Here is a 57,347-nt window from a genome sequence, read left to right as displayed (position 1 = left end):
TCCGGTTCGAAAGTCCAGAGATCTCGATGTCAGAGAATCCGGGTTGCAGTTCTTGTGGTATATGGTATGCCAGACACAAGACTGAGGTGGGCCTCCGAGGTCACCGCCCGCGGGTTCAGGGAGCGACCATATGAATATCCATGAATATCAGGCCAAAGCGCTGCTCAACGAGTTCGGCGTGGCGATCTCCAAGGGCGTTCCGGTCCTGAAGGCGGCTGATGCGGAAGCCGCCGCCAAGGCGCTCCCGGGCCCGGTCTGGGTGGTGAAGAGCCAGATCCATGCCGGTGGCCGCGGCAAGGGCAAGTTCAAGGAAGCCTCCGCCGGCGACAAGGGCGGCGTCCGCATCGCCAAGTCGGCCGCCGAGGTCACCGAATTCGCCAAGCAGATGCTCGGCGCCACGCTGGTGACGATCCAGACCGGCCCCGCCGGCAAGCAGGTCAACCGCCTCTACATCGAGGACGGCTCCGACATCGACAAGGAATTCTATCTCTCGATCCTGGTCGACCGCGAGACCTCGCGCGTTTCGTTCGTGGTGTCGACCGAAGGCGGCGTCAACATCGAGGACGTCGCGCACAACAGCCCTGAGAAGATCGTCACCTTCTCGATCGATCCCGCGACCGGCATCATGGGCCATCACGGCCGCACCGTCGCCAACGCGCTGAAGCTCACGGGCGACCTCGCCAAGCAGGCCGAGAAGCTCACCGCGCAGCTCTACGCGGCCTTCGTCGCCAAGGACATGGCGATGCTGGAAATCAACCCGCTGGTCGTGACCAAGCAGGGCCAGCTCCGCGTGCTCGACGCCAAGGTGTCGTTCGACGACAATTCGTTGTTCCGTCATCCCGACGTGCTCGCGCTGCGCGACGAGACCGAGGAAGACGCCAAGGAAATCGAGGCGTCGAAACACGACCTCAACTACGTCACGCTCGACGGCAACATCGGCTGCATGGTCAATGGCGCCGGTCTCGCCATGGCGACGATGGACATCATCAAGCTCTACGGCATGGCGCCGGCGAACTTCCTCGACGTCGGCGGTAGCGCCAGCAAGGAAAAAGTCGCGGCCGCGTTCAAGATCATTACCGCCGATCCCAATGTGAAGGGCATCCTGGTCAACATCTTCGGCGGCATCATGAAGTGCGACGTGATCGCCGAGGGCGTCACCGCCGCCGTGCGCGAGGTCGGCCTCAGCGTGCCGCTGGTGGTCCGCCTCGAAGGCACCAATGTCGAGCTTGGCAAGAAGATCATCAATGAATCCGGCCTGAACGTGGTGCCGGCCGACAATCTCGATGACGCCGCGCAGAAGATCGTGAAGGCCGTCAAGGGAGGCTGAGGCCATGACCCAGGACCATCTCGCCGCATCGTCCCCGCTTGCAGAGCACGCGCGTCTCGCCGCGTTCGCTGGCGAATGGGACGGTGAAGAGGTGGTCTTCCCCTCGCGCTGGACGGAGGGCGGCCCCGCCACCTCTCACGTCCACGCGCGCATGGACCTCAACGGATTCTATCTGATCCAGGATGCAATCCAGATGCGCGGTGGCAAGCAGAGCTTCGCCACCCACGGCCTCTTCACCTACGACCGCGACGACCGGACCTACAAATTGTTCTGGTACGATTCGCTCGGCTACACGCCGCCATCGCCCGCCTCCGGCGGGTGGGTCGGCAAGACCCTGACGCTGGTGCGCGGCTCGCTGCGCGGCAATGCGCGCCACGTCTACGAAATCATCGACGACAATTCCTATTCGTTGAAGATCCAGTTCTCGCCGGACGCGGAAGGCTGGGCCGACGTGCTCACCGGCGTCTACCGCCGCATCCACTGACCTCTCACTCGTTAGTTTCGCGAAAGCAGACCTCATGTCCATCCTGATCGACAAGAACACCAAGGTCATCTGCCAGGGCTTCACCGGCAAGAACGGCACCTTCCACTCGGAGGCCGCGATTGCCTACGGCACCAAGATGGTCGGCGGCACCTCGCCGGGCAAAGGCGGCTCGACCCATCTGGGCCTGCCGGTGTTCGACACCGTTCGCGAGGCGCGCGAGAAGACCGGCGCTGACGCGTCGGTGATTTATGTGCCGCCGCCGGGTGCGGCCGATGCGATCTGCGAAGCGATCGACGCCGAGATCCCGCTGATCGTCTGCATCACCGAAGGCATTCCGGTGCTCGACATGGTGCGCGTCAAGCGTTCGCTGTCCGGCTCCAAATCCCGTCTGATCGGGCCGAACTGCCCGGGCGTCATGACCGCCGGCGAATGCAAGATCGGCATCATGCCCGCCAACATCTTCAAGACCGGCTCCGTCGGCATCGTCTCCCGCTCCGGCACGCTGACCTATGAAGCAGTGTTCCAGACCTCCCAGGAGGGCCTCGGCCAGACCACCGCGGTCGGCATCGGCGGCGACCCGGTCAAGGGAACCGAGTTCATCGACGTGCTGGAAATGCTGCTCGCGGACCCCAAGACCGAATCGATCATCATGATCGGTGAGATTGGCGGTTCCGCCGAGGAAGACGCCGCCCAGTTCCTCAAGGACGAGGCCAAGCGCGGCCGCAAGAAGCCGATGGTCGGTTTCATCGCCGGCGTGACCGCACCTCCCGGCCGCCGCATGGGTCATGCCGGCGCGATCATTTCGGGCGGCAAGGGCGATGCCGGTTCCAAGACCGACGCGATGAAATCGGCAGGGATTACAGTGTCCCCGTCTCCCGCCCGCCTCGGTCACACGCTTGCCGAAAAATTGAAGAGCTAATTCACTCCTTCGTGCTTTTCCGGGCGAAGTTTCGCAGCAAATAGGGTAAAGGGTGCCTGTCGCGTCGAGCCTCTGCCGGGGGAGCTCGGCGCCAGCGCCGTTTGTTATGCGCGAACCGAAATCGCCAGGAACTCAAGTATGTCTCGCCAGGACGCGAACGCAGCCTTTGCCTTGTCATCATTTTTGCAGGGCACCAACGCCACCTACATCGACGAAATCTACGCCCGCTACGAGAAGGACCCGTCCTCGGTCGACGCCGAGTGGCAGGAGTTCTTCAAGAGCCTGAAAGACCAGCCGGACGACGTCCGCAAGAATGCCCAGGGCCCGTCCTGGGAACGCGCCAACTGGCCGCTGACCCCGCAGGACGACCTGACCTCCGCCCTCGACGGCAACTGGGCCGAAGTCGAGAAGGCGGTTGGCGCCAAGATCGCCGCCAAGGCGCAGGCCAAGGGAGGCGACAAGGGGGCTGATTTCTCCTCCGCCGACCTGCTGCAGGCCACGCGCGACTCCGTCCGCGCCTTGATGCTGATCCGCTCCTATCGCATGCGCGGCCACTTCCACGCCAAGCTCGATCCGCTCGGCATCGAAGCTCCGCGCAATCGCGAGGAGCTTGACCCGCGCACCTACGGCTTCAGCGAAGCCGATTTCGACCGCAAGATCTTCCTCGATCACGTGCTCGGTCTCGAATACGCCAGCTTGCGCGAGATCACCGCACTTTGCGAGCGCACCTACTGCCAGACGCTCGGCGTCGAGTTCATGCACATCAGCAACGCCGCGCAGAAGGCCTGGATCCAGGAGCGCATCGAGGGGCTGGACAAGGAAATCTCGTTCACCCGCGAAGGCCGCCGCGCGATCCTGATGAAGCTGGTCGAAGCCGAAGGCTTCGAGAAGTTCTGCGACACCAAGTTCACCGGCACCAAACGCTTCGGCCTCGACGGCGGTGAAGCGCTGATCCCCGCGCTCGAGCAGATCATCAAGCGCGGCGGCAATCTCGGCGTGAAGGAAGTCGTGCTCGGCATGCCGCATCGCGGCCGCCTCAACGTGCTGACGCAGGTGATGGGCAAGGCCCATCGCGCGCTGTTCCACGAGTTCAAGGGCGGCTCGGCCAACCCTGACGCGGTCGAAGGCTCGGGCGACGTCAAGTACCATCTCGGCGCGTCCTCGGACCGCGAGTTCGACGGCAACCGCATCCATCTGTCGCTCACCGCCAACCCCTCGCATCTCGAGATCGTCGATCCCGTGGTGCTCGGAAAAGTCCGCGCCAAGCAGGACCAGCACGGCGATCCGCCGGACCAGCGCATCTCGGTGATGCCGCTGCTGATGCACGGCGACGCCGCGTTCGCGGGCCAGGGCGTGGTCGCGGAATGCTTCGGCCTGTCGGACCTGAAGGGCTACCGCACCGGCGGCTCCGTGCACTTCATCGTCAACAACCAGATCGGCTTCACCACCTATCCGCGCTACTCGCGCTCCTCGCCCTATCCGTCGGATGTGGCGAAGATGATCGATGCGCCGATCTTCCACGTGAACGGCGACGATCCGGAGGCCGTCGTGTTCGCGGCCAAGGTCGCGACCGAGTTCCGGCAGAAATTCCACAAGCCCGTCGTCATCGACATGTTCTGCTATCGCAGGCATGGCCATAACGAGGGCGACGAGCCGGCTTTCACCCAGCCGGTGATGTACAAGAAGATCGCGGCCCATCCGTCCACGCTCGAGCTCTATTCCCGGCGCCTCGTCAGCGAAGGCGTGATGACCCAGGGCGAAGTCGACAAGGCCAAGGCCGACTGGCGCGCCCGGCTCGATGCCGAGTTCGAGGCCGGCACCTCCTACAAGCCGAACAAGGCCGACTGGCTCGACGGCAAATGGGCCGGCTTCAAGATCGCAGACCAGGAAGAGGACGCGCGTCGCGGTGTCACCGGCGTCGACCTGCCGGTCCTGAAGGACATCGGCCGCAAGATCACCAAGGTGCCGGACGGTTTCCGCGTCCACCGCACCATCCAGCGCTTCCTCGAAAACCGCTCCAAGGCGATCGACGGCGGCACGGGAATCGACTGGGCGACCGGCGAGGCGCTGGCGTTCTGCACGCTTCTCAACGAGAACCACCACGTCCGCTTGTCGGGCCAGGATTCGGAGCGCGGCACCTTCTCGCAGCGCCACTCGGTCCTGATCGACCAGGAAGACGAGAGCCGCTACACGCCGTTCAACCATCTCGGCAACGAGCAGGGCCATTACGAGGTCATCAACTCGCTGCTGTCGGAAGAGGCCGTGCTCGGCTTCGAATACGGCTACTCGCTCGCCGAGCCGAACACGCTGACGCTGTGGGAAGCCCAGTTCGGCGACTTCGCCAACGGCGCGCAGGTCGTGTTCGACCAGTTCATCTCCTCGGGCGAGCGCAAATGGCTGCGCATGTCCGGTCTCGTCTGCCTCTTGCCGCACGGCTATGAGGGCCAGGGACCGGAGCACTCCTCGGCGCGTCTCGAGCGCTATCTGCAGATGTGCGCCGAAGACAACATGCAGGTGGTCTACCCGACCACGCCGGCGAATTACTTCCACGTGCTGCGCCGCCAGCTGCATCGCGAGATCCGCAAGCCGCTGATCGTGATGACGCCGAAGTCGCTGCTGCGTCACAAGCGGGCGGTCTCGCGTCTCGAGGAGCTCGCCAAGGGCACGACGTTCCACCGCATCCTGTATGATGACGCCCAGATGCTTCCGAGCGAGGCGGTCAAGCTCGTCCCCGACGAGAAGATCCGCCGCATCGTGCTGTGCTCCGGCAAGGTCTATTACGACCTCTACGAGGAGCGCGAGAAGCGCGGCATCGACGACATCTACCTGATGCGCGTCGAGCAGCTCTATCCGGTGCCGTTGAAGGCGCTGGTGGCTGAGCTGTCCCGCTTCAAGAAGGCGGAAGTGATCTGGTGCCAGGAAGAGCCGCGCAACATGGGTGCGTGGCACTTCATCGAGCCGTATCTGGAATGGGTGCTGAACCAGGTGAACGGCGTCAGCCGGCGTCCGCGTTATGTCGGTCGCGCCGCTTCCGCCGCGACCGCCACTGGTCTGATGTCCAAGCATCAGGCGCAGTTGAAGGCGTTCCTGGACGAAGCACTGAGCTGAACTTTTTTGAACTGCGTCATGCCCCGCCTTGTGCGTACTTGCGCACTGGAGCGGGGCATCCAGTACGCCGCGACGTCCGTGCCGAGTACGAACGTCCGGTTTGCGGGATGGCCGAGATTTTCGCTCGCCGATGACACCTGAAAATTCACGACCGCATTGGCGATCTCCTTAAGGAAAAGACCATGACTGAAATTCGTGTGCCGACGCTCGGCGAATCCGTCACCGAGGCCACCATCGGCCGCTGGTTCAAGAAGGCCGGCGATGCCGTCGCCGTCGACGAGCCCTTGGTGGAGCTCGAGACCGACAAGGTCACCATCGAAGTCCCGGCACCCTCCGCCGGCACGTTGAGCGAGATCATCGCCGCCGATGGCACGACCGTCGCGGTCGGCGCGCTGCTGGGCCAGATCACGGAAGGTGCCGCCGGCGCTGCAAAGCCCGCCGCTGCGCCCGCCAAGCCGGCCGCTGTTGCTCCTGCGGCTGCGGCTGCTCCCGCGCCTGCCCCCGTGGCGCCGAAGGCGCCGCCGGCCGACGCGCCGCTCGCCCCGTCCGTGCGCAAGCTGTCGGCCGAGACCGGCGTCGATGCCTCGACCGTGCCGGGCTCCGGCAAGGACGGCCGCGTCACCAAGGGCGACATGCTTGCCGCGATCGAGCGCGCGGCCTCAGCTCCGACCCCGGTCAATCAGCCCGCCGCCGCAGTGCAGGTTCGCACCGCCTCGCCGGCCGATGACGCCGCCCGCGAAGAGCGCGTCAAGATGACCCGGCTGCGCCAGACCATCGCGCGCCGGCTCAAGGACGTCCAGAACACCGCCGCGATGCTCACGACCTTCAACGAGGTCGACATGACCAACGTCATGGCGCTGCGCGCGCACTACAAGGATGCATTCGAGAAGAAGCACGGCAGCAAGCTCGGCTTCATGGGCTTCTTCACCAAGGCCGTCGTGCAGGGCCTGAAGGACATCCCGGCCGTCAACGCCGAGATCGACGGCACCGATTTGATCTACAAGAACTACTACCACATCGGCGTTGCCGTCGGCACCGACAAAGGCCTCGTCGTCCCGGTCGTGCGCGACTGCGACAACAAGTCGATCGCCGACATCGAGAAGGGCATCGCCGATTTCGGCCGCCGCGCCCGTGACGGCCAGCTCAAGATCGACGAGATGCAGGGCGGCACATTCACCATCACCAATGGCGGCATTTACGGCTCGCTGATGTCGACCCCGATCCTGAACGCACCGCAGTCCGGCATCCTCGGCATGCACAAGATCCAGGAGCGGCCGATGGTGATCGGCGGCAAGGTCGAGGTCCGCCCGATGATGTATCTGGCGCTGTCCTACGATCATCGCGTCATCGACGGCAAGGAAGCCGTGACCTTCCTGGTGCGCGTCAAGGAAAGCCTGGAAGATCCGGCGCGTCTGGTGCTCGATCTCTGATCCCTAGTGCTTTGCGAGCGCCGTCGCCCTTTGGCGCGACGGCGCGTGTCGAACCATGGAGGCGCGCGTGACGGATAAAGTCGTTGTCATCACCGGCGGCAGCCGCGGCATCGGTCGTGCGACCGCGATTGCGGCGGCCGCGCGCGGCTACCGGGTCGTGGTCGGCTATGCCAGCAACAAGAAGGCCGCCGACGAGGTCGTCGGCCTGATCGAGGCCAGCAACGGCAAGGCCATCGCGGTAAAATGCGATGTCGCCGAGGAACGCGACATCGTCGACCTGTTCAAGCAAGCCGACAAGTTCGGCACGCTCGGCGCGCTGGTCAACAATGGCGGCATTGTCGGTACAAGCGGCGTGCGCGTTGACGAGATGTCAGCCGAGCGCATCCAGCGCGTCATGGCGGTCAATGTCACCGGCTCCATCCTCTGCGCGCGCGAGGCCGTGAAGCGGATGTCGACCAAGCATGGCGGCAAGGGTGGCGTCATCGTCAACCTGTCGTCGGTCGCGGCCAAGCTCGGCGCGCCCAACACGTATGTCGACTATGCCGCGTCCAAGGGCGCGATCGATTCCTTCACCACCGGCCTCGGCTATGAGGTCGCAAACGAAGGCATTCGCGTTGCGGGCATTCGCCCCGGCCTGATCGATACCGAAATTCACGCCTCCGGCGGCGAGCCCGACCGGCACCATCGCCTGGCGCATATGGTGCCGATGAAACGCGTCGGCACCGCCGACGAGATTGCCAACGCCATCATTTGGCTGATGTCGGACGAGGCGTCCTACATCACCGCTGCCACGCTCGATGTGTCCGGCGGACGCTGACGCGCCGCGCGGACGCTGACACGTCCTCTCACGCAAAACTTACGGGACTTTCTCTCATGGCATCCTACGATCTCGTCGTCATCGGCACCGGACCTGGCGGTTATGTCTGCGCGGTGCGCGCGGCCCAGCTCGGCATGAAAGTCGCCGTGGTGGAAAAGAACGCCACGCTCGGCGGCACCTGCCTCAATGTCGGCTGCATGCCGTCGAAGGCGCTGCTGCACGCGTCCGAAATGTTCGAGGAAGCCGGGCATTCCTTCGCCAAGATGGGCGTGTCGGTTTCCGCGCCGAAGCTCGAATTGCCGGCGATGATGAACTTCAAGCAGCAGGGCATCGACGGCAACGTCAAGGGCGTCGAGTTCCTGATGAAGAAGAACAAGATCGACGTGCTCAAGGGCACCGGCAAGATCTTAGGGACCGGCAAGGTCGAAGTCTCCGCCGACGGCAAGTCGCAGGTCGTCGAGACCAAGAACATCGTGATCGCCACCGGCTCGGACATCGCGCGCCTCAAGGGCATCGAGATCGACGAGAAGCGCATCGTGTCGTCGACCGGCGCGCTGTCGCTCGACAAGGTCCCCGGCAAGCTCCTGATCGTCGGCGCCGGCGTGATCGGCCTCGAGCTCGGCTCGGTCTGGCATCGTCTCGGTGCCGAAGTCGTCGTCGTCGAATTCCTCGATCGCATCCTGCCCGGCATGGACGGCGAGATCGCCAAGCAATTCCAGCGCATCCTGGAGAAGCAGGGCTTTGCGTTCAAGCTCGGGGCGAAAGTCACCGCCGTCGACACCTCGGGCAAGACGCTGAAGGCGACGATCGAGCCTGCTGCCGGCGGCGCCGCCGAGACGTTAGAGGCCGACGTCGTGCTCGTCGCGATCGGCCGCGTGCCCTACACCGATGGTCTCGGCCTCAAGGAAGCCGGCGTCGCGCTCGATCCCCGCGGCCGCGTGCAGATCGATCCGCACTTCGCCACCAGCGTGAAGGGCGTCTATGCCATCGGCGACGTCGTCGCGGGCCCGATGCTCGCGCACAAGGCTGAGGATGAAGGCGTTGCGGTTGCGGAGATCATCGCAGGCCAGGCCGGCCACGTGAACTACGATGTTATCCCAGGCGTCGTGTATACCACGCCGGAAGTGTCCTCCGTCGGCAAGACCGAGGAGGAACTGAAGCAGGCCGGTGTGGCTTATACGGTCGGAAAGTTTCCCTTTACCGCCAACGGCCGTTCCAAGGTCAACCAGACCACCGACGGCTTTGTGAAGATTCTCGCAGATGCGAAGACCGATCGCGTGCTCGGCGTGCACATTATCGGCCGCGAAGCTGGTGAAATGATCCATGAAGCGTGCGTTCTCATGGAATTTGGCGGCAGTGCGGAGGATCTCGCGCGGACCTGCCACGCGCATCCGACCCGCTCCGAGGCCGTCAAGGAAGCCGCGCTTGCAGTCGGCAAGCGGGCCATCCATATGTAGACCACGCGCCGAGCCGAATCGGGCGGGACAACATATGCTGCGCCGCCTACTTCAACCGGTCTGGGTCCTGCTGGCGATCATCTTCCTGATCGAAGCTTGGCTGTGGGACCATCTCGAACCGATCGTCGCGCGGATTGTCGCAATCATTCCGCTCGCACGCTTCAAGCAATGGCTGACGGAGCGTGTCGATGCGCTCCCGCCGGCCATGACGCTGATCGTGTTCGCGGTGCCGATCCTTCCGCTGTTTCCGCTCAAGCTGGTCGGCCTGTATCTGCTCACGCATGAATACTGGCTCACCGGCATGTCCACGTTCTTGTTCGCCAAGATGGTCGGCGTCGGCGTCACCGCCTTCGTGTTCGACGTCACGCGCGACAAGCTGCTCGAGATGCGCTGGTTCGAGCGGATCTACGATCTCGTGCTGAAGCTGCGGGCCAAGGCGTCCGAGCTGGTCGACCCGATCAAGCGGCGCATCCGGGAGCTGATCTCCGGCAACGGCGAAGGCTGGTCCTCCCGCACGCTCCGCCTGATCCAGCGCTTTCGCAAGAGCGTGCACGAAGCGCGCTGAGTGCTTTCACTTCTATCCCCGTCACCCTGAGGCGGCCGCTTCTTCAGCGGCCCTCGAAGGGCGACGGCCTGGCTGCGTCTCGGCCGTGCATCCTTCGAGGCTCCCTCTGCGTCGCTTCGCGCCGCATAGCTCGCACCTCAGGATGACGGGATTAACGGCGCGGCCGTTGCGCCCCCCTCAATGCAAATGCAGCAGATGCGGCCACCACAGGCCGAGCGCAGTCATGAGGATGCCGCCCAGCGTCAGGATGCCGGCGACATAGGCGAGTGCGAACATGCCGGTGATGATGGTGGCCGAAGCCAGCACGATGCCGATCTGGAAGGCGGCCGACGCCAGCTCGAAGTGATGGTACTTTGCGGTGGCCTCGTCGCGCTCGTGCTCGGCATGCTTGGCCTTCTCGGCGAGCTGCTCGGTGCCTTCGCCGGTCTCGGGCTCGGAGCGGTAGCGCTGCGCGGTCTTGGTCCAGTCGTCGATCTGCTTCTGCACCACGGCCTTCATGGCGTCGTCGGTGGTGCCAGCCAGCGTCAGCTTGCCCTGCTCCGCCGCGGTCACCACCACCGTGCGGCGAATGCTCTTGGCCTGGAAGAACGCCCAGAGATTGGCGCCCTCGACATTCTTGCTGATCGATTCGGTCTGGGCGCCCTTGCCGAGCGTCTCGGAGATCGCCAGGAACAGCGCCAGCACGGCGATCAGGAGGGCGATCTTCTTGTTGGAGCCGGACGCGTGCTCGGCGTGCTCGGCATGCTCCATGCTTTCATGTGCGCTCATGATTTCCCTCCTGTTCGGTTCCCCACGATTGACCGAACCGCAGGCACCGCGCAAGAGGCATGCTTGCCATGACAGCTTCGTGTCAGGAAGCAGCGGCGATTCACCGCCGCGGATGCGCGCTGGCATAGACTTCCAGCAGGCGCTCGGAATCGATGCCGGTATAGATCTGCGTGGTCGAGAGCGAGGAATGGCCGAGCAATTCCTGGATCGCGCGAAGATCGCCGCCGCGCGAGAGCAGATGCGTCGCAAAGGAATGCCGCAGCGCGTGCGGCGTGGCGCTATCGGGCAATCCGAGCGCGCCGCGCAGCCGCTCCATCGCGAGCTGGATGATGCGGGGACTGAGCGGACCGCCGCGCGCGCCGAGGAAGATCGGCCCCTCCGCGGGCAGCGGATACGGGCACATCGAAACATAGTCCTGTACCAGTGCGAGCACGTTCTGCAGCACCGGCACCATGCGGGTCTTGTTGCCTTTACCCGTGACGATCAGCACGTCGCCTTCGCCGGGCCGCGGCACCTCGCGGCGCTTCAACCCGAGCGCTTCGGAGATGCGCAAGCCCGAGCCGTACAGCAGCGCCATCACCGCGGCGTCGCGCGCCAGGATCCAGCTCTCGCGATCCTCGCCGGCACGCTCGTCGGCATCCGCCAGGCGCTTTGCCGACGCCATCGGCAGCGGCTTTGGCAGGCTCTTTCCGATCTTGGGCGCGCGGATCGCCGACAATGCGCCGACCTTGCCTTTGCCCTCGCGCTCGAGGAAGCGGCCGAACGAGCGCAGCCCCGCGAGCGCGCGCATCAGCGAGCGGCCGGCGATGTCGTCGGCGCGGCGCATCGCCATGAAGGCGCGGATATCGGTGGCTTCCAGCGCGGCGAACCGCTTCAGCGTGACGCGCTCGCCCCAATGCGCGCAGAGGAAATCCAGGCATTGCCGCAAGTCGCGGGCATAGGCCTCCAGCGTCTTCGGCGACAGCCGCCGCTCGGCGCCGAGATGCGACAGCCAGCGTATCATTTCCTGCGCGATCGAGGGATCGGCGCTGGCGAGCTCGAGGGGTGGGGCGGCCGCTTTGCTCATGCGCTCTGGACGTGGTGATTCCACTCAGTATATCGCATCACACTCGTTTACTGTTCGCTAAGGCGCGCCCGTGGCGCTAGCCTCCAAACGTCAGGTTCCGATTCTCCCTCCAAAGACCGTTGATGGATCATACGTCGCGCAGCAACGCCGCCCCTACCCACGCGACCGGCATGGTCGACGTGCTGGTGCCGGTCGCGCTCGACCAGACCTATTCCTACAAGGTGCCGCGCGGCATGGAGCTGAAGGCGGGCGATCTCGTCGGCGTGCCGCTCGGGGCCCGCGAGGTGCTCGCCGTGGTCTGGGCGGAAAACGCCAACCCCGATCCGCGCCTGCACAATCGCCTGAAAGAAGTCAGCGAGAAGCTCGATATCCCGCCCCTCAAGCCCGAGCTGCGCTCGGTGGTCGATTGGGTCGCCAACTACACGCTGAGCCCGCGCGGCATGGTGCTGCGCATGTGCCTGCGGATGGGCGAGAACCTCGGCCCCGAGCGGACGCGCGCCGGCGTGCGCCTGGTCGGCGATCCCCCCAAGCGTCTGACGCCGGCGCGGCAGCGCCTGCTCGATGTGCTGTCGGACCGGCTGCTGCACGGCAAGTCCGAAGCTGCCAGGGAAGCCGGCGTCTCCGCCGGCGTGATCGACGGGCTCGTCGACGAGGGCACGCTCACGGTCGAGCCGATGCCGCCGCCGCCACCGCCGCCCGCGCCCGATCCGGATTTCGGCCGGCCGGATTTCTCGCCGCTGCAGCGCGCCGCCGCGGATACGATGCGCGCGCTCGCGGCCAACGGCTCGTTCCACGTCGCGCTGCTCGACGGTGTCACCGGCTCGGGCAAGACCGAGGTCTATTTCGAGGCCATTGCGGAGTGCATCCGCCGCGGCAAACAGACTCTGATCCTGATGCCGGAGATCGCGCTCACCGGCCAGTTCCTTGACCGCTTCGCGCAGCGCTTTGGCGTACGTCCTCTGGAGTGGCATTCGGAGCTGACGCCGCGCACCCGCGCGCGCAACTGGGCCGCGATCGCCGAGGGCACCGCGCCGGTCGTGGTCGGCGCGCGCTCGGCACTGTTCCTGCCTTACGGCAATCTCGGCCTCATCGTCGTCGATGAAGAGCACGACCAGGCCTACAAGCAGGATGAGGGCGTGCATTATCACGCCCGCGACATGGCGGTGGTGCGCGCGCATATCGCCAGGATCCCGATCGTGCTGGCGTCCGCCACGCCCTCCGTCGAGTCCGAAGTCAACGCGCGAAAAAACCGCTATCAGCGCATCGCGCTGCCCTCGCGCTTCGGCGGCCAGCACATGCCGCATATCGAAGCCATCGACATGCGCCGCGAGCCGCCCGCGCGCGGCCGTTTCATCTCGCCGCGCCTGGCCTCCGAAATCAGGACCGCGATCGAGAAGCGCGAGCAGGCGCTGCTGTTCCTCAATCGCCGCGGCTATGCGCCGCTGACGCTGTGCCGCGCCTGCGGCCATCGCTTTGCCTGCACCATCTGCGACGCCTGGCTGGTCGATCATCGCTTTCGCCAGCGGCTGGTCTGCCACCATTGCGGCTTCTCGATGCCGCGCCCACAGACCTGCCCGCATTGCGCAGCCGAGGAATCGCTCGTGGCGGTCGGGCCCGGTGTCGAGCGTTTGCAGGAGGAGGCCGCCGCGCTGTTTCCGGATGCGCGCACCATGGTGCTGTCGAGCGATCTCATCACCTCGATCGAGACGATGCGCTCCGAGCTCAACGAGATCGCCGAAGGCCGTGTCGACGTCATCATCGGCACGCAGCTGGTGGCGAAAGGCCACAATTTCCCGCGGCTCAATCTGGTCGGCGTGGTCGATGCCGATCTCGGCCTGTCCAATGGCGATCCCAGGGCGTCGGAACGCACCTGGCAATTGCTCAACCAGGTGATCGGCCGCGCCGGACGCGAGCAGGGCCGCGGCGTCGGCTATCTCCAGACCCACCAGCCCGATCATCCCGTGATGAAGGCGCTGATCGCCTGCGACCGCGAGGCCTTCTACGACAGCGAGATCGACTTGCGCGAGCGCACGCTCTATCCGCCGTTCGGCCGGCTCGCGAGCCTGATCATCTCGGCCGGCGACCGCCCGAGCGCGGAAGGCTTTGGCAGGAGACTCGTTGCGCTCGCGCCGCGCGACGAGCGCGTGGTGGTGCTGGGGCCGGCGGAAGCGCCGCTCGCGGTCATCAAGGGCCGCTATCGCTTCCGCATCCTGGTGAAATCGGCGCGCGGTTTCGACCTGTCGGATTATTTGCGCAACTGGCTCGCGGTGTGTCCGAAGCCAAAAGGCAATCAGAAGCTGGAAGTGGACGTCGATCCGCAGAGCTTTTTGTAGCTCTCTGTCATTCCGGGGCACGCGAAGCGTGAGCCCCATCGGGCGGTAGAGTCGGTGGATGAATGGATTCCGGGCTCGCGACTTCGTCGCGCCCCGGAATGACAGCACGTAAAAAAGCCCGCCGTCCCCCAAGACGGCGGGCTTGTTTCGCTCGCTCTGATCTCGCCGCTCACATATCCGCAGACAATGACGAGAACTGCGCTTTGACGCTTGAGCGCTTAGGAGATGACTTCCGCGGTGACGCGGCCGACGCCGGCGCCGGTGAGACCGATGGCGCGGGCTGCGCCCGTGGAGAGGTCGAGCACACGGCCGCGAATGAACGGGCCACGGTCATTGATGGTGACGATGACGCTCGACCCGCGATGGGTGACGCGGAGCTTGGTGCCGAACGGCAGCGAACGGTGTGCGGCGGTCATGGCGTTCTGGTTGAAGCGCTGGCCCGACGCGGTCCTGCTGCCGGACTCGTTGCCGTAGAAGGAGGCCATGCCGGAGAAGCTGTGCCCGGAGCCCGACGACGGCGTCATTGCCGCGTTGGCATTGCGCCAATCCGAGCCGGAATTGGAATCGGTCTGGGCGTGATGATGGTGATGGTGCCTGTGATGCCTGGATTTGGCGGAAGCCTCGGTGGCAGTTCCACCAACGAGGATAGTTGCGGCAATAAAAGCGATCGCCGTACGCGGCCGGGTCACGGAGCCCAGCGTCAACAAAGACAGCATTTAGTGGTCCCTAATCTAGTATTGCCACATATGTGGTCAGTGGAGCCCCCTTCACTCGTGAGCGGATTGCGTTTCCTTTCGCAATGAGGCGTGAATTGGGCAGTATTTTAGGTATGTGTCGCGATGAAACATCTTGTGACCCGTAGCGATATTCAATCGGCATTCCATTGTATTTTGATTTAACGATTTATTAACTGAATTATTACTTATGAATACTGTAAAACAAAGTCATCGCTCCCTCAGTTAAGAATTGGGTAAGTATTCAGCAGCCCGCGCGCGGGGCGTCGAATTCACGGCTCTGCGATCCGTGTTCATAGCCGCTATGCGCTGAGGGCAGGAACGAAGGGGCGCTATGCCGGCCTCAGGCTCGCGCCAATTCCGTGGCGTGGCAGGTCGTCGTGCGGATCATCGCGAAGGCGTCGCGAGCTGCGACGAACTGGCGACAGAACCTCGTGCCTTTAATTTGGCGTCATGTTGCACGTGCGCGCCTGCTATGTTAGCAAAGCCGCGATTTTAACGGACCCGGCACGTCCCGTGCCGGCCGAAAATCGAAGTCCCGCTTGAATTCCAAGGGCTTGGATCGCTAGGCGCCGCTTTGTGGCGACGGTTTTTCCCTTGCGAGTTTGACAGCAAAAAGAGCGCGTCTGTGGCTGCAGAAGATACGTCCGTTTCAGGTGTGTCGGGCCGTTATGCAACGGCCTTGTTTGAACTGGCCCGCGACCAGAAATTGGTCGACGAGGTCAAAGCCGATCTCGAAAGATTCGAGGCTCTGCTGAACGAGAGCGCCGATCTGAAGCGCCTCGTCCGCAGTCCGGTATTCGCCGCCGAGACCCAGTCCAGGGCCCTCTCGGCCGTGCTGGACAAGGCCGGCATCGCCGGCATCTCCGCCAATTTCCTGAAAGTGTTGACCGCAAACCGCCGCCTGTTCGTGGTGACTGACGTCATCCGCGCCTACCGCGCCCTCGTCGCCAGGTTCAAGGGTGAAGCGACCGCGGACGTGACAGTGGCGGAAGCGCTCTCGGACAAGAATCTCGATGCCCTCAAGGTTGCCCTGAAATCGGTGACTGGCAAGGACGTCGCGCTGAACGTGAATGTCGATCCCTCGATCATCGGTGGCCTCGTCGTGAAGCTTGGCAGCCGCATGATCGATAGTTCGCTTCGCACCAAACTCAATTCGATCAAGCACGCGATGAAAGAGGCAGGCTGATGGACATCCGCGCCGCGGAAATTTCCGCGATCCTCAAGGACCAGATCAAGAATTTCGGCCAGGAAGCTGAAGTCTCCGAAGTCGGACAGGTGCTGTCCGTCGGCGACGGCATCGCCCGTGTCTACGGTCTGGACAACGTCCAGGCCGGTGAAATGGTCGAGTTCGAGAACGGCACCCGCGGCATGGCGCTGAACCTCGAGACCGACAACGTCGGTATCGTTATTTTCGGTGCCGACCGCGAGATCAAGGAAGGCCAGACCGTCAAGCGCACCCGCGCCATCGTGGACGCGCCGGTCGGCAAGGGTCTGCTCGGCCGCGTCGTCGACGCGCTCGGCAACCCGATCGACGGCAAGGGCCCGATCCAGGCCGACAAGCGCATGCGCGTCGACGTCAAGGCGCCCGGCATCATCCCGCGCAAGTCGGTGAACGAGCCGATGGCGACCGGCCTCAAGGCGATCGATGCCCTGATCCCGATCGGCCGCGGCCAGCGCGAGTTGATCATCGGCGACCGTCAGACCGGCAAGACCGCGATCGCGCTCGACACCATCCTGAACCAGAAGCCGCTCAACGCGCAGCCCGACGAGAACATCAAGCTGTACTGCGTCTACGTCGCGGTCGGCCAGAAGCGTTCGACCGTCGCCCAGTTCGTGAAGGTGCTGGAAGAGCAGGGCGCGCTCGAGTACTCGATCATCGTCGCCGCCACCGCTTCGGATCCGGCGCCGATGCAGTACATCGCGCCCTTCACGGGCTGCACCATGGGCGAGTACTTCCGCGACAACGGCATGCACGCGGTCATCATCTATGACGATCTGTCCAAGCAGGCCGTCGCCTACCGCCAGATGTCGCTGCTGCTGCGCCGCCCGCCGGGCCGCGAAGCCTATCCGGGCGACGTGTTCTATCTGCATTCCCGCCTGCTCGAGCGCGCGGCCAAGCTGAACAAGGACCAGGGCTCGGGCTCGCTGACCGCGCTGCCGGTCATCGAAACCCAGGCCAACGACGTGTCGGCCTACATCCCGACCAACGTCATCTCGATCACCGACGGCCAGATCTTCCTGGAAACCGACCTGTTCTTCCAGGGCATCCGTCCCGCGGTGAACGTCGGTCTGTCGGTGTCGCGCGTCGGCTCCTCGGCGCAGACCAAGGCCACCAAGAAGGTCGCCGGCAAGATCAAGGGCGAGCTCGCGCAGTACCGCGAAATGGCGGCGTTCGCGCAGTTCGGCTCCGACCTCGACGCCTCGACCCAGCGCCTGCTGAACCGCGGTTCGCGCCTGACCGAACTCCTGAAGCAGCCGCAGTTCGCGCCGCTGAAGATGGAAGAGCAGGTCTGCGTGATCTGGGCCGGCACCAACGGCTATCTCGATCCGCTGCCGGTCAGCAAGGTGCGCGCGTTCGAGGACGGTTTGCTCTCGCTGCTGCGCGGCAAGAACGTCGAGATCCTCAATTCGATCCGCGACACCCGCGACCTCACCGACGACACCGCTGCCAAGCTGAAGTCGGTGGTCGAAGGTTTTGCCAAGAGCTTTGCGTAAATAAAGAGCCGTCATGGCCGGGCTGGAGCGCGAAGCGCGTCTTCGCATTGAAGTCCCGGCCATCCACGCCTTTTCGCGTGGAGACGAGTATGTGGATGCCCGGGACTAGCCCGGGCATGACGACAAGACAGGGTCGCGATCGAGCCGCAAGCTGATCGCTGGGGACGAAGAATGGCGTCACTTAAAGACATGCGCGTCCGCATCGCCTCCACCAAGGCGACGCAAAAGATCACCAAGGCGATGCAGATGGTTGCTGCGTCCCGGTTGCGCCGTGCCCAGCAAGCGGCAGAGGCGGCGCGGCCCTATGCCGACAAGATGAGCGCGGTGATCTCCAACATCGCCAGTGCTGCCGCCGGTTCGCCCGGCGCACCGGCGCTGCTCGCCGGCACCGGCAAGGACCAGGTCCACCTGCTGCTGGTCTGCACCGGCGAGCGCGGCCTGTCCGGCGCCTTCAACTCGTCGATCGTGCGCCTCGCGCGCGATCGCGCCAACGCGCTGATGGCGCAGGGCAAGGAAGTGAAATTCTTCTGCGTCGGGCGCAAGGGCTACGAGCAGCTCCGCCGCCTGTTCGACAAGCAGATCGTCGAGCACCTCGACCTGCGCAGCGTTCGCCAGCTCGGCTTCGTCAACGCCGAGGACATCGCCAGGAAGGTTCTCGCCCGTTTCGACAACGGCGAGTTCGACGTCTGCACGCTGTTCTATGCGCAGTTCAAGTCGGTGATCGCCCAGGTCCCGACCGCGCAGCAGATCATTCCGCTGACGGTGGAAGAAAAGGCGGCGAACGCGCCGTCGACCTCTTATGAATACGAGCCGGAGGAGGACGAGCTCCTCTCCCGCCTGTTGCCGCGCAACATCGCGGTGCAGATCTTCCGTGCGCTGCTGGAAAACAACGCCTCGTTCTACGGCGCGCAGATGAGCTCGATGGACAACGCCACCCGCAACGCCGGCGAAATGATCCGCAAGCAAACCCAGATCTACAACCGAACCCGTCAAGCCCAGATCACCAAGGAGCTGATCGAGATCATCTCCGGCGCCGAGGCGGTCTGAGGCATCAACCAAACGACGGTCGTTCAAGTACAGAATTTCGCAAGTACAGAACTTCGAAGGAGAGCTAATCATGGCCACAGCAGCTAACCAGGTCGGTCGCGTCACCCAGGTCATGGGCGCCGTCGTCGACGTCAAGTTCGAAGGCCACCTGCCGGCCATTCTGAATTCGCTGGAAACCAGGAACGGCAATATCCGCCTGGTGCTCGAGGTCGCGCAGCATCTCGGTGAGTCCACCGTGCGCACGATCGCGATGGACGTGACCGAAGGTCTGGTGCGCGGCCAGGAAGTGACCGACACCGGTTCGCCGATCCGCGTCCCGGTCGGCGAAGGCACGCTCGGCCGCATCATCAACGTCATCGGCGAGCCGATCGACGAGGCCGGTCCGGTCAAGTCGGAAGGCCTGCGCGCCATCCATCAGGAAGCGCCGAGCTACACCGACCAGTCGACCGAGGCGGAAATTCTGGTCACCGGCATCAAGGTCGTCGACCTTCTCGCTCCTTACGCGAAGGGTGGCAAGATCGGCCTGTTCGGCGGCGCCGGCGTCGGCAAGACCGTGCTGATTCAGGAGCTGATCAACAACGTCGCGAAGGCGCACGGCGGTTACTCCGTGTTCGCCGGTGTCGGCGAGCGTACCCGCGAGGGCAACGACCTCTATCACGAGTTCATCGAGTCCAAGGTCAACGCCGATCCGCACAATCCGGATCCGAGCGTGAAGTCGAAGTGCGCGCTGGTGTTCGGCCAGATGAACGAGCCGCCGGGCGCACGCGCCCGCGTCGCGCTCACCGGTCTGACCATCGCGGAAGACTTCCGCGACAAGGGCCAGGACGTGCTGTTCTTCGTCGACAACATCTTCCGCTTCACCCAGGCCGGTTCGGAAGTGTCGGCGCTGCTCGGCCGTATTCCTTCGGCGGTGGGTTATCAGCCGACGCTCGCGACCGACATGGGCGCGCTGCAGGAGCGCATCACCACCACGCAGAAGGGCTCGATCACCTCGGTGCAGGCCATCTACGTTCCGGCCGACGACTTGACCGACCCGGCGCCCGCGACCTCGTTCGCGCATTTGGACGCGACCACCACGCTGTCGCGCTCGATCGCGGAAAAGGGCATCTATCCGGCGGTTGACCCGCTCGACTCGACCTCGCGCATGCTCTCTCCGCTGGTCGTCGGCGAGGAGCACTACGCCGTCGCCCGTCAGGTCCAGCAGGTGCTGCAGCGCTACAAGGCGCTGCAGGACATCATCGCCATTCTCGGCATGGACGAGCTTTCGGAGGAGGACAAGCTGACCGTGGCCCGCGCCCGCAAGGTCGAGCGCTTCATGTCGCAGCCGTTCTTCGTCGCCGAAATCTTCACGGGATCGCCGGGCAAGTTCGTCGAACTCGCCGACACCATCAAGGGCTTCAAGGGCCTGGTGGAAGGCAAGTACGATCACCTGCCGGAAGCCGCCTTCTACATGGTCGGCACCATCGAAGAGGCGGTCGAGAAGGGCAAGAAGCTGGCGGCGGAAGCTGCTTAAGCTTTTTCACCTCGTCATCGTCGGGCAAAAGCGTGAAGCGCGTCTTTTCGTAGAGTCCGGCGATCCATTGAACAAAATTTCGATAGATGGACCCGCGGGGCAAGCCCGCGGGTGGCAAGCGGAAAACAACGGATAGCCCATGGCCACCTTCCACTTCGATCTCGTCTCGCCGGAAAAGCTCGCATTCTCGGGTGAGGTCGATCAGGTCGACATTCCCGGCGTCGAGGGTGATTTCGGCGTGCTGGCGGGACATGCGCCGGTCGTGGCTGCGATCCGCCCCGGCATTCTCACCGTCACCACCGGCGGCAAGCACGAGAAGATCATCGTGCTCGGCGGCCTCGCCGAGGTTTCCGAAAAGGGCCTGACCGTGCTCGCCGACGTGGCGACATCGCTGGCCGAGCTCGACCGCGCCCAGTTCGCCGCGACCGTCTCGGAGATGGAAGAGGGGCTGAAGGAGCACGAAGGCAACGAGCTCGATCAGGCCATCGCGCGGCTCGACCACTTCAAGAGCATCCAGCAGCAGCTCAACAGCACGGCTATGCATTAAGCCCCGGGGCACCGCTCCGGGGCTCAAGCCTCAAATTCCTGAACAGGTTCAGCGCTCGCCACGGCCGTGGCGGGCGCTGAAACTTTGTTGCATCGCGACGCCGATAGCGGCATTCTGCGCGCGCGGATAGGCGCCTGTGATCGCGGCGACAAGTCCGGCGCCGATGGCTTCGCCGCCGGCCGCATCCGGTGGCAAATTCCCGGCCGACATGGTGCCGTTCGTCGGCGAGCGCGTGCGCGGCTATCTCAACGGCGAATATTCCGCCGCCGGCGACTACAAGGCCCTCGCAAGCGGGAGAGGGCGCGAGAGAATGGTGCGCCCCTCACGCCCCAATTTCCGCCGAAAAATTCTCTAGAGCATGTTGTTTTTTACCGGAATCGGGATTCCCAGGGGAGCCGATTTCTGATTCAAAGTTCATGCTGGAGGACGGAGGCCAGCATGGATGACGCGACCCTATTCGGAAGACCTTCGTGAACGGGCTCTGGCGCGGGCTGACGCAGGGGAGACGGTTCGCTCGATTGCAGAGGCGCTTGAGATCAGCCCGTCCTGTGTAACGAAGTGGAAGAATCTGAGGCGGGAGACTGGAGGCGTTTCGCCTGGCAAGATTGGTGGTCACAAGAAGCCGGTTCTATCCGGTGCCCATGCCGACTGGCTACGCAAGCGCGTTCTCTCTGGGCCATTCACCTTACGGAAGCTGACACAGGAGTTGGCAGCACGCGGGATCAAGACAGATGTGCGGGCCGTGTGGACGTTTGTGCATGCCGAAGGGCTGAGCTTCAAAAAAACGATCCTGCCGGCCGAACAAGATCGCCCCGATATCGCTCGTAAACGGACGCGCTGGAAGGCCCATCAAGGCAAGATTGACGCTTCACGCCTGATCTTTATCGATGAGACCTGGATCAAGACCAACATGGCACCACTGCGCGGCTGGGGTCCGAGTGGACAGCGGCTCCAGGCATCCGCGCCTTTCGGTCATTGGAAGACCATGACTTTCATTGCAGCGCTGCGGCACGACCAGATCAGCGCACCTTGGGTCATCGACGGCCCCATCAATGGGGAACTCTTCACCCTCTATGTCGAGAAGGTTCTGGTGCCAACGCTGGCAAAAGGCGAGGTCGTCATCCTCGATAATCTCGGCAGTCACAAAGGCAAGTCCGCCCGCAATGCCATCCGCGCCGCCGGAGCGCATCTGCTCTTCCTGCCGCCCTACAGTCCCGACCTCAATCCGATCGAACAGGTCTTCGCCAAGCTCAAACATCTGATGCGAGCTGCAGAGCCGCGTGACGTCGAGGCAACCTGGCGCAAGGTCGGTGAACTGCTCGACCTCTTCTCCGCGCAGGAATGCGCCAACTATCTCAAAAATTCAGGCTATGTTTCCGTATAAAAACAGCACGCTCTAAGGATTTCAACCCCCATTCTACTGTGCATGGGGTTGTTTTCGCAGCTTCAGTTTCCGAACGGCGCAAACTGCTGCGCCACCGCGCGGTAGACGTCGCGGCGGAACGGCACCACGAGATCGGTGACGCGGTCGAGGCGCTCCCAGCGCCATGCGTCGAATTCCGCGGGCTGGTCGTTGCGCGGCGTCAGCGGATCGATCTCGTCGTCCTTGCCGGTGAAGCGCAGCGCGAACCACTTTTGGCGCTGGCCGCGGTACTTCGCTAGCCGATGCGTTTGCGGTCCGTCATAGGGAGGGAATTCGTAGGTGAGCCAGTCGGTCTCGCCGAGAAAATCAGCGCTGACGACGCTGGTCTCTTCCCAGAGCTCGCGCATCGCGGCGTCGCGCAGATTCTCGCCGTCATCGACCCCGCCCTGCGGCATCTGCCAGTCGAGGCCCGGCAGGATGATCTCGGGTCCGTCGCCCTTGAAGCGGTGCCCGATCAGAACGCGGCCATCGGCATTGAACAGGGCGATGCCCACATTGGGACGGTAGGGCTTTTCATTCGTCACGTGCGGATCTTCCGTGTCATTCCGGCGATGCCTTAGCACCGAACCCGGAATGACAATTTGATTTATTCATCCGCCAGCGCGGAAAATTCCTTCACCACGCGCTCGTAGACCGGGCGCTTGAAGGGAATGATCAGCCCGGTCAAATTCTTCATCGGTTCCCAGCGCCAGCTCACGAACTCGGCCTTGTGGCCGCCGCCGGGGTGCTCGACGTTGATCTCGCTGTCCTCGCCAGTGAAGCGCACTGCGAACCATTTCTGGCGCTGGCCCCGGTAACGGCCCTTCCAGGTACGCCCCGCGACCGTGCGCGGAATGTCGTAAGTGAGCCAGTCCGGGACCTCGCCGAGCCGCTCGACCGAGCGCACGCTGGTCTCCTCATAGAGTTCGCGCCTGGCCGCGTCCCAGGTGTCCTCGCCGGGATCGACGCCGCCCTGCGGCATCTGCCAGACATGGCTGTCGTCGACATGCTCGATGCCGCCGGCGCGGCGGCCGATGAACACCAGTCCCTTCCGGTTGATCAGCATCACGCCGACGCAGGTCCGGTAGGGCAAATCCTCGTAACGCGCCATTCCGCCAGGCCTCTCGCGTGCTTTTGGCGGGCATGCCGGCCCCCGCGGGACCCGTGCCGTACCAATCCGTTGATTTAGCTGGATTTTGATTTCAGCATCGCGGTTGTCAATGGCACCAAAAGGATACCCCGGTCGCTCAATGTCTTGGTCCATGCGCCGATGCGCTCGATCGAGACCGGCAGGGCCGAGGCGGTGCCCACGGCCGTGCCGCGCTCGCGCGCCATCGATTCGAGCTTGTTCAGGGCGCGGTCGATCTCGACCGGGGTCGGCACCACGTCGATTGCGATGTCGCCCTTGCCGAACGGCATCGCCGCACTGGCCGCGGCCTGCGGCGCGATGCTGCGGGGCGAGGAGCCGTCGTCGAAGAAGCCGAGGCCGCGCTTGGCCGCCTCGCGGATGATCGGCTGCATCGCCGGCTCCGTCGCCACGAAGCGGGCGCCCATGAAATTGGTGAGGCCGGCATAGCCCTGCATGCGGCTGAGGTGCCAGTACAGGCGGTCCATGTTCTGGTCGGTGGTGAGCGAGGTCAGCAGCGTCTGCGGCCCCGGGTCGTTGTCCGGGAAGTCGTAGGGCTCCATCGGGATCTGGAGGAAGATCTCGTGGCGCTGGGCGCGAGCCCGTTCGGCCAGCTTGCCGGGGTCGGCACCGTAGGGCGTGAAGGCCAGCGTCACCGCCGGCGGCAGCCGCATGATCGCGTCGGTGGTCTTGGCGGCGCCGACGCCGAGGCCGCCGATCAGGATCGCGACCACGGGCATCTTGGCGGCCTTGGCGCGGTCGGCATCCGCGGCATAGACGTTGAACGGCTTCAGGTCTCCCGCCACCACCGGGATCATGCCGTAGCGCGACTTCTCCAGCAGTTTCGGGTCGATCCCGGCCATGACGGGCGGCGGCGCATTCGCGGCCGCCGCTTCGCCCTTGTCCGCCGAGTCCCCGCCACCGATCACCACGTCGTGGCGCGTGCCGGTGGAACCGTCGATCATGGTGACGGTCTTCTGCTCGCCCGCTTGCTTCGGCGCTTCCTTGGCCTCGTGCCTGCTGTCCTGCTTGCTCTCCTGGCCATGGCCGGCAGCGGCGGGTTTCTCGTCGGTGGCTTTGGGCTCGCGGATCGCGATCCGCGTCATCGGCTCGCCGCCGAGCGGATCCTTGTTGAAGATGGCAAAGCCGGCAAAGGCGGCCAGGAACAGGCCGAGCATGACGGCCAGCGCCTGCATGGCCGTGAACGGCAGCCGCAGCCGGCGCTTTCGGCGCGGCTTGTCCTGTCCGAGCGGGGCGCTCAGATCATCGGCCGTTTCAGTCATGCGAGATCCCGAATCACTCCCGCCGACGATACCACGCCGAGGTCAAGCGGCGGCAGGCCGGGATGCGCCGGGGATTGCGCAAGACCAAGCAAAAAGGGCGGCTCCGGGAGCCGCCCTTTCGCTGGATCGCGTGATGCGCCCGACTTAGTTCGCCGCTTTGGGCTTGTCGGTGGTCGCGCCCTTGTTGTCGCCCGGCGTGGGCGCCGCGGAGGCGCTGTTCTTGATGCCGTGGAGCAGGTCGCCGGCGAGCTTGAGCGCCTTGTCGTCCTTGGCGTCCGGCGGAACATAGGACTGCGAGCCGGTCTTCTCGTCGCCGTCGTTCTTCAGATGGCCGCGCAGCGAAGCCTCGCCCTTGGTGTCGGTGCGTGACTTCAACTCGTCCGGCACGTCCTGCAGCACTTCGATGTCGGGCACGATGCCCTTGGCCTGGATCGATTTGCCCGACGGCGTGTAGTAGCGCGCCGTGGTCAGACGCAGCGCGCCATTGCCCGAGCCGAGCGGGATGATGGTCTGCACCGAACCCTTGCCGAACGAGCGCGTGCCGACGATGGTCGCGCGCTTGTGGTCCTGCAGCGCGCCGGCGACGATTTCCGACGCCGAGGCCGAGCCGCCATTGACCAGCACGATGACCGGCTTGCCCTTGGTCAAATCGCCCGCATGCGCGGTACGACGCTGCGTCTCCTCGGCATTGCGGCCGCGAGTCGAGACGATCTCGCCCTTCTCCAGGAACGAGTCGGAGACGGTGACCGCTTCCTCGAGCAGGCCGCCCGGGTTGTTGCGCAGGTCGATGATGTAGCCCTTGAGCTTGTCGCCGATCTGATTCGAGAGGTTGGCGACCTCGCGCTTCAGGCCTTCGGTGGTCTGCTCGTTGAAGGTGGTGATGCGGATATAGGCGATGTCGTCGGTCTCGACGCGCGCGCGCACCGAGCGGACGCGGATGTTGTCGCGCACCAGCGTGACGTCGATCGGATTGTCCTGGCCCTTGCGGATGATCTTCAGCTTGATCTTGGTGTTGACCGGACCGCGCATCTTCTCGACGGCCTGGTTCAGGGTCAGGCCCTGCACCGCCTCCTCGTCGAGATTGGTGATGATGTCGTTGGCCATGACGCCGGCGCGCGAGGCCGGCGTGTCGTCGATCGGCGAGACCACCTTGATCAGGCCGTCTTCCATCGTCACCTCGATGCCGAGCCCGCCGAACTCACCGCGGGTCTGCACCTGCATGTCGCGGAAGCTCTTGGCGTCCATGTAGCTCGAATGCGGATCGAGGCCTGTGAGCATGCCGCTGATGGCGGATTCGATCAGCTTGGTGTCGTCGGGCTTCTCGACATAGTCCGAGCGCACGCGCTCGAAGACGTCGCCGAAAAGGTTGAGCTGGCGATAGGTGTCCGCGGTGGCGGCCCGTGCGCTCGAGCCCATGAAGACCGCGCGCGGCTGGGTCACGAACAGCGTCAGCGCCGCACCCGTGGCCGCGCTGAGGAGGATAACTGAAGTCTTGCGCATCATCCGCGAACCTTCTCGCCTTCATTTGCGGCCCACCATGGGCCTGGATCGATTGGAGTGCCGTCCTTACGGAACTCGACATACAGCACAGGTTGACTCGCGTTCGTGGCGAGAATGGAGGCGACTTGAGAGGTCGACCCCATGGTCGCGACCGGCTCCCCCGTGAGCACAAACTGTCCGATGTTGACCGAAATGCGCTCCATCCCGGCGATCAGGACATGATACCCGCCCCCGGCATTGAGGATCAAGAGTTGTCCATAGCTGCGGAACGGGCCGGCATAGACCACCCAGCCATCACACGGCGTCGTGATCTGGGAGCCGGGCTTGGTGGCCAGCGAAATGCCCTTCTGGACCCCGCCGACCCCGTCGGAACCGCCAAAATCCCTGATCTTGTTACCGTTAACCGGGAGCGGCAGCAGGCCCTTGGCCGAGGCGAAGGCGATGGCCGGAGTGGTCCGGGACCGATCCTTGAAAGCGCCGGGGCCAGGCTTGGCGCTGGCGGACGCTTTTGCCTCCGCCAGCCTTGCGGCCTCGGCCGCCTTTTCAGCGGCCTTGGCGGCGCTCTGCAGATCCTGCTCCATCTTGGCGATCAGCCCCTGGAGATCGCCGACCTGCTTCGACAGCGTGATCGCGCGCGAGCTCTCGGCGCTGAGGTCCTTTTCCCGCGACGCCTGCTGGCGCTGCCGCTCATCGACGAGGGCCGTAAGCCGAGTCTGGTCGTTACGAATCCTGTCGCGGTCGGTGGCGAGCTGGTCGCGCTCGGCGGCGATGTTCCTGCGCAAGGCCACGAGTTCGCCGAGTTCGCCCGCGATCCTCTCTGCGCGGCCGCGCAGTTCCGGCACCACCGCGCCGAGCAGCATGGCGGTGCGCAGCGATTGCAGTGCGTCCTCCGGCCGCACCAGCAGCGCCGGCGGCGTCCGCCGGCCGGCGCGCTGCAGGGCGGCCAGCACCTCGACGATGTCGGCGCGGCGCGAATCCAGCGAGGTGCGCATCTGCTGCTCGCGGCCGTTCAGCGACCGCAGCCGCGCTTCGGCTTCGTCGATCTTGGTCTCGACGGCGCGCACATTGGCGGCGGTGTCGATCAATTGCTGGTTGAGCTGGGTGCGATCCTGGCCGAGCGAGATGATCTCGGCCTTGAGTTTGGCCTGCGCCTCTTCCGCGCTCTTCTGCCTGGCGCGCGCGGCTTCCAGCTCCTGCTCGCGCTGCTTGACCGCATCGGGTGAGACGGCCGCGGCCTGCTGTGCCGGCGTTGTCGTCTGAGCCTGCGCGAGGCTTGCGCCCAACACGCTTGCGCCCGAGACACTTGCGATCAGCAGCAGGTTGATGACGGGCGCTTGCATCGCTTTAAGCAAAGGTGCTCGTTGTGGCGCGCATCACGCGCGGTGATAGGGGTGGCCGGCCAGAATGGTGGCGGCCCGATAAAGCTGTTCCAGAAGCATGACGCGGACCATTTGATGCGGCCAGGTCGCCGAGCCGAACGCAATCGCGAGCTTGGCCTTACGGCGCAATTCGGGCGAAAGTCCGTCCGCCCCTCCGATCACGAAGATAGTATGACCGGCGCCCTCGTCGCGCCAGCGCCCGAGATTCCGTGCGAATACGGTGGAATCGAGGTTCTGGCCGCGCTCGTCCAGCGCCACCAGGATCGACTTGTCCGGAACATGCGCGGAGATCGCCGCGGCCTCTTCGGCCATCCGTGTCGCGGTGTCGCGCGCGCGGCTCTCGGGAATTTCGTGGATGGCGAGCTCGCGGAATCCGAGCTTGCGTCCGGCCTCGTCGAACCGCTCGAAATAGCGGTCGGCAAGCTCCCGTTCGGGGCCCTGCTTCAGCCGGCCCACCGCAATGACTGCAACACGCATGATGTTTTCAGGGTCGTGTTTTCAAGGCCGCGCGCAGGTTGCGCGCGCACGACGCTAGCATGCGCGTCAGCCGATTCGAAATCGGCCAGTCGCCTCTAGATCGCCTTCGCCGCGATCGCTTTCGCCGCCCCTGGGCCCTGCGTGTACAATCGCTCGAGATTGTAGAATTCGCGGACCTCGGGTCTGAACACGTGCACGATCACATCGCCGGAATCGATCAGCACCCAGTCGCAATTGGGCAAGCCCTCGACGTGGATGTTCTTGATACCGTTTTCCTTGAGGCCCTTGGCGACGTTTTCCGCGATCGCGCCAACGTGCCGGTTCACCCGGCCGGTGGTGACGATCATGTAGTCCGAGTACGCCGATTTGCCGCGAAGGTCGATGGTGACCGTCTCCTCCGCCTTCATGTCGTCGAGGCGGGAGAGGATCAGGCTCAGCGTCTTGTCGGCGTCCGGTTGCGCCTTCAAGGCCGCAGCTTTGGTCGATGTTTTACGCGCCGGCTTTGCGTTGGGTAAAACAGACTTCGTTGAAGCTGTCTTGGACAATACAGATGTGGTCAGGGACCATTCCTTTCACTGTATCGCGAACGCCGAATCCAGCGTCCACTGGTTACACTACATCATGTGGGGTTAAGGGTTTCAATATGCCAGAGAGCCCGAAATCCACACGCCGTCCGCACAGTCTGACTCACTTCGTACCTTTCCAGCTCCCGTCCGGGTTCCGCAAGCCCGTCGAGGAGAGATTCAGCTTCAATCCGGTCAGGAAAACCCAGGCCGGCGCCGGCTGATCCGCAAGCAGTGCTGCCTTATTCTCGGGCAGGCGGTAGCGCGCGAGCGCCTTGGCGGCGGGAGAGGCGAGGGCACGAAAACTCTGCGGGGGGCGATCGATGACCGCAATCGGCACCTGGCCGGCGATGCGGCGCCAATCCTGCCAACGATGGAATTGAGCGAGGTTGTCGGCGCCCATGATCCAGACAAAGCGCAGGCCGCGGAGGCGGCGGCGCAGGGTGTTGATCGTGTCGATAGTGTAGCGCGTACGGATGACGGATTCGAGACAGCTCACCTCGATCCTGGGGTCGTTGGCGACCTCGCGCGCAGCCTGCATCCGCTCACCGAGCTCATGCAGCGTGCCGTTCTCCTTCAGCGGATTGCCCGGCGTCACCAGCCACCACACGCGATCGAGTTGCAATCGCTTGAGCGCAAACTGGCTGATGGCGCGATGGGCCTGATGCGGCGGATTGAACGAGCCGCCGAGCAGGCCGATGCGCATGCCCTCCGTATAGGGCGGGATCGCTTGCGCCGGGAAACGCGGCACGACGAAATTGTTACTCAAGGCCCGCGCCCCACGACGTTGCTTACGGCCGCGTCTGCCCGGTGCCGTGAACGCGATACTTGAAGCTGGTCAATTGCTCGGCGCCGACAGGACCGCGGGCGTGGAAGCGGCCGGTGGCGATGCCGATCTCGGCGCCGAAGCCGAACTCGCCGCCGTCGGCGAATTGCGTCGATGCGTTGTGCAGCACGATCGCGGAATCGACTTCGCTGAGGAATTTCTTCGCGGCGGCCTCATCCCCGCTCACGATCGCATCGGTGTGATGCGAGCCGTGGGTCTGGATGTGCGCGATCGCGCCGTCGACGCCGTCGACCACCTTCGCTGCAATGATCGCGTCGAGATATTCGGTATTCCAATCGTCTTCGCTCGCGGGCTTGACGCGCGCATCGATCTTCTGCACGGCGTCGTCGCCGCGGACCTCGCAGCCGGCCTCGATCAGCATCTCGATCAGCGGCTTCAGGTTTTTGCCGGCGGCAGCGCGATCGACCAGCAGCGTCTCGGCGGCACCGCAGACGCCGGTGCGGCGCATCTTGGCGTTGAGCACGATCGACTTCGCCATGGCGAGGTCGGCGCTGGCGTCGATATAGACGTGGTTGACGCCTTCGAGATGCGCGAACACCGGCACGCGTGCCTCGGCCTCGACGCGCGCGACGAGGCTCTTGCCGCCGCGCGGCACGATGACGTCGACGGCGCCGTTCAATCCGGACAGCATCATGCCGACCGCCGCGCGGTCGCGCGTCGGCACCAGCGTGATCGCGGCTTCGGGCAGGCCGGCTTCGCGCAGGCCCTGCACCAGGCATTCATGGATGGCGCGGCAGGAGCGGAAACTGTCGGAGCCGCCGCGCAGGATCACGGCATTGCCGGATTTCAGGCAAAGCACGCCGGCATCGGCGGCAACGTTCGGCCGGCTCTCGAAAATCACGCCGACGACGCCGAGCGGCACGCGCACGCGTTCGATGGTCATCCCGTTCGGCCGCTGCCAGCTCTCGGTGACGATGCCGACGGGATCGGCGATGCCCCGCACGATGCCGATTCCCTCGGCCATCGCTTCGACCCGCGCCGGCGTCAGCGTCAGGCGATCGATGAAGGACGCTGTCATGTTGCTCGACGCGCGGGCCTCCGCGACGTCCTCGGCATTGGCGGCGAGAATCGCTGCAGAGCTCGCGCGGATCGTCCGCTCCATGGCTTCCAGCGCCCGGTTCTTCTGCTCCGGCGGCGCCAGCGCCAGCACGCGCGCGGCGGCGCGGGCACGGTTGGCGAGATCGGACATCAGCGCCAGGAGATCGCTGGTACGATCGGCATTGCCATCGACGGCTTTGAGGGGGGCGGCCATTGGAATTTCAACCTTCTGCTAAGGCAGTGTCCTAGCACGGAAATCCCGGGTTTGGCGAGGCTGGGAATCACCCCGGCAGGGGCCGCTGTGGCCTCGATCGGGACTTTGGGGTCGCCGGCGTCAGGCTCGGTCGGCCGCCAAAGCGAGGCGGGCGGAACCGAGCGGCTCTGTGCTCCGCGTGCACCAGCATGGAGGAAATCATCGCGTGAGACGCTGAGCGCATTGTCCGCATGGACAACCTGTTACCCCTCGGCGGCGTCTTGCGACGTCGCGTGCCCGACCTGCTGGCAGGCGCTGCAATGCTTCTGCTTGAGGTTCGCGACATTGAAGTCCACCGGACTGCCGCTGCGCTTCGCGCTGCTCGCCACCACGCTCGGTTTCGCCTGCGAGGCAAACGCAGCCACGCTGTTGGTGACGACCACGGCCGATAGCGGCGCCGGGAGCCTGCGGGCGGCGATCACCAGCGCCGGCAATGGCGACACCATCATGTTCCAGACCGGTGGCACCATCACGCTTGCGAGCGAGCTGCCTGTCATCACCAGGAATCTGACCATCGACGGCAACGGCAACAACCCCGTCATCAGCGGCGCCGGGACCTATCGTCCGTTCTTCATTGGCGATGCCGGGACGACCGGCTCGACCTATTCGGTCACGATCGCAAATCTTTCCATCGCCAACGCGGCGGCTCAGGGCGGCCGGGGCATCGACGGTGGTGGCGGCGGCGCCGGTCTCGGCGGCGCAGTGTTCGTGTCGAGCAACGGCGCGCTGACGCTCAGCAATGTCAGCCTGAGCAACAACCAGGCGAGCGGGGGTGCGGGCGGCGCCTTCACCAACAACCTCGCCGGCGGCGGCGGCGGCATGGGAGGAAACGGCGGAAGCAGCTCAAGCTCAGCGGGCAATGGCGGCGGCGGGCTGGCCGTCGGCAGCAATAGCGTGAGCGGGCTTGGGACCAACGGCGGCGGCACCAACGGTGGCGTAGGCACGATGACCGGTGGCGGCACCGGGGGTAACGGAGGGTTCGGTGGTGGCGGCGGCGGTAGTGAGACCAGTTTTATTGCAACTGCCGTGCAAGGCGGCAACGGAGGGTTTGGCGGCGGCGGTGGCGGCGGCGGTAACTTCTTCAGTGGCCAAGGTATCGGCGGCGCGGGTGGGTATGGCGGCGGTGGCGGCGGGGCAATTAGCGGAACCAGCGCCGCTGGTGGCAATGGCGGTTTCGGTGGCGGCGGCGCCGCCGTTTACGCAATGACGCGCACCGGCGGTGCCGGTGGCTTCGGCGCCGGAGCTGCGGATGTCAGCCTGTCCGTTCCGGGTGCCGCGGGCGGCGGCGGCGGGCTCGGCGCCGGCGGCGCGGTCTATGTCCAGACCGGCGGCACCGTCACGGTCACCGGCTCGTTGACCGTCAATGGCAACGGCGTTGCCGGCGGTGGTGGTGGCGGCGGCTACGGCGATCCGGGCAGCGCCTTCGGGTCCGGGATCTTCTTCCAGGGCACCGGCGGCATCCCGACCACACTCGCCTTTGGCGCCGGCAGCCAGTCGATTGCGAACGGAATTGCCGACTACATCGGCTCGGGCGGCACCAATCCCGGCGGCGGCGCCAACGCCGCGGACCAGGGCGGCAGCGTCGCGCTCACCAAGAGCGGCGGCGGCACTCTCACCCTTGCTGGCCCCAACACCTATAGCGGTGGCACCACCATCAACGAGGGCACGACGCTCGTCGTCGGCAATTCCGGCGCGCTCGGCAGCGGCGCGCTGACGCTCAACGGCGGCATCACCGGCGTCACCGTGAACTTCAACGGCAGCTTCACTATCGCCAACGACATCACGGCAACAGGCGATCCGACCTACAACGTTCTCACCGGCAATACCGTCAACCTGAGCGGCGTACTGTCGGGGTCGGGCGACGTCGTCGTCAACAACCAGAGCGGCTATGCCGGTACGCTCGTTCTGTCGGGTCTGAACACTTATACCGGCCCTACCGTGGTCGAAGCCGGCAGGCTGCAGGCCGGCTCGACCAGCGCCTTCGGCAACAATTCCGCCATGACGGTCTTGGGCGGCGCAGTGCTCGACCTCGGCGGATTCTCCAACGCCGTGGGATCGCTGGCCGGCGCCGGCACTGTAACAAATAGCGGCGGCGCTGCTGCCGTCCTGGCTGCCGGCGGGGACAACAGCTCGACGGTGTTCTCCGGTACGATCCAGGACGGCGCGGGAGCGATGGCACTGACCAAGACCGGAAGCGGTCTGCTGGTGCTGACGGGCGTCAACACCTACAGCGGGGCAACTCTTGTCGGCGGCGGCGAGCTGCGGGTGAATGGCTCGATTGCGTCGTCGAGCCTGACCACGATCGGCAGCGGTGCCATCCTCAGCGGCAGCGGCACGCTCGGCAATACGCTGATCCAGGGCGGCGCGATCTTCGCGCCCGGCTCGGGTACGCCGGGCAGCGCAACGACGATCGCCGGCAATCTCGCCTTCCAGTCGGGAGCGGTCTATCTGGTGCAACTCAATCCGGCCGCTACGACCGGCGCCATCGTCACCGGCGCTGCGACGCTCGCGGGCAGCGTGACCGCGGCGTTTGCGTCCGGAACGTATCTCACCCGCAGCTATTCGATCCTGCATGCTGGGGCGATCAGCGGCAATTTTACCGCCTTCTCCACTGTCGCCCTGCCGGCCGGATTCAGCGCCGGCTTGCGGACCACGGCAACCGACGTGCTGATCGACCTGACGGCGCAGCTCGGTGCGCTCTCCCCCGGTGGGTTGAACCGCAATCAGCGAAACGTCGCCGATGCGCTCAACGGTTTTTTCAACCGCGGCGGAACGCTGCCGCCCGGCTTCGTCGCACTGTTCGGGCTGACCGGCACGCCGCTGGCGGGCGGGCTGACCCAGCTCTCCGGCGAAACCGCGGCCGGCGCGCAGCAGGCGACCTTCGATGCCATGGACCAGTTTCTCGGCGTGCTCACCGATCCCTTTGTCGACGGGCGCGGTTCGCGCGGCGCGGACGCCGATGGTGCGATGGGCTATGCCGCCGCTTCTGGCAAGCGCCGTGGCGCCGAGCGCGAGGCCTACGGCATGATGACCAAGGCACCGTCGCGCGCGAGCTTCGATTCGCGCTGGAGCGTTTGGGCCGCAGGCTTTGGCGGGTCGCAGACGACCGACGGCAATGCGGCGACCGGCTCCAACACCGCCACCAGTCGCGTGGCCGGTACCGCCGTCGGTGCGGATGTGTGGTTGTCGCCGCGCACGGTTGCCGGCTTCGCGCTGGCCGGCGGCGGAACGAGCTTCAACGTCGCCGGCGGCGGCGGCGGTCGCTCCGACCTGTTCCAGGCCGGCGCTTTCGTGCGGCATACCGCCGGGCCGTCCTATGTCACCGCGGCGCTCGCCTATGGCTGGCAGGACGTCACCACCGACCGCACCGTCACAATGAGCGGCAGCGAGCGGCTGCGGGCACAATTCGATGCCAATGCCTTTTCCGCGCGAGCCGAGGCCGGCTACCGTTTCGCGACGCGATGGCTCGGCGTCACGCCCTATGCCGCGGCACAGGTGACCGCGTTCGATCTGCCCGCCTATGCCGAGCAGGCGCTGGCCGGCTCCGGAACCTTTGCATTGAGCTACGCGCCGAAGACGGCGACTGCGACGCGCAGCGAGATCGGCCTGCGTACCGACAAGTCGCTCCTGATCGATCAGGCGGTGCTGACCGTTCGCGGCCGTGCCGCGTGGGCGCACGAATACGGCGTCGATCGCAGCATCGTCACCACCTTCCAGACCTTGCCCGGGGCAAGCTTCGTCGTCGACGGCGCATCGCCCAGGCCCGACGCCGCGCTGACCAGCGCGTCCGCCGAGATCGCGTGGCGCAATGGCGTCTCGATCGCTGCGTCGTTGGAAGGGGCCTTCTCGGACGTCGTCAGGAGCTACGCCGGCAAAGGCAGCATCCGCTATGCGTGGTAGCCATGATCGTCAGATGGGATCGGTCGGGTGCTACCCGCCCATCACCAGATCGTCGCGGTGGATCATCTCCGAGCGGCCGCTGATGCCGAGGATCGCCATCACGTCCGGGGAGGAGCGGCCCTTGATCCGCTCGGCGTCGTCGGCGTCGTAGGCGATCAGGCCGCGGCCGACCTCGCTGGTGTCGGGGCCGCGCACGATCACGGCGTCGCCGCGGGCGAACTGGCCCTCGACCTTGATCACGCCGGCCGGCAGCAGGCTGGCACCGGCGCGCAATGCCGCGACCGCGCCGGCGTCGATGGTCAGCGTGCCCTTCGGCTCCAGCGAGCCCGCGATCCAGCGCTTTCGCGAGGTGATGGGATTGGCCGGCGTCAGGAACCAGGTGCAGCGGCCGCCATCGGCGATCGCCTGCAGGGGATGCGCGCGGTCTAGGACCTGTACGCCTCCGCCGAGGAGAATCGGCGGGGCTTCGGGTGTGGGACGCTCCGCTGCGCCGCATCCTTGAGGTCGAGCAAGGGCGTGAGTTTGTTCCCGTCTGCGTAGGGAACTGGCAGCGCGGAGCGTGGCAGAATCGAAGTACGTCGAGAGGTGACTATATCAGGAGCTCTTTTCCTCTGACGGCGACGGCTCCTCCTCAGGCGGCGGCTTCTCAACAGGAGCCGGCACATCAGAAAGAATGTTATCCGGAACAGTGCTTTCGTGCGCCACCGTAGCGAAGATCGCGTCCACCAGGCGACCTGCAGCAGAGGTCGAGCGTGCGAGCGCGCGAATTTGCTGCAGGCACGCTACACTTTCCGTTTTATGAGGGTAGTTGAGCGTGTGATCAACTTCACCCCACGTCTCCTCGGTTAGAGTGCGCACCTGCAACTCACAGGTCATCTTCACCCCGGGCATCTGATCGGAGATAACGTAGTGGACACTGGTGTAAAGGTTTTCGCTTCGCTTTGTTTTGAAGCCCATGTCCTTAAAGGTTTTCTCGTACTCGATGTCCCAGGTGCGAGCGATCGGACCCTCGTGAAATTTGTAGCCGCAACTCTTTAGAAGATTCGTTAGATGTTCGTCGATCTTCTTCGCCTGCGCAGTATGGAGATGCAAAATTCGAATGCCCGCGAGATCGTTGATCTTTGCATGCAGATTATCGGTCGTGATATCGAACGCTTTGCCCGCCCTTTTTGGGTCGCGCATCTTGCGAAGAAGCTTATCTTGAAGGTGATCTCTATCCTTAATGCGTGCGCGAATGGAATGGATTAGCGGCTTCAGCTCTTTTGAATTTGCGATTGCGTTTCGAAGCGCATCGTAGAAATGATTTAACAGATGAAGTTTCTCATCGAAGCACTTCAGCAGCGGTTCAATGACGGGAGACTCTTCGTCGGTAGGGGTGAGCATCTCCGCTAGCTCGTCCGTTGTATGATGCTTTTTGCGATAAGCTTGAACGAATTGGCGGCCTCGCTGCGTTGTGTGGGAGTTCCCGCCGCAGTTTCCGACAGCGGGCTGCCTTCTCGTTGCGATGCGGGGACCAACTGCCCAAAATCTTTGACATCGCCCAGCTTGTGGATCTTGCGCGGCGGTATGGCGTCCACCTCGCGCAACACATTCACTACGTCGGTAGTTATACCCTTGTCCAAAAGGCCAACGTAGCGCGCCTGATGCGAAGCGACGCCGCCCCGATACACTGAGTAATTTTGCGGGATGTAACCAAGGAAGCGTGGCGTGCCCGGCAACGACGGGGCATCTTTTGGCTTGCGAGAGAGAATGGTCTTCCAGTCCGTTATCCAATCGAACAATGACCTGCCAAGAGTTCGAAGCGCACGAACCGAAAAGAGGTCGTAAGCCACCGGCACGGCAAAGAAATCGCAATCCAGCAGAATTGCTCGATTAAGAGCGCCAATGTTCGGGCCCGTGTCGAAGAAGACGAAGTCGATGTCCTCGTTGTGGCATATTGTGTCAACTAATTTGCTTATAGCTGTCGTGCCTTTAAAGCCGTGCGTTTCCCGCTGCAGACACTCAAGCCAATATGCCGCAAGTTTATTTTCGAAGTCAGAGAGTCGGATATCGCCTGGAATAAGAAAGAGCCTGTTTCGAATTTCCAGCGGGTCGATTGTCTTCACGCCACCGTCACCATCGACAACCGGTTTGACGGCTGACCACAGCGTGGCGCCTTCATCAGCATCATCTGACTTATCAAGCAAATCGTCGAGGACGGATGCTTCGATCAGGTAGGCAGATAAATTGCATTGAGGGTCGGCGTCGACCAGCAAAACTTTATGACCAAGATCTGCCAGTGCTGCAGCAATATTGAACGTGAGTGTAGTTTTACCCACGCCGCCCTTGTGGTTGAAAATTGAGATGCGTTTAGCATCTGCCCTTAGTCTTACTTGCCGGATCATTTGCGCCGCGCGTTCTTTCGGTGACGCAATTGCGCCATGATTTTTGCGGCCGCATCGCGGTCAGGCAAAGCGGACACGAATTGCTCGCCCCATGCGGTTATCTGCTTCTGCCCTTTTGCGACTGCGGCCAGAAGACCAGCCTTAGTTGCGTTCTCAGTCGCATAAGCCGTGTTTGAGAATTTGATCTGGGCTGCCTCGGTATTGAGCTTTGCAAGATCTAAGGTTTTCACGTGAGGTGTGTTGCGAAAGTGCAGCAAGTAGAACGCGAGGCACGCAATTCTCTCGATGTCCGTTTTCGGCTGTTTCTCAAATAGAAACTCCTTCGGAGACGGGGCCCTATCGTCCGAGAATGCCGGACGCGCCGGTTGCTGCGCTGCGGGCTGCTCCGCTATTGACTGCTCGCCGCCCCGATGATTTGCGGCCTCGTGTCCATAGAAGGTGATGACCGAATTCAGGACGCGGGCTCTAGATTTGCTATCAAGCTGATCAAGAAGCCGCACAACAGTGCTCAGCGCCTCCGAAACAGCGCGCGAGCTATCTTTCGCCATCAACAAGTCTCCGAATCATCTCGTCGTCTAGGACGGGTCATTGTAGACGGTGCAACTTGATTGCGCCGCAGGGCCTACCCAACCAGAGGTAAAAGAAGGTTATTGTAGACCGAAGCTCGTCTTGCTCAAAGCGCTCGGGCCGACTTACCACTGGCTAATTTGTCAATGGCTGTCGAGTTAGGGGCGCCTCTCGCCGACGAAATGGGCTCTGCGCGCGTAGCTCGCCTCGATAATCCGCGCACTAGGTGGCATGGCATCCTTTGTGCGCGGCCCCCGGACCACTCTTGCGGCAGCCAGCCCAGGGACGGTCCTTGGGTGCAGATGACGTAAAAGCGCGGGCTCGGACGGACTAGCAACCGGGCTTGATTGGGCCACCCATGTCCTTGCGTGCCCGAAGACCTTGGACACTCGGGGCCCGTTTACGCCAAGGTTTCGCCGGGCACTCGATCTAGGGTCAGCGAAGCCTCAGCCAAGACGGCAAGCCCGGACATGACCGCAAAGTCCTACCCGCCCATCACCAGATCGTCGCGGTGGATCATCTCCGAGCGGCCGCTGATGCCGAGGATCGCCATCACGTCCGGGGAGGAGCGGCCCTTGATCCGCTCGGCATCGTCGGCGTCGTAGGCGATCAGGCCGCGGCCGACCTCGCTGGTGTCGGGGCCGCGCACGATCACGGCGTCGCCGCGGGCGAACTGGCCCTCGACCTTGATCACGCCGGCCGGCAGCAGGCTGGCGCCGGCGCGCAGCGCCGCGACCGCGCCGGCGTCGATGGTCAGCGTGCCCTTCGGCTCCAGCGAGCCCGCGATCCAGCGCTTTCGCGAGGTGACGGGATTGGCCGGCGTCAGGAACCAGGTGCAGCGGCCGCCATCGGCGATCGCCTGCAGGGGATGCTCGATCTTGCCGGAGGCGATCAGCATGTGCGTGCCGCCCGTGGTGGCGATCTTGGCCGCCTCGACCTTGGTGCGCATGCCGCCGCGCGACAACTCGGACTCGGCGTCGCCTGCGACGGCCTCGATTTCCGATGAGATGCTCTCGACCACCGGAATGAGTCTGGCGTTCGGATTGTTCTTCGGCGGCGCATCGTAGAGCCCGTCGATGTCGGACAGCAGCACCAGCAGGTCCGCGCTCGCCATGGTGGCGACGCGCGCGGCGAGGCGGTCGTTGTCGCCGTAGCGGATTTCGTTGGTGGCGACCGTGTCGTTCTCGTTGATCACGGGGATCGCGCGCCATTCCAGCAGCTTGCCGATGGTGGAGCGGGCATTGAGATAGCGGCGGCGCTCCTCGGTGTCCTGGAGCGTGACCAGGATCTGGCCGGCGCCGATGCCGTGCGCGCCCAGCACCTCCGACCAGATCCGCGCCAGCGCGATCTGGCCGACGGCGGCGGCGGCCTGGCTCTCTTCCAGCTTCAGCGGGCCGCGCGGCAGCTTGAGCCGGCTGCGACCGAGCGCGATCGAGCCGGAGGAGACGACGAGGACGTCGCGGCCCTCGCGATGCAGCCTGGCCATGTCGTCGGCGAGCGCGGCGAGCCAGGACGCCCGCACCTCGCCCTTGTCGGAATCGACCAGCAGTGCGGAGCCGACCTTGACGACGATGCGGCGGAATTGGCTGAGTTCGGGGCTGGTCATGGCTGTATGTGTTGGCGCGTGTGACGAATTGCTCTGCACTGGAAGCGGCGGAGCGACAGGCGGCGCCGGTTGAGGCCTGCTTTTGCAGCAGGACGATGGCCGGCGCAAGGCGGCCGGAATGGTAAACGGCACCAATGTCGGCCTTGTGTCGGGCGCCGGGCCGGCTCTAATTGCCGCCAACGAAAAGGGCGGAAAGAGGAAACGAATGGATCGTCGCAATTTCATCGCCGGATGTCTTGGTGGAGGTCTTGGGCTGCCGCTACTGGCGCAAACGGCCGGAGCGCACGCACAGGCCGGGCTGACGAAGATCATCTTCCCGTTCGCGGCGGGGGCGGGCGGCGACACGCTGTGCCGGCTGATCGCGCAGGAGATGGCCCCGTTGCTGCAGCGGACCATCGTGGTCGAAAACCGCACCGGCGGCGACGGCCTGATCGGCATCAAGGCGGTGAAGGGCGCAAGCCCCGACGGCAGCATGGTGCTGGTGACGACGGGGCCCACCATGTACCTGCTGCCGATGGTGGAGAAGACGCCGAGCTTCGACACGGCCAAGGACTTCATGCCGGTGTCGCTGCTGGCGCGGTTCGAGTTCGCCGTCGTGGTCGGTCCGGCGGTCGATGTCGCCGATTTCAAGGGATTTGCCGCCTGGCTGAAGGCGCATCCCGACAAGACGTCGTTCGGCGTGCCGAGCAACGGCACCATTCCGCATTTCATGGGCTCCCGGCTGGAGAAGGATCTCGGCATTCTCCTGACCCGCGTGCCTTATCGCGGCAGCGCGCCAATCCTCAACGATCTCGTCGGCGGCCATGTCTCGTTCGGCATCACGACATTGGCCGACGCGCTGCCGCAGCATCGCGCCAAGGGTGTGAAGATCATTGCGGTGTCGAGCGCGGAACGCTCGCCGTTTGCGCCCGATGTCCCGACGCTGAAGGAGAGCGGCATCGATCTCGTTGCGGACGCCTGGTACGGCATGTGGCTTCCCACCGGCAGCCCGCCCGACTTCGCCAGCAAGCTCGGCGCTGCCGCGAGCGCCGCGCTCGTCAGGCCCGAGGTGAAGGAGAAGCTCACCGCGATCGGCCTGATCCCGGTCGGCAGCAATGCGGAGGGGCTTGCCAAGGAGCTCGCCGCGAATACGGCGTTCTGGCAACCGATCGTGAAGGCGACGGGATACAAGATCGAGAATTAGATCCTCGCGCGCCACTCTATCCCCTCATCCTGAGGAGCGCGCTCTTGCGCGCGTCTCGAAGGATGAAAGGCCCCGCTGTTGCATCGGGGACTGCATGGTTCGAGACGGCGCTGTCGCGCCTCCTCACCATAAGGGTTTTAGAGTTTCGCGCGCTGTTCGATCCCGTCCTTGATCGACGCCAACTCCTTCTCATCCCAGATGCCGATCAAAATCCCGCCCTTCACCTGCAACTGATTGTCCGCATAATTCGCGATCTTCTCGCGCGACGTCGTGATGTGGTCGTTCGGGTGCAGCGCCCAGTCGAACAGCTCGGCCTGCAAGCGTGCGATGATGGCGGCACACTCTGGATCATCCCCGCGATCCAAAAACTCGTCCGGATCGGTTTCGAGATCGTACAGCATCGGGCGGAAGCCGGAAGCATGGATGTATTTCCAGCGGCCGTCGAACACCATGAACAAGCGGCAGCGCTCGATGGGCTGGTTCAGCTTCAGCCGCACATCCTGCATGGAATAGTCGTATTCGGAGAACGCCACCTTGCGCCAGTCGCCCGGCGTTGGCCCACGCAGCAACGGCAGCAGCGAGCGTCCTTCGAGGATGTGGCCCGGCACCTTGCCGCCGAAATAATCGACGAAGGTCGGCGCGAGGTCGATGGCCTCCACCAGCGCATCGCTCCGCATGCCGCGCGTCGCATCGGCTTCGTTGGACGGATCGATGACGATCAGCGGAATCTTCGCCGATTGCTCGTGGAACAGATCCTTCTCGCCCATCCAGTGATCGCCGAGATAGTCGCCATGATCGGAGGTGAACACGATCATGGTGGTGTCCAGCAGGCCGCGCGCTTCCAGAAACTTCATCAGCACGCCCATCTGGTCGTCGATCTGGGTGATCAGGCCCATATAGGTCGGGATCACCTTCTCGCGGGCGTCGTCGCGCGCCATGTTGCGGGAGTAGCGCATGTCCATATAGGCGCCGAACACGGGATGCGGATTTTGCCGCTCGCGCTCGGAGCGGATCACCGGGATCATGTCCCCGGTCGAATACATGCTGGCGTAGGGTTCTGGCGCGATATAGGGCCAGTGCGGCTTGATGTAGGACAGATGCAGGCACCACGGCCGGCCGTCGGTCTCGGCTTCGCTGATGAAGTCCATCGCGCGCCGCGTCATGTAGGGCGTTTCGGAATGCTCGTCCGGCACGCGCGCGGCCTTGTCGGCGTGCACCAGCAGCCAGCCGTTCTGCAGCGAACCGTCGTCGGCCGCGCCGGAATTGGCCCAGTGCTCCCAGGGGTTGGGAGCTTCAAAGCCCTGCTGGCGCAGATACTCATCGTATTTCGGTCGCGGCCGGCCGGTCGGATGCAGTCCGTCGTCACGCTCATAGGGCTCGAACCCGCATTCGGCGACATGCACACCGATGACAGATTCCGGCGGGATGCCGAGCGCCTTCATGCCTTCGAGATCGGGCGCCATGTGGGTCTTGCCGACCAGCACGTTGCGCACGCCGATCTTCTTGAGGTGGTCGCCGAGCGTGGGCTCGCCGACGCGCAGCGGCCAGCCGTTCCAGTGCGAGCCGTGCGAGCGCATGTAACGGCCGGTGTAGAACGACATCCGCGACGGCCCGCAGATCGGCGACTGCACATAGGCCTTGCTGAACAGCACGCCGCGCCTCGCCATGGCGTCGATGTTCGGCGTCTTCAGCGTGGGATGGCCGGTGCAGCCGAGATAGTCATAGCGAAGCTGGTCGCACATGATCCAGAGAACGTTCTTCGCGCGCGCCATGCTTCCTCACTCCGGCATTTCTTGATTTGCCGGATGCTGCGCTATCAATGGCGCGAAGACAACCTCTCCCGGAGGGAGACGTGTGGAGAGAGGCGGTGCTTACTTCAGGCTGACCAGGGCTCCGCCTCGGCTGTGCTCTTGGCCTTGGCGGACACCGGGGCCTCGCCGATCACCTCGACAAGCGCGCGCAGTGCTTCCTTGACGCCCTCTCCGGTCGCGCCTGACATCAGCAACGGCGTCTTCTTGGCGGCGCGCTTGAGCCGGTCCTTCTGCTTCTTCAACTCGTCCGGCTCGACCGCGTCGATCTTGTTCAGCGCGACGATCTCGATCTTGTCGGTCAGCAGCCCACCATAGGCGTCGAGCTCCTTGCGAACCGTCTTGTAGGCCTTGCCGGCATGCTCGCAGGTGGCGTCGACGAGATGCAGCAGCACGCGGCAGCGTTCGACATGGCCGAGGAAACGGTCGCCGAGGCCAGTACCTTCATGCGCGCCTTCGATCAGGCCGGGAATGTCCGCCAGCACGAATTCGCGGCCGTCGGCATTCACGACGCCGAGCTGCGGATGCAGCGTGGTGAAGGGATAGTCGGCGATCTTCGGCTTGGCGGCGCTGACCTTGCTGAGGAAGGTCGACTTGCCGGCATTGGGCAGGCCGACCAGGCCGGCATCCGCGATCAGCTTCAGCCGCAGCCAGATCCAGCGCTCTTCGCCGGGCTGGCCGGGATTGGCGTTGCGCGGCGCGCGGTTGGTCGAGGACTTGAAATGCGCGTTGCCGAAGCCGCCATTACCGCCCTCGGCGAGCACGAATTTCTCACCGACATCGGTGAAGTCGTGGATCAGCGTCTCGCGGTCTTCGTCGAAGATCTGCGTGCCCAGGGGCACTTTCAGCACGATCGACTTGCCGTTTGCGCCGTGGCGGTCCGAGCCTGAACCGTTCTCGCCCTTCTGGGCCTTGAAATGCTGCTGGTAGCGGTAATCGATCAGCGTGTTGAGGCCGTCGGCGACCTCGATGATGACATTGCCGCCGCGGCCGCCATTGCCGCCGGAAGGACCGCCGAATTCGATGAACTTCTCGCGGCGGAACGCCACGCAGCCGTTCCCGCCGTCACCGGAGCGGATGTAGACCTTTGCTTCGTCGAGGAATTTCATGGGCCATAGGTAGGCCAGCCGGTCCCGCGCGGCAACCCGGGCTTACCCCTGAATCGGCCGAATTTCCGCGAATGTCGGCCCTTGCTTAACCCCGAGACGACATCAGGCGGGCCGGCGCCGGATCAGGAATTTCTGCATCCCCTCCAGCACCAGCTCCTTGCGCTGATTGAACACGGTGCTTTTGAGCGTCACTACGCCGGTCGTGCGTCCCGGCACCAGTTCGGTGACCTCCAGCGCCGGGTAGATGGTGTCGTCGGCGAACACCGGCTTGAGGAACCGGCTCGATTGCTCGAGGAAGCCGAGCAGGGAGTCCTCGACCATGAATGGAAACAGGCCGGCGCCGGGCGCGGTGTGGATCAGGGTCTGGAAGCCGTGGGCCAGCAGATGCGGCATGCCGCGGCTGCGGCAATACTCGACATCGTAATGCACCGGATGGGTGTCGCCGCTCGCGGTCTGGAACGCGGCGAACACCGCCGGGGTCTGGGTGCGGCTCGGGATCACGAAGCGTTCGCCGACGACGAAATCCTCAAACCAGCGTTGCGCGGGGATCATGCGATGCTGGGCAGGGTCGAAGTCGGTCATGTCCATCTCTTTCGTTCGCAGGCGCCTATCGCTACCGCGACGCGAAGAGTGCGACAATCCGTTCAATTCGTCTTGCGTGGGCTTGTCGCGGGCGCCAGCGCGATTAAAACGGCGCCAATGCCCCTCTTCAAGAATCTCTCCGCCTATGACGAGCGCTCCGCGCGCCTTGCCGGCATTGCGCTGATGGTGCTGTCGATCTTCATGTTCTCGTTCGGCGATGCCATGGGCAAGTTCCTGGTCGGGACTTATTCGGTGGGGCAGCTGCTGTTCCTGCGCGCCTGCGCGGCGCTGCTGCTGTTGCTGCCGCTGATCTGGAAGCAGCGCCATCAGTTCCTGCATCTGGAGCGGCCGCGCCTGCAGCTGTTTCGCGTCGTGCTCTCGACGCTGGAAGTGGCGGCGTTCTTCCTCGCGACGGTCTATCTGCCGCTCGCGGACGTCATCACCTATTATCTCGCCGGCCCCATCTTCGTCACCGCGATGTCGGCGATCTTCCTGCGCGAGAAGGTCGGCTGGCGGCGCTGGACCGCGATTCTGATCGGCTTCTGCGGTGTGCTGATCGCGCTGCGGCCGTCGGCGCAGACCGTCAGCCTGCCGGCCCTGATCGCGCTCGGCGGCAGCCTGTCCTTCGCGACCTTGATGCTGATCACGCGCAGCCTGCGCAAGACGCCGGACATCGTGATGGCATCCTCGCAATTCGTCGGCACGTTCCTGCTCGGCGCCGTGCTGTCGGCCTTCCACTGGGTGCCGCCGACGCCAGGCAGTCTCGTGATCTTCGCGACGGCCGGGCTCATTTCGGTGACCGCGCTGTTCTGCGTCAACCGTTCGCTCAAGCTCGCGCCGGCCAGTGTGGTGGTGCCCTATCAATATTCGATGATCGTCTGGGCCGTGATCTTCGGCTTCGTCGTGTTCGGCGACGTCCCGCAGGTCGCCACCATCGTCGGCGCCGCCATCATCATCGCCGCAGGGTTCTATATCTATCTGCGCGAGCGCGATCTGGGACGCCCGAGTGCGGAGGTGAATCCGCCGGTGTAGCTCTTACCCTCCCCTGGAGGGGGAGGGTCGATCGCGCGCAGCGCGAGCGGGGTGGGGTGATCTCTCCGCACGGGCACTGTTGGACGGGGGGGAGACCGTCACCCCACCCCGTCTCACATCTTCGCTGCGCTCGATGTGAGCCGACCCACGGGCGAGCTACGCTCGTCCCGGACCCCTCCAGGGGAGGGTAAGCGCGCCCTACCTCACCCTTCGCGCGCTGCTCCAGCTCTTCAGCGACGACCACACCCCGCGTGACAGCCGGAAGCAATCGACCGGCGTGGAGGAGCCCAGCGCCAGGAAGCGGTGCAGCTGCACGCCGCTCCACTGGAAGCCGCACTTCTCCAGCACGTTGCGCGAGGCCGGGTTGGTGACGCGCGCGCCGGCATAAAGATGATCGTCCTCGAACTCCTCGAAGAAGAAGTCGATCGCGCCGCGCGCGGCCTCGGTGGCAAAGCCCTGGCCCCAATGCTCGACGCCGAGCCAGTAGCCGAGCTCGGCATTGCCGGGTGTGGAGCAATCGATCCCGACCATGCCGACCGGCCCGCTGTCGTGCTCGATCAGGAACGCGGTCTCGCTGCCGAGCGCGGCGGTGGCGCGGATGAATGCGACGGCGTCGTCCTGCGAATAGGGATGCGGCAGCCGGCGGGTGTTTTCGGCGACGCGGCGGTCGTTGGCGAGGCGGGCGATGGTCCTGACGTCTGCGAGGGTCGGCCGCCGCAAGGTCAGCCGTTCGGTGGCGACGACGCTTGGTCTCGCCGCCTGCAAGGTCGCGCTCGAGAAATCCTGCAACATGTCCGGCTCCGTCAAAGTCACTAAGTCAAAAGTGAACTCGTCAAACGAAAGGGGAGGCCGGTTTCCCTGCCTCCCCTGGAGCCTTCGATCGCGATGATCTCTGGACTCCGCCGGTTCGGTCTGGGACCCCGGCGGACTCCAAATTTGATCCGCCGTCTATTCAGCCGCCTCTGCGAGCGGGAGTACCGATACGAAAGTGCGACCATTGGCTTTGGCCTGGAACGTGACGCGACCCTCGATCTTGGCGAACAGAGTGTGGTCGGTGCCCATGCCGACATTAAGGCCGGGATGCCAGGTGGTGCCGCGCTGACGCGCGATGATGTTGCCGGGAATGACGACTTCCCCGCCGAACGCCTTGATCCCGAGGCGCTTGCCCTTGGAATCGCGACCGTTGCGCGATGAACCGCCTGCTTTTTTGTGAGCCATGGCTCGTCTCCAAATCCTGCGTAGTTCTAGATCAATTCCTTGACGGAATCATTTCACAATTTCTCACGCATCAATTCGTGAATTGGCGTGATCAATTTATGCGGCGTCGGCTTCTTCCTTGGCCGTCTCCTTGACGACCTTCTCCCGCTTCGGACGCGGCCCCTTGGTGGGCTTGGCGCCGTCGGTCAGGATCTCGCTGATGCGCAGCACCGTGATCTCGTCGCGGTAGCCGCGCTTGCGGCGCGAATTCTTGCGGCGGCGCTTCTTGAACGCGATGACCTTCGGTCCGCGCTTGTGGTCGAGCACCTCGACGGCCACGGTGGCGCCTGCCACCGTCGGCAGACCCAGGACCGGCGTGTCGCCGCCGACCATCAGAACCTCAGTCAGCTGAATGATCGTGCCGACTTCGCCTTCGATCTTGCCTACTTCCAGGACATCATCCGGAACGACGCGGTACTGCCGGCCGCCGGTTTTGATGACTGCGAACATCGTTGTTTTCCTTCGTGTTCATTCCCGGCCTCGCGACAGTTTGTCGGGGCCGGCTTTTTGTCAGTCGCTATGGGTTTATTGCGAGTTTTGTGCGGGCGGGAGTTATCCCTTTGAAAAACCACGCAAAAACAAGCGGCGCGAGAAACGCCCCGCGCCGGTTGTGGGACTTATAGCCGCCGATCGCCGGGAGTCAAGGAAAACTGCCGAAAACGGCCCGGATTTGAAGGATTTGGGCGGTTTGCGGGGCCGGCCGAATCCACCCCGGAGCTTTGCAACCAACGGGTTCCCTCGCCGTTGTCTCCGCGAATTTGGACACGGGCAAGAAACGGGCAAGGGGCTTTTCATGGCAACCGACGAGCTGGTCAAGACGACGACGGGAATCGCCGATCACGGTGCCGAGCGGCTGCCGTCGGTGGACGTCGACAGTTTCAACATCGAGATGAAGGACGAGGATGGTTTCCTCGGCGACCGCGCCAGCAAGGGCGCGTTCCGGGACATGCTCGACCGCTGGCGCAAACCGCTGCGCAAATCCGGCGAGGACCCTTTCGGCGACGAGCCCTCGGAGGAGATCAGCAAGAAGACCCTGGATGCCATCCTGGCCGGTGACGACGTCAAGGCAGCCGCTCTGGTCCACAGCGCGATCGAGGAGTTCGCCCAGGAGCTCGCTTATGTCACGCGGCGTTTCCTCAAGACCAAGGCCTGGGCCAAGACCGAGCGCATCGTCGTCGGCGGCGGCTTTCGCGACTCCAAGCTTGGCGAGCTCGCGATCGCGCGCACCGAGATCATCCTGAGGCACGAGGACCTCAAGATCGAGATGGTGCCGATCCGCCATCATCCGGATGAAGCCGGCCTGATCGGCGCGCTGCATCTGGCGCCGTCGTGGATATTCGAGGCCCATGACAGCATCCTCGCGGTCGATATCGGCGGCACCAACATCCGCTGCGGCCTGGTGGAAACCAGCTGGAAGAAGGCAAAAGACCTGTCGAAGGCCAAGGTCGTGAAATCCGAGCTGTGGCGCCATGCCGACGACGAGCCGACCCGCGAAGGCGCAGTGAAGCGCCTCACCAAGATGCTGAAGGGGCTGATCACCGAAGCCGAGAAGGAAGGTTACAAGCTCGCGCCCTTCATCGGCATCGCCTGTCCCGGCGTGATCAACGCAGACGGCTCGATCGAGAAGGGCGCGCAGAACCTGCCGGGCAATTGGGAGAGCAGCAAGTTCAACCTGCCGGCGAGCCTGATCGAGGGCATCCCCGAGATCGGCGAGCACGACACCGCGATCCTGATGCACAATGACGGGGTGGTTCAGGGCCTCTCCGAGGTGCCGTTCATGCAGGATATCGACCGCTGGAGCGTGCTCACCATCGGCACCGGCCTCGGCAATGCCCGCTTCACCAACCGCCGCAAGGACAGCGGCAATGGCAAAGACCGTGACACGACGGAAACCGGGAAGAAAAAGGGCAAGTCCGACAAGGAGTAACCTTGACTGGTTAGGTTAAGGGACGGATTGCGTTGCGGCGCACAGGGCGCACGCTACGGTCGAATCGTCGCCTCACCTGGCCGGCGAAGCCGCCCTTCCCAGCCAGTATTTCAATGAGCGGCACCGGGACCGCCAGTGTTTACCGCGTCTGGCGGTCCCACCCCGTCTTGGCACGACTATCGCGTGAAGAAAAACGTGCAGGCAGCTCGCTTGCCGCCATCCTTCGAGACGCCCGCCTGCGGCGGGCCCTCAGGATGAGGTCTCGTTGTGCGGCGAGATTCTGGATCCTCCGAGATTTCAGACCCTCATGGTGAGGAGCCCGCGCAAGCGGGCGTCTCGAACCATGCAGGCCGAGTTCGCCCTGCAGCCTCCAACCGCTTGGCTCAGCTCCAGCCGATCTGCTGAAAGAACGCCGCGATCTCCGCGGCCGCGCGATCCGGATCTTCCCGATGCGGGAAGTGGCCGACATCGGGAAACATCGCGACATCGACATCGCTGAACGTCTCGCCAAGCCGGTCGGTCCAGGCATAGGGAAACAGCGGATCGTGCTCGGCCCAGCGCACGCAGGTCGGCACGCCGATCGGCGGCAATCGCGGCGCCTCGCCCTTCATCATCGCGACCCGCCCGGCATGCGACGCGCGATAATGCGCAAAGCCGCCGGCGAGGTTGCCATCCTCAAAGAAATTGTCGGCGAAGGCGTCGAGCACATCGTCGAAGGCGTCCTTGCGATGCGCCCAGCCCTTCAGGAAGTGGCTGATATAGAGCCGGCAGCTCTCGCGGCTCGCGCCGACAAGCTGCGGCGCCATCTCCATCTGGTGGAAGGACTGATACCAGATGTGGTTGAGCCGATCGGGCGCCGCCATGCGCGGCCCGATGCCGGGATAGACGAAATCGAAGAAGAACAGTCCCGCCAGCCGCCCGGGTGCCGCTCGAGCCAGCGGCTGCATCACCGCGCCGCCGACGTCATGGCCGACCACGGCGAATCGCGCGATGCCGAGCCCGTCCATCAGCGCCAGCATGTCCGCCGCATGGCCGTCCGGACCAAACGGCCCGTCCGGCTTGTCGCTGTCGCCGAAGCCGCGCAGATCGGGCGCGATGAGCATGAAGCGGTCGGCTAGCCGGGCCATGACCGGCTCCCAGGTCAGCCAGAATTCCGGCCAACCATGCAGCAAAAGCAGCGGTTTGCCGCGTCCGGCCCGGACCAGGTGGAAATCGGCGCCATTGGCCTGTAGCGTCAGGTGCTCCATGGCAGTTCCCTCCCGGCGAAGCATTTTCGAGCGAAGTGGACCCCAATGCGCCCAAGAAAACGCGTCAAACAAGAATCTGGCTGGTGCGGGGCTGAAACAGGCAGCGGATTTTCCCCTTTCGCGCCTTGTCTGGCCAGCCATCCTCGCCTATTAACGCCCCCAACCACAGGGGCCGCAGCTCCTACCATGGCGCCTTCAGGAGAGGTGGCAGAGTGGTTGAATGCACCGCACTCGAAATGCGGCATAGGTGCAAGCCTATCGGGGGTTCGAATCCCTCCCTCTCCGCCATAATAGCTGCGACGTACGAAAAACCCAATAAAACCGGGCATTTCTAGAGCCATCGGGTACTGACGGTGGAGACCCGCGATTCGGCCAACCTGCCATCTCCGACGCCGGCGGAAGCTCCTTCCTCAATTCCGCGCGGCCTTGGTGCGATTCTCCGGGACAGCACGAGTGAGCCTCATCCGCTCCCTAGATTGCCATGTAAGGTAGCGTCGGCGATCTGATTCCACTGGTCGCGTCGACCGCAAGTGCCGTTTCGGCATGCGCGCCTTCGGGTGGCGCAACGATTGATCGCGGTCGATCTGTAGTTCGCTTTGCAGGGGCACGATTTGAGGATCAGGCATATCGAAATCCGCAACTTCCGCGGCATCAAATCTTTCGCTTGGACAGTCTCCGGGGACTTGAACTGCATCATCGGATCCGGCGATGCGTGCAAGACGACGATCTTAACGGCATTGGATTTTGCCTTGTCGCCGCGCACGGCGCTCGTGTTCGATGACGCTGATTTCTTCAATCAAGTCGTTGATCACGACATCATCATTCAGGTCACGCTCGCCGGATGGGATCCGGCGCTGCCGCACATAAAGGGTTTCTTTCAAGAAAGCACATTCGCACGCTACCAGTGCGGCCTGGATCAGAATGGGCCGAAGCCCGAGCCTGATGCGGCCCCGGCATTTTCAATCAGCCTGCGGGTCGACAAGAGCCTTGAACCCAAGTGGTTCGCCGTAAAGGGGCGCGACGAGGGAGATGAGGTGGAACGGAAGCCCATCTATGCCGCGGAACGCGCATTCATAGGGCTCAGCCGTTTGGATTTCTTCTCTGACGCCAACTTTACATGGGGTCGAAATTCGATTCTGACCCGCCTCAGCGAGGGTTCGAAGAGCGGACTTCCAAGCGTCGTATCCGAACTGGCTCGTGAAATGCGCCAGAGTGATATCTCTCGCCACCCAAGCATCGCGCAATGCACAGTCGTAGCCGAGGGAGTGCGCGTTGAAGCGCGCAAAACTGGCGTCAATCTTGCGGAACTTACGCCGAGGATTGATGTGCAGCGCCAATCCATCGGTGCCGGGGTCATTTCCTTGCACGAAGGCCAAGTTCCCCTCCGCAACAAAGGCAGTGGGTCCAAGCGGCTCGTGGGAGCCGCTATGCAAATGAAGCTTCACAATGGCAAGAACATCGCCGTCATCGATGAGATCGAGCTCGGCCTGGAGCCACACCGGATTCGTGGCTTGCTCTTCAAGCTCAAGAGCTCGCAGCAACAGGTGTTTGCCACGACGCACTCCGCCGCTGTGATCCGCGAGCTCGATGCCACGAAGGATGAGCTTTGGGTGTGCAAGCGCGACAGCGCGGGGGTCGTCACCCTGAGGAGCCTCGGAACGGTGCCCGGCATTCAAGGCCCCGCACGCGCCAATGCAGAGTCACTCCTTGGCAATCGGATAGTCGCTTGCGAAGGAGTGACGGAAGTCGGATTGCTGCGCGCTTATGACATGTTCCGCTTCGATGCCAACAACGCCCCGGTGTGGAGCCTCGCCACCGCCTATTTCAATTGCGACGGTGCTTCCAAAATCCAGGCCAATGCGGAACGGCTCGCGGCGCTCGGCTATAGGACGGCCGTACTTTGTGACAGCGATGCTCCGGATCATCTCAGCCGCGAAGATATCGAGAAACTGAAACGCGATGGCATCCACGTTACCGAATGGGAATCCGGCAATGCGACCGAGCATCAATTGTTTGCTGAATTGCCGTGGCAGCACATCCCCACGCTGTTGACGAACATCGCTAGAGATCACGACAGCATTGAACTCGCGTCGATGGTCAATTCGATCATCAGGGAGCCCCGGGTCGCGACTCTCAATCTCGCGAACGATCCTCGACGTTGGTCTGATACACCGGCATTGAGAAAAGCGCTTGGCGACTTGGCGCATAAACAAAAATGGATCAAGCGCCTGGATTATGCGCGAAAGGCTTTTGAATTTGCGCTTCCGCAGCTTCCCGACGATGGCGCGCTCAAGACGCGACTGGCGTTGCTATGGGATTGGGTTCAGTCGGATGAGTGAGGCTGTCTATCAGGCGATAGGGCGCGCCCGGGCGGGATTTGTGGAAGCGCCAGCTGGCTGCGGAAAGACCGAGGCTATCGTCAGGACCGTCGGCGCGTTCTGCGACGGCTGTCAGCTCGTCTTGACGCACACGCATGCCGGTGTGGATGCGTTGCGGCAGCGCTTCCGCATGCACGGCGTTGCACGCGCCAAGTACCACGTCGATACGATCGCCGGTTGGGCTTGGGGCTGGGTCCGAATGTATCCGAGTAACGCCGCCTATCGCGGCCCGGTGGACATCGCCGCGTGGGGCGATGTTTATTCGGGAATGTGTAACCTGTTGCACAAGGATTTTGTCCAGCAAGGCATCCTGAATTCGTACAGCGGTGTTATCGTCGACGAGTATCAGGACTGTACCGCCCAGATGCATTCGGTCATCGTCGAACTCAAGCGGCTCCTGCCATGCCGCGTGCTCGGTGATGACCTTCAGGGCATCTTCGGCTTTCGCGACGAAGAGCCGATTGGCTGGTCCGACGTTCGGGCTGAATTCTGCTCCGATCTCGGCGCGCTTGAAACGCCCCATCGCTGGATCAAGGCAGGCAACGAAAGGCTCGGCCGTTGGCTTCTGGATTCACGCGATGACTTCCGGGCAGGGCGCGAACCGTCCTATCGCAATGCGCCCGTCGAGCGTCGGTCTATGACCTATAGTGACCTCAGCAAGAAGCTCATCGGCATCGTTCGCGCCAAGCAAGGCCGTATGTGCGTCATAGGGCACAAGGCGCGTCCGCTTCCGGCCGGCATCGAAACCTCGTTGGTAAGCCACCAGTTCCGCGTACTGGAACCAAATGACCTCAGTGTGCTTCAGGAGCTTTTGCGTGCGATCTGCGACGGCGAGTCGGTCAAGGCACCCAAGGCGGTCATGACCTTTTTCAAGCGCGTATTCGGCGCGCTCGGTCCCGACGACAAGCTATTCTTCCAGCGCATCCTCAGCAACAAGCCTCAGCGCGTCCTGCGCGCGGATCGGCGAGACCTTTGTAAAAAGCACAAAGAGGGCATAACGCCACGCCTGCTGTTCGATCTGCTGGAGTATGTCGGAAGCAATCCGGGCATTCCCTGCAAGCTTAAAGAGTCCGTGAGTGCTTTGCAGTGCATTCTTGAAGCGCATCTCGAGACCGGTGCCAGCCTCAAGACCCTCTACGCCGACGAGATCTCACGCCGGAAGTACCATAGCCGAAGCAGCGCCTATCGCTGCATTGGTAGCACTCTTCTGGTCAAAGGCCTTGAGTTCGACCACGCGATCGTCTTGAGGGCGCCGGACTGGCAAGACGGCTGGGGCACGCACAAGGACGTCTACGTCGCACTTACGCGGGGCGCGAAGAGCGCTACGCTCATCGACTTGATCAATCTCTCATAACGACGCGCCCCGGCCGGGGCTCGCCAAAGTGGGGTAACCGTTGCGCTCGCCAGTTACACACCCTACCATGATAACATGGTGCGCCTGTTTTGCCCGACGAATCAAACGACGCACGGCGTCATCCGAAATCCGCCGACGCTACGATCGTCGCTATCTGTACTGACCTTCGGAGCGTGACCGGAAACAGGCGGCGCTATCGGCAATAACGCGCTCAAGCATCGATTCAGACCCGTCACCACTCACCCTGCGCCGCTCTCCGACTTTTATCAGCCGCTTCAGATGCTTCGTCTGATCCAGCGGCCGCCGCGCCGGCGACCGCCGTCTACTGTGCATGGGGTTGTTTTAGACATTTTGTTGTCCGGTCACCGAAAGTACCCGCAGAGCAGTCGCAGCTTGAACCTGCTACCGCTACGCTCCGACCAACAGCATCCCGCCGTCCGGCAGGGAGACAGGTAACCCACGACGATGTTCGACAAGACCTACCGGCAGCGCCTCGAGGCTGATCTGGCGCAATGGGAGGCCGATGGCGTGATCGCGCCGGCGGCCGCGCTCTCCATCCGCAATGCGCTGCCGCCGCTGGCGCCCGGCATCAACATCGCGGTGGTCGTCGGCATCGTCGGCGGGCTGCTGATCGCCGCCGCCTTCCTGGCCTTCGTCGCGGCGCACTGGACCGAGATCGCGCGGCTGCTGCGGTTCGCGATCCTGCTTGCCGGCATGGTCGTTGCCGGCGGCCTCGGGGCGTGGTTCGCCGCGACGGGCCGCAGCGTGCTGGCCGATCTCTGCGCCAGCATCGGCGCCATCATCTTCGGTGCGGGCATCGCGCTGGTCGGCCAGATGTATCATCTCGGCGACGATTTTGCCGGCGGCATGCTGCTGTGGTCGATCGGCGCGTTTGCCACCGCACTGCTGACCGGCTCGCGCGGCGCGCTCGCGGTCGGCCTCGTCGCCGCCTGCATCTGGAGCTGCATGCGCATCCATGATGCGCCGGATGTGCTGCATCTTCCGTTCGTGATGGTCTGGCTGATCGCCGCCGCGCTTGCGCTGGCGTGGAATTCCCGCGTCGCCGCCCACCTCGTCGCGATCGCCGTGCTGCCGTGGTGGATCGCGACGTCGGTTCGATTCGACTTCGACGGCGCCCAGCCGTCCTTCCTGCTCGCGAACGGCGCGGCGCTGCTGTTCGGCGCCGGGCTCGCAATCGCGGCTGCGCCGTCGCCGCGGACGCTTCGGCTCGGGAGCGTTCTGTCGATCTACGGCGCGTTTGCGCTGGCCGTCGTCGTCTTCCTGGAGGTGGTCACGGTCGACGACCTCATCCGTTTGCGGACCGGCACTGATGCGGCCCAGCCGTTGTGGGCGATCCTGTGCGGAGCCGCGGGCGTGATCCTTGCGCTCGCGTCCGCCGCGCTCACCAGGCGCGCCGGTGAAGTTCTGGCGGGATGTTCGATCGGGCTCGTCCTGCTCGCGGCGCCGATCTGGCCGGCCTCCGCGGCCGGCGAACCCTGGTTCGCCTATGCCGCGCTGCTCTGCGCCATGCTGTGCCTCGTCGTCTCCGGCATGCTCGATGATGTCCGCCCGCGCATCGTCGCCGGCTGGCTCGGTATTGCCGGCGTCATCGCGGGCATCACCTGGGCGGTGAAGGGCTCGCTGCTGCGCCGCTCGGCCTTCCTTGCCGCGGCCGGCATCGTCGCCGTCGTGTTTGCCACCGCGCTCAATCGCGCGCTGCCGAGGGCTGGGCGATGAATGAGATGATCGCATCCGTCACGAGGCTCTGGCAGCGCATCCCGAAAGCCGTGCTGTTCGGCGCCGCCATCCTGCTGCAATGCCTGCTGCTGGTCCTGATGGTCGCCGATCGCATGCAGATCCTGCGCGAAGGCCGCGAGGTGACCCTGCAGACCCAGCCGGTCGATCCCCGCGACCTCCTGCGCGGCGACTATGTCGTGCTGCGCTACGACATCTCGCAACTGCCGGCAGGCGCGCTCGCCGGCACGCCCGCCTCCGAGCGCAAGCCAATCGTGTTCGTCAAGCTCGCGCCCAATGCCAATGGGCTTTACGAGGCCGTCTCGGTGCATGCCGCGCCTGTCCCGGTCACGGCGCCGGAAGTGCTGATCCGCGGCCGCGTCAATTATTCCTGCGGGTCCGGTCGCACCTTCTGCGACAAGCTGACGATCAAATACGGGCTCGAAAGCTATTTCGTGCCCGAAGGCGAGGGCAAGACGCTCGAGCAGGCCCGCAACCAGCAGAAGCTGCTTGTGGTCGCCTCCGTGCTGCCCTCGGGCCGCGCCGCCATCAAGCGCCTGCTGCTCGACGGCAAGCCGGTGTACGAGGAGCCGCTGTACTAGCCGCCGTTCATTTCGGCTGCGTCTTCAACGCCCGCCGCAGCACGTCCCACATCCGCGGGTCGTTCATGTGCGCCACATTGAACCGCATGAAGCCTGATGCCGTCTGCGCCACGCTGAACACGTTGCCCGGCGCGAGCACCACGTCCTCCTCGAGTGCGGCGCGCGCGACTGCAGTGGCGTCCCGCCCGCCCGCGAGACGGCACCAGAGGAAGAAGCCACCGTGCGGCATCAGCCATGGCTCGATGCCGAGCGCCTGAAGTTTTCGCGCGACGTCACGGCGCGTGCGGGTCAGCTTTTGCCTGAGCTCGTCCATGTGCTTGCGATAGCTGCCGCCGGCCAGCACGTTGGCGATGATCTCGGTCGCAACCGGGCTCGGGCCTCCGAAATGAGTTGCGACCTGGAGGTCGACGAGGTGTTCGATCCAGTCGGCGCGCGCGGCGATGTAGCCGCAGCGCACCGAGGCCGACAGCGTCTTGGAGAAGCTGCCGATGCGGATCACGCGGTTCAATCCATCGAGCGCGGCAAGGCGCGGCGAGCGCTCCGGCTCGAAGTCGCCGAAGATGTCGTCCTCGACGATGGTGAGGTCGTGAGTGGCCGCGGCAGTCAGGAGCCGGTGCGCGGTCTGAAGCGAGATCGTCGCGCCGGTGGGATTGTGCAGCGCTGAATTGGTGATGTAGAGCCTGGGACGTTCGCTGCTGAGGATCTGCTCGAAGCGCGCGACGTCCGGCCCCGACGGCGTGTAGGGCACGCTGACGATCCTGGCCTGATGCGCCCGCAGCAGTGCGCGAAAATTGAAGTAGCAGGGATCGTCGACCAGCACCGTGTCGCCGGGGCGGAGCAGGAAGCGGCAGATCAGGTCAGTTGCCTGCGTGCCCGAGCCCGTCAGCATCATCTGGTTGATCGAGGCCTCGATCTCGTCCTCGGCGAGGCGCGCAAGCAGCAGCCGGCGCAACGCGAGGGAGCCCGATGTCGAGCCGTAATTGGTCAGCACGCTCGCGTCGCTGCGGGCCAGCGCGCGGGTGGCGCGGCGCAGCGCCTCCTCCGGCATCCACTCAGGCGGCAGCCAGCCGCAGCCGGGCTTTGGCACGGCCGCGTCGGTGTCGAGCGATTGCCTGGAGACCCAGAACGGATCGACCGCCCGGTCGCGGCGCGGCTCGACTTCAGTCAACGCAAGCGGCGCAATGGCCGTCGGCGAAACATAGAAGCCCGAGCCGCGGCGGGCGCGGATCAGGCCCTCCGCGGCGAGGCGATCATAGGCTTCGACCACCGTGGACGGCGAAACACTCAGCGTCGCGGCCAGGCTCCGGATCGACGGCAGGCGGTCGCCGGCGCCGAGCGCGCGGCCGGCGACCTTCGCGCGGACCGCGCTCATCACGTCGATGGTCCGCGTTCCGCCGCGACCTTGCGTTTGAACCTCGTCCTCCAAAGTGTATGACCTTCCATACCCATACAGTTTTGCCGGATTGTACTGAAGTGTCGCTGGCGTGACCACCCACGAAGGCCGACTATCGCGACCTAAACGAGCGGGACGGACATGCAATCTGCGGGCGGCGGCTGGGGCAACGGGCTTCCAAATGGTCTCTTGGGCGTCATCATCTTCAGCGGCTCGCTGCCGGCGACGCGCGTCGCGGTCGGCGGCTTCTCCGCGTTGTTCCTGACCTCGGCGCGCGCGGTCATCGCGGCACTGATCGGTTTGGCCGTGCTCGGCCTGCTTCGTCAGGTGCGGCCGCAGCGAGGCGATCTCGTCTCGCTCGCCATCGTCTCCATCGGTGTCGTGGTCGGCTTCCCGCTGCTGACCGCGCTCGCGCTTCAGCACATCACCTCGGCGCATTCGATCGTCTTCATCGGCCTCTTGCCACTGTCGACTGCGATCTTCGCCGTGTTGCGTGGCGGCGAGCGGCCGCAGCCGATGTTCTGGCTGTTCGCGGTTCTCGGCAGTGCCACAGTGGCGGGCTTTGCGCTGTCGAATGACGGCA

The 57,347-nt window shown here is 64.3% G+C and carries 49 protein-coding genes, 1 tRNA gene and 1 pseudogene (1 of these 51 only partly in view); 26 read left to right on the top strand and 25 right to left on the bottom strand.

Annotated features, from left to right (window positions below):
* The first annotated feature begins 130 nt into the window (after positions 1–130).
* The 8 genes from sucC to WHZ77_RS32560 all read left to right on the top strand — a co-directional run bounded on the left by sucC (position 131) and on the right by WHZ77_RS32560 (position 10,107).
* Positions 131–1,327, top strand: a complete 1,197-nt coding sequence (gene sucC / locus WHZ77_RS32595) for an ADP-forming succinate--CoA ligase subunit beta (RefSeq protein WP_375311671.1) — start codon at positions 131–133, stop codon at positions 1,325–1,327.
* Positions 1,328–1,331: 4 nt separating this feature from the next.
* Positions 1,332–1,811 carry a DUF1579 family protein gene (locus tag WHZ77_RS32590; RefSeq protein ID WP_014439022.1) on the top strand — a complete coding sequence of 160 codons (480 nt, stop codon included), beginning with the start codon at positions 1,332–1,334 and terminating at the stop codon, positions 1,809–1,811.
* A 34-nt stretch (positions 1,812–1,845) separates the two neighbouring features.
* Positions 1,846–2,730 (top strand): succinate--CoA ligase subunit alpha, encoded by an 885-nt coding sequence (gene sucD / locus WHZ77_RS32585; RefSeq protein ID WP_375311670.1) that lies wholly within the window; start codon positions 1,846–1,848, stop codon positions 2,728–2,730.
* Between the two features lie 138 nt (positions 2,731–2,868).
* Complete coding sequence (locus WHZ77_RS32580; protein WP_375311669.1) at positions 2,869–5,838, top strand: 2-oxoglutarate dehydrogenase E1 component; 2,970 nt, start codon at positions 2,869–2,871, stop codon at positions 5,836–5,838.
* A gap of 182 nt (positions 5,839–6,020) precedes the next feature.
* Complete coding sequence (gene odhB, locus WHZ77_RS32575; protein WP_375311668.1) at positions 6,021–7,268, top strand: 2-oxoglutarate dehydrogenase complex dihydrolipoyllysine-residue succinyltransferase; 1,248 nt, start codon at positions 6,021–6,023, stop codon at positions 7,266–7,268.
* 55 nt (positions 7,269–7,323) lie between these two features.
* Positions 7,324–8,085 carry an SDR family oxidoreductase gene (locus WHZ77_RS32570; protein ID WP_375311667.1) on the top strand — a complete coding sequence of 254 codons (762 nt, stop codon included), beginning with the start codon at positions 7,324–7,326 and terminating at the stop codon, positions 8,083–8,085.
* Between the two features lie 56 nt (positions 8,086–8,141).
* On the top strand, positions 8,142–9,542 hold the full coding sequence (lpdA, locus tag WHZ77_RS32565) for a dihydrolipoyl dehydrogenase (RefSeq protein ID WP_375311666.1): 1,401 nt from the start codon (positions 8,142–8,144) through the stop codon (positions 9,540–9,542).
* 34 nt (positions 9,543–9,576) lie between these two features.
* On the top strand, positions 9,577–10,107 hold the full coding sequence (locus tag WHZ77_RS32560) for a hypothetical protein (protein ID WP_375311665.1): 531 nt from the start codon (positions 9,577–9,579) through the stop codon (positions 10,105–10,107).
* 177 nt (positions 10,108–10,284) lie between these two features.
* On the opposite strand, the gene WHZ77_RS32555 is transcribed toward WHZ77_RS32560, so the two are convergent.
* Complete coding sequence (locus WHZ77_RS32555; protein WP_094890732.1) at positions 10,285–10,875, bottom strand: DUF4337 domain-containing protein; 591 nt, start codon at positions 10,873–10,875, stop codon at positions 10,285–10,287.
* A 100-nt stretch (positions 10,876–10,975) separates the two neighbouring features.
* Positions 10,976–11,941 carry a tyrosine recombinase XerC gene (locus WHZ77_RS32550; RefSeq protein ID WP_375311664.1) on the bottom strand — a complete coding sequence of 322 codons (966 nt, stop codon included), beginning with the start codon at positions 11,939–11,941 and terminating at the stop codon, positions 10,976–10,978.
* Positions 11,942–12,063: 122 nt separating this feature from the next.
* Here WHZ77_RS32550 and WHZ77_RS32545 point away from each other — a divergent pair, with 122 nt between their 5' ends.
* Entirely contained in the window at positions 12,064–14,274 is a 2,211-nt protein-coding gene (locus WHZ77_RS32545) for a primosomal protein N' (RefSeq protein WP_375311663.1), read from the top strand.
* A 218-nt stretch (positions 14,275–14,492) separates the two neighbouring features.
* Here the strand turns inward: WHZ77_RS32545 and WHZ77_RS32540 are convergent, their stop codons facing one another.
* A complete protein-coding gene (locus WHZ77_RS32540; RefSeq protein WP_375311662.1) occupies positions 14,493–14,990 on the bottom strand; it encodes a septal ring lytic transglycosylase RlpA family protein in 498 nt (165 codons plus the stop codon).
* A gap of 646 nt (positions 14,991–15,636) precedes the next feature.
* Here WHZ77_RS32540 and WHZ77_RS32535 point away from each other — a divergent pair.
* From WHZ77_RS32535 to WHZ77_RS32505, 7 genes are all read left to right on the top strand, one after another.
* Complete coding sequence (locus WHZ77_RS32535; protein WP_151650569.1) at positions 15,637–16,197, top strand: F0F1 ATP synthase subunit delta; 561 nt, start codon at positions 15,637–15,639, stop codon at positions 16,195–16,197.
* On the top strand, positions 16,197–17,726 hold the full coding sequence (gene atpA, locus WHZ77_RS32530; protein ID WP_143842456.1) for a F0F1 ATP synthase subunit alpha: 1,530 nt from the start codon (positions 16,197–16,199) through the stop codon (positions 17,724–17,726). Before WHZ77_RS32535 ends, atpA begins: the two co-directional genes overlap by 1 nt.
* Before the next feature lie 171 nt (positions 17,727–17,897).
* Positions 17,898–18,773, top strand: coding sequence for a F0F1 ATP synthase subunit gamma (locus WHZ77_RS32525; RefSeq protein WP_375311661.1), 876 nt, complete (start codon positions 17,898–17,900; stop codon positions 18,771–18,773).
* A 70-nt stretch (positions 18,774–18,843) separates the two neighbouring features.
* Complete coding sequence (atpD, locus tag WHZ77_RS32520; protein ID WP_375311660.1) at positions 18,844–20,286, top strand: F0F1 ATP synthase subunit beta; 1,443 nt, start codon at positions 18,844–18,846, stop codon at positions 20,284–20,286.
* Positions 20,287–20,425: 139 nt separating this feature from the next.
* Positions 20,426–20,833, top strand: a complete 408-nt coding sequence (locus WHZ77_RS32515; protein ID WP_375311659.1) for a F0F1 ATP synthase subunit epsilon — start codon at positions 20,426–20,428, stop codon at positions 20,831–20,833.
* A 136-nt stretch (positions 20,834–20,969) separates the two neighbouring features.
* The gene (locus WHZ77_RS32510) at positions 20,970–21,188 is read left to right on the top strand and encodes a hypothetical protein (protein ID WP_375311658.1); all 219 of its coding nucleotides are present in this window, start codon (positions 20,970–20,972) and stop codon (positions 21,186–21,188) included.
* A gap of 87 nt (positions 21,189–21,275) precedes the next feature.
* A complete protein-coding gene (locus WHZ77_RS32505; RefSeq protein ID WP_375309090.1) occupies positions 21,276–22,217 on the top strand; it encodes an IS630 family transposase in 942 nt (313 codons plus the stop codon).
* 62 nt (positions 22,218–22,279) lie between these two features.
* On the opposite strand, the gene WHZ77_RS32500 is transcribed toward WHZ77_RS32505, so the two are convergent.
* The 9 genes from WHZ77_RS32500 to WHZ77_RS32460 all read right to left on the bottom strand — a co-directional run bounded on the left by WHZ77_RS32500 (position 22,280) and on the right by WHZ77_RS32460 (position 30,662).
* The gene (locus WHZ77_RS32500; protein ID WP_375311657.1) at positions 22,280–22,780 is read right to left on the bottom strand and encodes an RNA pyrophosphohydrolase; all 501 of its coding nucleotides are present in this window, start codon (positions 22,778–22,780) and stop codon (positions 22,280–22,282) included.
* A 62-nt stretch (positions 22,781–22,842) separates the two neighbouring features.
* Positions 22,843–23,346, bottom strand: a complete 504-nt coding sequence (locus WHZ77_RS32495) for an RNA pyrophosphohydrolase (protein WP_151646218.1) — start codon at positions 23,344–23,346, stop codon at positions 22,843–22,845.
* Positions 23,347–23,420: 74 nt separating this feature from the next.
* Entirely contained in the window at positions 23,421–24,644 is a 1,224-nt protein-coding gene (locus WHZ77_RS32490; RefSeq protein ID WP_375311656.1) for a divergent polysaccharide deacetylase family protein, read from the bottom strand.
* A gap of 144 nt (positions 24,645–24,788) precedes the next feature.
* Positions 24,789–26,147 (bottom strand): S41 family peptidase, encoded by a 1,359-nt coding sequence (locus WHZ77_RS32485; protein WP_143842450.1) that lies wholly within the window; start codon positions 26,145–26,147, stop codon positions 24,789–24,791.
* Positions 26,144–27,484: a murein hydrolase activator EnvC family protein gene (locus WHZ77_RS32480; RefSeq protein WP_375311655.1), complete on the bottom strand. Its 1,341-nt coding sequence runs from the start codon at positions 27,482–27,484 to the stop codon at positions 26,144–26,146. Before WHZ77_RS32480 ends, WHZ77_RS32485 begins: the two co-directional genes overlap by 4 nt.
* A gap of 33 nt (positions 27,485–27,517) precedes the next feature.
* Positions 27,518–28,000: a 23S rRNA (pseudouridine(1915)-N(3))-methyltransferase RlmH gene (gene rlmH / locus WHZ77_RS32475; RefSeq protein ID WP_143842448.1), complete on the bottom strand. Its 483-nt coding sequence runs from the start codon at positions 27,998–28,000 to the stop codon at positions 27,518–27,520.
* 95 nt (positions 28,001–28,095) lie between these two features.
* Positions 28,096–28,467, bottom strand: a complete 372-nt coding sequence (gene rsfS, locus WHZ77_RS32470; protein WP_028139198.1) for a ribosome silencing factor — start codon at positions 28,465–28,467, stop codon at positions 28,096–28,098.
* Between the two features lie 220 nt (positions 28,468–28,687).
* Positions 28,688–29,332 carry a nicotinate-nucleotide adenylyltransferase gene (locus tag WHZ77_RS32465; protein WP_375311654.1) on the bottom strand — a complete coding sequence of 215 codons (645 nt, stop codon included), beginning with the start codon at positions 29,330–29,332 and terminating at the stop codon, positions 28,688–28,690.
* 22 nt (positions 29,333–29,354) lie between these two features.
* Positions 29,355–30,662 carry a glutamate-5-semialdehyde dehydrogenase gene (locus tag WHZ77_RS32460; RefSeq protein WP_375311653.1) on the bottom strand — a complete coding sequence of 436 codons (1,308 nt, stop codon included), beginning with the start codon at positions 30,660–30,662 and terminating at the stop codon, positions 29,355–29,357.
* 324 nt (positions 30,663–30,986) lie between these two features.
* Here WHZ77_RS32460 and WHZ77_RS32455 point away from each other — a divergent pair, with 324 nt between their 5' ends.
* A complete protein-coding gene (locus WHZ77_RS32455; RefSeq protein ID WP_375311652.1) occupies positions 30,987–34,601 on the top strand; it encodes an autotransporter domain-containing protein in 3,615 nt (1,204 codons plus the stop codon).
* Between the two features lie 30 nt (positions 34,602–34,631).
* Here WHZ77_RS32455 and WHZ77_RS32450 read toward each other — a convergent pair.
* The 5 genes and pseudogenes from WHZ77_RS32450 to proB all read right to left on the bottom strand — a co-directional run.
* Positions 34,632–35,081, bottom strand: a pseudogene (locus tag WHZ77_RS32450) (PUA domain-containing protein); the annotation flags it as partial.
* A 114-nt stretch (positions 35,082–35,195) separates the two neighbouring features.
* Positions 35,196–35,984, bottom strand: a complete 789-nt coding sequence (locus tag WHZ77_RS32445; RefSeq protein WP_375311651.1) for a RelA/SpoT domain-containing protein — start codon at positions 35,982–35,984, stop codon at positions 35,196–35,198.
* Between the two features lie 5 nt (positions 35,985–35,989).
* Complete coding sequence (locus WHZ77_RS32440; protein WP_375311650.1) at positions 35,990–36,985, bottom strand: ParA family protein; 996 nt, start codon at positions 36,983–36,985, stop codon at positions 35,990–35,992.
* Positions 36,982–37,533 carry a hypothetical protein gene (locus tag WHZ77_RS32435; RefSeq protein ID WP_375311649.1) on the bottom strand — a complete coding sequence of 184 codons (552 nt, stop codon included), beginning with the start codon at positions 37,531–37,533 and terminating at the stop codon, positions 36,982–36,984. The genes WHZ77_RS32440 and WHZ77_RS32435 overlap by 4 nt, the downstream gene beginning before the upstream one ends.
* Before the next feature lie 503 nt (positions 37,534–38,036).
* Positions 38,037–39,158, bottom strand: a complete 1,122-nt coding sequence (proB, locus tag WHZ77_RS32430; RefSeq protein ID WP_375311648.1) for a glutamate 5-kinase — start codon at positions 39,156–39,158, stop codon at positions 38,037–38,039.
* Between the two features lie 205 nt (positions 39,159–39,363).
* Between proB and WHZ77_RS32425 the strand changes: the two genes are divergently transcribed.
* Positions 39,364–40,341: a Bug family tripartite tricarboxylate transporter substrate binding protein gene (locus tag WHZ77_RS32425; protein WP_375311647.1), complete on the top strand. Its 978-nt coding sequence runs from the start codon at positions 39,364–39,366 to the stop codon at positions 40,339–40,341.
* 137 nt (positions 40,342–40,478) lie between these two features.
* Here WHZ77_RS32425 and WHZ77_RS32420 read toward each other — a convergent pair whose 3' ends face one another.
* From WHZ77_RS32420 to WHZ77_RS32410, 3 genes are all read right to left on the bottom strand, one after another.
* Positions 40,479–42,113, bottom strand: coding sequence for an alkaline phosphatase family protein (locus WHZ77_RS32420; protein WP_375311646.1), 1,635 nt, complete (start codon positions 42,111–42,113; stop codon positions 40,479–40,481).
* A gap of 104 nt (positions 42,114–42,217) precedes the next feature.
* A complete protein-coding gene (gene obgE, locus WHZ77_RS32415; RefSeq protein WP_375311645.1) occupies positions 42,218–43,258 on the bottom strand; it encodes a GTPase ObgE in 1,041 nt (346 codons plus the stop codon).
* Between the two features lie 102 nt (positions 43,259–43,360).
* Positions 43,361–43,840: a MaoC family dehydratase gene (locus WHZ77_RS32410; protein WP_375311644.1), complete on the bottom strand. Its 480-nt coding sequence runs from the start codon at positions 43,838–43,840 to the stop codon at positions 43,361–43,363.
* A 117-nt stretch (positions 43,841–43,957) separates the two neighbouring features.
* Here WHZ77_RS32410 and WHZ77_RS32405 point away from each other — a divergent pair, with 117 nt between their 5' ends.
* Positions 43,958–44,872, top strand: a complete 915-nt coding sequence (locus tag WHZ77_RS32405; protein WP_375311643.1) for a DMT family transporter — start codon at positions 43,958–43,960, stop codon at positions 44,870–44,872.
* Between the two features lie 198 nt (positions 44,873–45,070).
* Here the strand turns inward: WHZ77_RS32405 and WHZ77_RS32400 are convergent, their stop codons facing one another.
* The 3 genes from WHZ77_RS32400 to rplU form a co-directional block, all read right to left on the bottom strand.
* Positions 45,071–45,664 carry a GNAT family N-acetyltransferase gene (locus WHZ77_RS32400; protein ID WP_375311642.1) on the bottom strand — a complete coding sequence of 198 codons (594 nt, stop codon included), beginning with the start codon at positions 45,662–45,664 and terminating at the stop codon, positions 45,071–45,073.
* 156 nt (positions 45,665–45,820) lie between these two features.
* Positions 45,821–46,090 (bottom strand): 50S ribosomal protein L27, encoded by a 270-nt coding sequence (gene rpmA, locus WHZ77_RS32395; protein ID WP_008137923.1) that lies wholly within the window; start codon positions 46,088–46,090, stop codon positions 45,821–45,823.
* 96 nt (positions 46,091–46,186) lie between these two features.
* Positions 46,187–46,579: a 50S ribosomal protein L21 gene (rplU, locus tag WHZ77_RS32390; protein ID WP_014439058.1), complete on the bottom strand. Its 393-nt coding sequence runs from the start codon at positions 46,577–46,579 to the stop codon at positions 46,187–46,189.
* A gap of 343 nt (positions 46,580–46,922) precedes the next feature.
* Between rplU and WHZ77_RS32385 the strand changes: the two genes are divergently transcribed.
* Entirely contained in the window at positions 46,923–48,056 is a 1,134-nt protein-coding gene (locus tag WHZ77_RS32385; protein ID WP_375311641.1) for an ROK family protein, read from the top strand.
* Positions 48,057–48,439: 383 nt separating this feature from the next.
* Here the strand turns inward: WHZ77_RS32385 and WHZ77_RS32380 are convergent, their stop codons facing one another.
* A complete protein-coding gene (locus WHZ77_RS32380) occupies positions 48,440–49,303 on the bottom strand; it encodes an alpha/beta fold hydrolase (RefSeq protein ID WP_375311640.1) in 864 nt (287 codons plus the stop codon).
* 198 nt (positions 49,304–49,501) lie between these two features.
* Here WHZ77_RS32380 and WHZ77_RS32375 point away from each other — a divergent pair.
* From WHZ77_RS32375 to WHZ77_RS32355, 5 genes are all read left to right on the top strand, one after another.
* Positions 49,502–49,591, top strand: a tRNA-Ser gene (locus tag WHZ77_RS32375).
* 308 nt (positions 49,592–49,899) lie between these two features.
* Positions 49,900–51,642: an ATP-dependent endonuclease gene (locus WHZ77_RS32370; protein ID WP_375311639.1), complete on the top strand. Its 1,743-nt coding sequence runs from the start codon at positions 49,900–49,902 to the stop codon at positions 51,640–51,642.
* A complete protein-coding gene (locus tag WHZ77_RS32365) occupies positions 51,635–53,035 on the top strand; it encodes a UvrD-helicase domain-containing protein (RefSeq protein ID WP_375311638.1) in 1,401 nt (466 codons plus the stop codon). Before WHZ77_RS32370 ends, WHZ77_RS32365 begins: the two co-directional genes overlap by 8 nt.
* A 465-nt stretch (positions 53,036–53,500) precedes the next feature.
* On the top strand, positions 53,501–54,772 hold the full coding sequence (locus WHZ77_RS32360; protein ID WP_375311637.1) for a DUF2157 domain-containing protein: 1,272 nt from the start codon (positions 53,501–53,503) through the stop codon (positions 54,770–54,772).
* Positions 54,769–55,371, top strand: coding sequence for a GDYXXLXY domain-containing protein (locus tag WHZ77_RS32355; RefSeq protein WP_375311636.1), 603 nt, complete (start codon positions 54,769–54,771; stop codon positions 55,369–55,371). The genes WHZ77_RS32360 and WHZ77_RS32355 overlap by 4 nt, the downstream gene beginning before the upstream one ends.
* Positions 55,372–55,378: 7 nt before the next feature.
* Here the strand turns inward: WHZ77_RS32355 and WHZ77_RS32350 are convergent, their stop codons facing one another.
* Positions 55,379–56,743: a PLP-dependent aminotransferase family protein gene (locus WHZ77_RS32350; protein WP_375311635.1), complete on the bottom strand. Its 1,365-nt coding sequence runs from the start codon at positions 56,741–56,743 to the stop codon at positions 55,379–55,381.
* Positions 56,744–56,905: 162 nt separating this feature from the next.
* Between WHZ77_RS32350 and WHZ77_RS32345 the strand changes: the two genes are divergently transcribed.
* Positions 56,906–57,347, top strand: partial view of a DMT family transporter gene (locus WHZ77_RS32345; protein ID WP_375311634.1) — the 5' portion only. The gene runs 431 nt beyond the window's last position; the window shows 442 of its 873 coding nt (coding positions 1–442); the start codon lies at positions 56,906–56,908; its stop codon lies off the right edge, out of view.

It is taken from the genome of Bradyrhizobium sp. A5 (assembly GCF_042076515.1).
GTDB lineage: Bacteria > Pseudomonadota > Alphaproteobacteria > Rhizobiales > Xanthobacteraceae > Bradyrhizobium > Bradyrhizobium cosmicum.
Note: the sequence above shows the minus strand (reverse complement) of the source record. Positions and strands in the feature narration are given on the sequence as shown.

Bases quoted from the DNA above. Each gene is read 5' to 3' on its own strand.
- sucC (WP_375311671.1), top strand. From the start codon at position 131: ATGAATATCCATGAATATCAGGCCAAAGCGCTGCTCAACGAGTTCGGC.
- WHZ77_RS32590 (WP_014439022.1), top strand. From the start codon at position 1,332: ATGACCCAGGACCATCTCGCCGCATCGTCCCCGCTTGCAGAGCACGCG.
- sucD (WP_375311670.1), top strand. From the start codon at position 1,846: ATGTCCATCCTGATCGACAAGAACACCAAGGTCATCTGCCAGGGCTTC.
- WHZ77_RS32580 (WP_375311669.1), top strand. From the start codon at position 2,869: ATGTCTCGCCAGGACGCGAACGCAGCCTTTGCCTTGTCATCATTTTTG.
- odhB (WP_375311668.1), top strand. From the start codon at position 6,021: ATGACTGAAATTCGTGTGCCGACGCTCGGCGAATCCGTCACCGAGGCC.
- WHZ77_RS32570 (WP_375311667.1), top strand. From the start codon at position 7,324: ATGGAGGCGCGCGTGACGGATAAAGTCGTTGTCATCACCGGCGGCAGC.
- lpdA (WP_375311666.1), top strand. From the start codon at position 8,142: ATGGCATCCTACGATCTCGTCGTCATCGGCACCGGACCTGGCGGTTAT.
- WHZ77_RS32560 (WP_375311665.1), top strand. From the start codon at position 9,577: ATGCTGCGCCGCCTACTTCAACCGGTCTGGGTCCTGCTGGCGATCATC.
- WHZ77_RS32555 (WP_094890732.1), bottom strand. From the start codon at position 10,875: ATGAGCGCACATGAAAGCATGGAGCATGCCGAGCACGCCGAGCACGCG.
- WHZ77_RS32550 (WP_375311664.1), bottom strand. From the start codon at position 11,941: ATGAGCAAAGCGGCCGCCCCACCCCTCGAGCTCGCCAGCGCCGATCCC.
- WHZ77_RS32545 (WP_375311663.1), top strand. From the start codon at position 12,064: ATGGATCATACGTCGCGCAGCAACGCCGCCCCTACCCACGCGACCGGC.
- WHZ77_RS32540 (WP_375311662.1), bottom strand. From the start codon at position 14,990: ATGCTGTCTTTGTTGACGCTGGGCTCCGTGACCCGGCCGCGTACGGCG.
- atpA (WP_143842456.1), top strand. From the start codon at position 16,197: ATGGACATCCGCGCCGCGGAAATTTCCGCGATCCTCAAGGACCAGATC.
- WHZ77_RS32525 (WP_375311661.1), top strand. From the start codon at position 17,898: ATGGCGTCACTTAAAGACATGCGCGTCCGCATCGCCTCCACCAAGGCG.
- atpD (WP_375311660.1), top strand. From the start codon at position 18,844: ATGGCCACAGCAGCTAACCAGGTCGGTCGCGTCACCCAGGTCATGGGC.
- WHZ77_RS32515 (WP_375311659.1), top strand. From the start codon at position 20,426: ATGGCCACCTTCCACTTCGATCTCGTCTCGCCGGAAAAGCTCGCATTC.
- WHZ77_RS32505 (WP_375309090.1), top strand. From the start codon at position 21,276: ATGACGCGACCCTATTCGGAAGACCTTCGTGAACGGGCTCTGGCGCGG.
- WHZ77_RS32495 (WP_151646218.1), bottom strand. From the start codon at position 23,346: ATGGCGCGTTACGAGGATTTGCCCTACCGGACCTGCGTCGGCGTGATG.
- WHZ77_RS32490 (WP_375311656.1), bottom strand. From the start codon at position 24,644: ATGACTGAAACGGCCGATGATCTGAGCGCCCCGCTCGGACAGGACAAG.
- WHZ77_RS32485 (WP_143842450.1), bottom strand. From the start codon at position 26,147: ATGATGCGCAAGACTTCAGTTATCCTCCTCAGCGCGGCCACGGGTGCG.
- WHZ77_RS32480 (WP_375311655.1), bottom strand. From the start codon at position 27,484: ATGCAAGCGCCCGTCATCAACCTGCTGCTGATCGCAAGTGTCTCGGGC.
- rlmH (WP_143842448.1), bottom strand. From the start codon at position 28,000: ATGCGTGTTGCAGTCATTGCGGTGGGCCGGCTGAAGCAGGGCCCCGAA.
- WHZ77_RS32460 (WP_375311653.1), bottom strand. From the start codon at position 30,662: ATGGCCGCCCCCCTCAAAGCCGTCGATGGCAATGCCGATCGTACCAGC.
- WHZ77_RS32445 (WP_375311651.1), bottom strand. From the start codon at position 35,984: ATGCTCACCCCTACCGACGAAGAGTCTCCCGTCATTGAACCGCTGCTG.
- WHZ77_RS32440 (WP_375311650.1), bottom strand. From the start codon at position 36,985: ATGATCCGGCAAGTAAGACTAAGGGCAGATGCTAAACGCATCTCAATT.
- WHZ77_RS32435 (WP_375311649.1), bottom strand. From the start codon at position 37,533: ATGGCGAAAGATAGCTCGCGCGCTGTTTCGGAGGCGCTGAGCACTGTT.
- proB (WP_375311648.1), bottom strand. From the start codon at position 39,158: ATGACCAGCCCCGAACTCAGCCAATTCCGCCGCATCGTCGTCAAGGTC.
- WHZ77_RS32425 (WP_375311647.1), top strand. From the start codon at position 39,364: ATGGATCGTCGCAATTTCATCGCCGGATGTCTTGGTGGAGGTCTTGGG.
- WHZ77_RS32420 (WP_375311646.1), bottom strand. From the start codon at position 42,113: ATGGCGCGCGCGAAGAACGTTCTCTGGATCATGTGCGACCAGCTTCGC.
- obgE (WP_375311645.1), bottom strand. From the start codon at position 43,258: ATGAAATTCCTCGACGAAGCAAAGGTCTACATCCGCTCCGGTGACGGC.
- WHZ77_RS32410 (WP_375311644.1), bottom strand. From the start codon at position 43,840: ATGACCGACTTCGACCCTGCCCAGCATCGCATGATCCCCGCGCAACGC.
- WHZ77_RS32405 (WP_375311643.1), top strand. From the start codon at position 43,958: ATGCCCCTCTTCAAGAATCTCTCCGCCTATGACGAGCGCTCCGCGCGC.
- WHZ77_RS32400 (WP_375311642.1), bottom strand. From the start codon at position 45,664: ATGTTGCAGGATTTCTCGAGCGCGACCTTGCAGGCGGCGAGACCAAGC.
- rpmA (WP_008137923.1), bottom strand. From the start codon at position 46,090: ATGGCTCACAAAAAAGCAGGCGGTTCATCGCGCAACGGTCGCGATTCC.
- rplU (WP_014439058.1), bottom strand. From the start codon at position 46,579: ATGTTCGCAGTCATCAAAACCGGCGGCCGGCAGTACCGCGTCGTTCCG.
- WHZ77_RS32385 (WP_375311641.1), top strand. From the start codon at position 46,923: ATGGCAACCGACGAGCTGGTCAAGACGACGACGGGAATCGCCGATCAC.
- WHZ77_RS32380 (WP_375311640.1), bottom strand. From the start codon at position 49,303: ATGGAGCACCTGACGCTACAGGCCAATGGCGCCGATTTCCACCTGGTC.
- WHZ77_RS32365 (WP_375311638.1), top strand. From the start codon at position 51,635: ATGAGTGAGGCTGTCTATCAGGCGATAGGGCGCGCCCGGGCGGGATTT.
- WHZ77_RS32360 (WP_375311637.1), top strand. From the start codon at position 53,501: ATGTTCGACAAGACCTACCGGCAGCGCCTCGAGGCTGATCTGGCGCAA.
- WHZ77_RS32355 (WP_375311636.1), top strand. From the start codon at position 54,769: ATGAATGAGATGATCGCATCCGTCACGAGGCTCTGGCAGCGCATCCCG.
- WHZ77_RS32350 (WP_375311635.1), bottom strand. From the start codon at position 56,743: ATGAGCGCGGTCCGCGCGAAGGTCGCCGGCCGCGCGCTCGGCGCCGGC.